This window comes from Rubrobacter aplysinae, assembly GCF_001029505.1.
In the GTDB taxonomy this organism is placed as follows: domain Bacteria; phylum Actinomycetota; class Rubrobacteria; order Rubrobacterales; family Rubrobacteraceae; genus Rubrobacter_A; species Rubrobacter_A aplysinae.
The window spans coordinates 1-56,637 of record NZ_LEKH01000003.1; the positions used below are offsets into that span (position 1 = coordinate 1).

The 56,637-nt window shown below is 62.8% G+C and carries 58 protein-coding genes and 6 tRNA genes (1 of these 64 only partly in view); 20 read left to right on the top strand and 44 right to left on the bottom strand.

Annotation, left to right across the window (positions count from 1 at the left end; all coding sequences use genetic code 11):
- Positions 1 to 133: 133 nt before the first annotated feature.
- Genes ABD53_RS03970 through mbhE form a run of 5 tightly spaced genes read right to left on the bottom strand, consistent with a single transcriptional unit; the run spans position 134 to position 5,479 of the window.
- Positions 134 to 637 (bottom strand): Na+/H+ antiporter subunit E, encoded by a 504-nt coding sequence (locus tag ABD53_RS03970; protein WP_084709286.1) that lies wholly within the window; start codon positions 635 to 637, stop codon positions 134 to 136.
- 19 nt (positions 638 to 656) lie between these two features.
- On the bottom strand, positions 657 to 2,135 hold the full coding sequence (locus ABD53_RS03975; protein WP_235401313.1) for a complex I subunit 5 family protein: 1,479 nt from the start codon (positions 2,133 to 2,135) through the stop codon (positions 657 to 659).
- A complete protein-coding gene (locus ABD53_RS03980; RefSeq protein ID WP_047864492.1) occupies positions 2,135 to 2,614 on the bottom strand; it encodes a sodium:proton antiporter in 480 nt (159 codons plus the stop codon). The genes ABD53_RS03975 and ABD53_RS03980 overlap by 1 nt, the downstream gene beginning before the upstream one ends.
- Positions 2,615 to 2,621: 7 nt before the next feature.
- Positions 2,622 to 3,215 (bottom strand): MnhB domain-containing protein, encoded by a 594-nt coding sequence (locus ABD53_RS03985; protein ID WP_235401315.1) that lies wholly within the window; start codon positions 3,213 to 3,215, stop codon positions 2,622 to 2,624.
- Positions 3,212 to 5,479 carry a hydrogen gas-evolving membrane-bound hydrogenase subunit E gene (mbhE, locus tag ABD53_RS03990; protein WP_235401317.1) on the bottom strand — a complete coding sequence of 756 codons (2,268 nt, stop codon included), beginning with the start codon at positions 5,477 to 5,479 and terminating at the stop codon, positions 3,212 to 3,214. The genes ABD53_RS03985 and mbhE overlap by 4 nt, the downstream gene beginning before the upstream one ends.
- A gap of 408 nt (positions 5,480 to 5,887) precedes the next feature.
- Between mbhE and moaA the strand changes: the two genes are divergently transcribed.
- Positions 5,888 to 6,892 (top strand): GTP 3',8-cyclase MoaA, encoded by a 1,005-nt coding sequence (gene moaA / locus ABD53_RS03995; protein ID WP_160309620.1) that lies wholly within the window; start codon positions 5,888 to 5,890, stop codon positions 6,890 to 6,892.
- A 25-nt stretch (positions 6,893 to 6,917) separates the two neighbouring features.
- On the opposite strand, the gene ABD53_RS04000 is transcribed toward moaA, so the two are convergent.
- Positions 6,918 to 7,283, bottom strand: a complete 366-nt coding sequence (locus ABD53_RS04000) for an ATP-dependent Clp protease adaptor ClpS (RefSeq protein WP_084709287.1) — start codon at positions 7,281 to 7,283, stop codon at positions 6,918 to 6,920.
- Between the two features lie 146 nt (positions 7,284 to 7,429).
- A complete protein-coding gene (locus ABD53_RS04005; protein ID WP_047864494.1) occupies positions 7,430 to 8,602 on the bottom strand; it encodes an acetoin utilization protein AcuC in 1,173 nt (390 codons plus the stop codon).
- A 328-nt stretch (positions 8,603 to 8,930) separates the two neighbouring features.
- Between ABD53_RS04005 and ABD53_RS04010 the strand changes: the two genes are divergently transcribed.
- Positions 8,931 to 9,308: a hypothetical protein gene (locus ABD53_RS04010; RefSeq protein WP_047864495.1), complete on the top strand. Its 378-nt coding sequence runs from the start codon at positions 8,931 to 8,933 to the stop codon at positions 9,306 to 9,308.
- 57 nt (positions 9,309 to 9,365) lie between these two features.
- Here ABD53_RS04010 and ABD53_RS04015 read toward each other — a convergent pair whose 3' ends face one another.
- From ABD53_RS04015 to ABD53_RS04025, 3 genes are read right to left on the bottom strand one after another with little or no spacing between them, the layout of a single operon-like run.
- The gene (locus ABD53_RS04015) at positions 9,366 to 9,719 is read right to left on the bottom strand and encodes a rhodanese-like domain-containing protein (protein WP_047864496.1); all 354 of its coding nucleotides are present in this window, start codon (positions 9,717 to 9,719) and stop codon (positions 9,366 to 9,368) included.
- Between the two features lie 13 nt (positions 9,720 to 9,732).
- Positions 9,733 to 10,026 carry a Dabb family protein gene (locus ABD53_RS04020; protein WP_235401357.1) on the bottom strand — a complete coding sequence of 98 codons (294 nt, stop codon included), beginning with the start codon at positions 10,024 to 10,026 and terminating at the stop codon, positions 9,733 to 9,735.
- A 5-nt stretch (positions 10,027 to 10,031) separates the two neighbouring features.
- Positions 10,032 to 10,475 carry a nuclear transport factor 2 family protein gene (locus ABD53_RS04025; protein WP_047864498.1) on the bottom strand — a complete coding sequence of 148 codons (444 nt, stop codon included), beginning with the start codon at positions 10,473 to 10,475 and terminating at the stop codon, positions 10,032 to 10,034.
- 181 nt (positions 10,476 to 10,656) lie between these two features.
- Between ABD53_RS04025 and ABD53_RS04030 the strand changes: the two genes are divergently transcribed.
- Together ABD53_RS04030 and ABD53_RS04035 are read left to right on the top strand one after the other, a co-directional pair.
- Positions 10,657 to 10,902, top strand: a complete 246-nt coding sequence (locus ABD53_RS04030; RefSeq protein WP_047864499.1) for a carboxymuconolactone decarboxylase family protein — start codon at positions 10,657 to 10,659, stop codon at positions 10,900 to 10,902.
- Between the two features lie 12 nt (positions 10,903 to 10,914).
- Complete coding sequence (locus tag ABD53_RS04035) at positions 10,915 to 11,259, top strand: carboxymuconolactone decarboxylase family protein (RefSeq protein ID WP_152670564.1); 345 nt, start codon at positions 10,915 to 10,917, stop codon at positions 11,257 to 11,259.
- 33 nt (positions 11,260 to 11,292) lie between these two features.
- On the opposite strand, the gene ABD53_RS04040 is transcribed toward ABD53_RS04035, so the two are convergent.
- Entirely contained in the window at positions 11,293 to 12,177 is an 885-nt protein-coding gene (locus tag ABD53_RS04040) for a TVP38/TMEM64 family protein (protein ID WP_152670565.1), read from the bottom strand.
- A gap of 207 nt (positions 12,178 to 12,384) precedes the next feature.
- Positions 12,385 to 13,305 carry a DMT family transporter gene (locus ABD53_RS04045; RefSeq protein WP_084709288.1) on the bottom strand — a complete coding sequence of 307 codons (921 nt, stop codon included), beginning with the start codon at positions 13,303 to 13,305 and terminating at the stop codon, positions 12,385 to 12,387.
- A 428-nt stretch (positions 13,306 to 13,733) separates the two neighbouring features.
- On the opposite strand from ABD53_RS04045, the gene ABD53_RS04050 reads away from it, so the two are divergent.
- Positions 13,734 to 14,177: a C40 family peptidase gene (locus tag ABD53_RS04050; protein WP_053057660.1), complete on the top strand. Its 444-nt coding sequence runs from the start codon at positions 13,734 to 13,736 to the stop codon at positions 14,175 to 14,177.
- Between the two features lie 182 nt (positions 14,178 to 14,359).
- On the opposite strand, the gene ABD53_RS04055 is transcribed toward ABD53_RS04050, so the two are convergent.
- Positions 14,360 to 15,550 carry a PP2C family protein-serine/threonine phosphatase gene (locus ABD53_RS04055; RefSeq protein ID WP_047864502.1) on the bottom strand — a complete coding sequence of 397 codons (1,191 nt, stop codon included), beginning with the start codon at positions 15,548 to 15,550 and terminating at the stop codon, positions 14,360 to 14,362.
- A 114-nt stretch (positions 15,551 to 15,664) separates the two neighbouring features.
- The gene (locus ABD53_RS04060; RefSeq protein ID WP_053057661.1) at positions 15,665 to 16,039 is read right to left on the bottom strand and encodes an STAS domain-containing protein; all 375 of its coding nucleotides are present in this window, start codon (positions 16,037 to 16,039) and stop codon (positions 15,665 to 15,667) included.
- 759 nt (positions 16,040 to 16,798) lie between these two features.
- On the opposite strand from ABD53_RS04060, the gene ABD53_RS16795 reads away from it, so the two are divergent.
- Positions 16,799 to 18,544, top strand: coding sequence for a hypothetical protein (locus tag ABD53_RS16795; RefSeq protein WP_152670566.1), 1,746 nt, complete (start codon positions 16,799 to 16,801; stop codon positions 18,542 to 18,544).
- Positions 18,545 to 18,646: 102 nt separating this feature from the next.
- Here ABD53_RS16795 and ABD53_RS04070 read toward each other — a convergent pair whose 3' ends face one another.
- Entirely contained in the window at positions 18,647 to 19,735 is a 1,089-nt protein-coding gene (locus tag ABD53_RS04070) for a PDDEXK family nuclease (RefSeq protein WP_200900274.1), read from the bottom strand.
- Positions 19,736 to 19,823: 88 nt separating this feature from the next.
- Entirely contained in the window at positions 19,824 to 20,792 is a 969-nt protein-coding gene (locus tag ABD53_RS04075; protein ID WP_152670567.1) for a hypothetical protein, read from the bottom strand.
- Positions 20,793 to 20,852: 60 nt separating this feature from the next.
- On the opposite strand from ABD53_RS04075, the gene ABD53_RS17910 reads away from it, so the two are divergent.
- The 5 genes from ABD53_RS17910 to ABD53_RS04105 all read left to right on the top strand — a co-directional run bounded on the left by ABD53_RS17910 (position 20,853) and on the right by ABD53_RS04105 (position 24,621).
- On the top strand, positions 20,853 to 21,110 hold the full coding sequence (locus tag ABD53_RS17910) for a helix-turn-helix domain-containing protein (protein ID WP_047864506.1): 258 nt from the start codon (positions 20,853 to 20,855) through the stop codon (positions 21,108 to 21,110).
- Between the two features lie 174 nt (positions 21,111 to 21,284).
- On the top strand, positions 21,285 to 22,271 hold the full coding sequence (locus tag ABD53_RS04090; protein WP_053057662.1) for an AAA family ATPase: 987 nt from the start codon (positions 21,285 to 21,287) through the stop codon (positions 22,269 to 22,271).
- A 675-nt stretch (positions 22,272 to 22,946) separates the two neighbouring features.
- Complete coding sequence (locus ABD53_RS04095) at positions 22,947 to 23,153, top strand: hypothetical protein (RefSeq protein ID WP_047864508.1); 207 nt, start codon at positions 22,947 to 22,949, stop codon at positions 23,151 to 23,153.
- 105 nt (positions 23,154 to 23,258) lie between these two features.
- Positions 23,259 to 23,438, top strand: coding sequence for a hypothetical protein (locus ABD53_RS17915; protein WP_407690103.1), 180 nt, complete (start codon positions 23,259 to 23,261; stop codon positions 23,436 to 23,438).
- Positions 23,439 to 23,655: 217 nt separating this feature from the next.
- Entirely contained in the window at positions 23,656 to 24,621 is a 966-nt protein-coding gene (locus ABD53_RS04105; RefSeq protein WP_235401321.1) for a site-specific integrase, read from the top strand.
- Positions 24,622 to 24,632: 11 nt separating this feature from the next.
- On the opposite strand, the gene ABD53_RS04110 is transcribed toward ABD53_RS04105, so the two are convergent.
- The 25 genes from ABD53_RS04110 to ABD53_RS04225 all read right to left on the bottom strand — a co-directional run bounded on the left by ABD53_RS04110 (position 24,633) and on the right by ABD53_RS04225 (position 46,795).
- Positions 24,633 to 27,530, bottom strand: coding sequence for a class I SAM-dependent DNA methyltransferase (locus tag ABD53_RS04110; protein ID WP_047864511.1), 2,898 nt, complete (start codon positions 27,528 to 27,530; stop codon positions 24,633 to 24,635).
- A 204-nt stretch (positions 27,531 to 27,734) separates the two neighbouring features.
- The gene (locus ABD53_RS18085) at positions 27,735 to 28,016 is read right to left on the bottom strand and encodes a DUF7701 domain-containing protein (RefSeq protein ID WP_456114847.1); all 282 of its coding nucleotides are present in this window, start codon (positions 28,014 to 28,016) and stop codon (positions 27,735 to 27,737) included.
- Positions 28,017 to 28,040: 24 nt separating this feature from the next.
- On the bottom strand, positions 28,041 to 28,538 hold the full coding sequence (locus tag ABD53_RS04115; RefSeq protein WP_152670568.1) for a RipA family octameric membrane protein: 498 nt from the start codon (positions 28,536 to 28,538) through the stop codon (positions 28,041 to 28,043).
- 4 nt (positions 28,539 to 28,542) lie between these two features.
- Positions 28,543 to 28,923, bottom strand: coding sequence for a TIR domain-containing protein (locus ABD53_RS04120; RefSeq protein ID WP_047864513.1), 381 nt, complete (start codon positions 28,921 to 28,923; stop codon positions 28,543 to 28,545).
- A gap of 178 nt (positions 28,924 to 29,101) precedes the next feature.
- Positions 29,102 to 29,174 (bottom strand) — tRNA-Phe (locus ABD53_RS04125).
- 37 nt (positions 29,175 to 29,211) lie between these two features.
- Positions 29,212 to 29,285 (bottom strand) — tRNA-Asp (locus ABD53_RS04130).
- A gap of 99 nt (positions 29,286 to 29,384) precedes the next feature.
- Positions 29,385 to 30,935, bottom strand: a complete 1,551-nt coding sequence (locus ABD53_RS04135) for an alpha-amylase family glycosyl hydrolase (protein WP_047864681.1) — start codon at positions 30,933 to 30,935, stop codon at positions 29,385 to 29,387.
- A 428-nt stretch (positions 30,936 to 31,363) separates the two neighbouring features.
- A tRNA-Val gene (locus ABD53_RS04140) sits at positions 31,364 to 31,435 on the bottom strand.
- A gap of 16 nt (positions 31,436 to 31,451) precedes the next feature.
- A tRNA-Glu gene (locus ABD53_RS04145) sits at positions 31,452 to 31,527 on the bottom strand.
- An 86-nt stretch (positions 31,528 to 31,613) separates the two neighbouring features.
- A tRNA-Lys gene (locus ABD53_RS04150) sits at positions 31,614 to 31,686 on the bottom strand.
- 66 nt (positions 31,687 to 31,752) lie between these two features.
- Complete coding sequence (locus ABD53_RS04155) at positions 31,753 to 32,217, bottom strand: phosphate-starvation-inducible PsiE family protein (RefSeq protein WP_047864514.1); 465 nt, start codon at positions 32,215 to 32,217, stop codon at positions 31,753 to 31,755.
- Between the two features lie 11 nt (positions 32,218 to 32,228).
- A complete protein-coding gene (purH, locus tag ABD53_RS04160) occupies positions 32,229 to 33,809 on the bottom strand; it encodes a bifunctional phosphoribosylaminoimidazolecarboxamide formyltransferase/IMP cyclohydrolase (protein ID WP_047864682.1) in 1,581 nt (526 codons plus the stop codon).
- Positions 33,810 to 33,905: 96 nt separating this feature from the next.
- Complete coding sequence (gene purN / locus ABD53_RS04165) at positions 33,906 to 34,529, bottom strand: phosphoribosylglycinamide formyltransferase (protein ID WP_047864515.1); 624 nt, start codon at positions 34,527 to 34,529, stop codon at positions 33,906 to 33,908.
- Positions 34,522 to 35,556, bottom strand: a complete 1,035-nt coding sequence (gene purM, locus ABD53_RS04170; RefSeq protein ID WP_047864683.1) for a phosphoribosylformylglycinamidine cyclo-ligase — start codon at positions 35,554 to 35,556, stop codon at positions 34,522 to 34,524. Before purM ends, purN begins: the two co-directional genes overlap by 8 nt.
- Before the next feature lie 10 nt (positions 35,557 to 35,566).
- On the bottom strand, positions 35,567 to 37,081 hold the full coding sequence (gene purF / locus ABD53_RS04175; protein ID WP_047864516.1) for an amidophosphoribosyltransferase: 1,515 nt from the start codon (positions 37,079 to 37,081) through the stop codon (positions 35,567 to 35,569).
- A 74-nt stretch (positions 37,082 to 37,155) separates the two neighbouring features.
- A complete protein-coding gene (gene purL / locus ABD53_RS04180; protein WP_235401328.1) occupies positions 37,156 to 39,357 on the bottom strand; it encodes a phosphoribosylformylglycinamidine synthase subunit PurL in 2,202 nt (733 codons plus the stop codon).
- Positions 39,350 to 40,027, bottom strand: a complete 678-nt coding sequence (gene purQ / locus ABD53_RS04185; RefSeq protein ID WP_047864517.1) for a phosphoribosylformylglycinamidine synthase subunit PurQ — start codon at positions 40,025 to 40,027, stop codon at positions 39,350 to 39,352. Before purQ ends, purL begins: the two co-directional genes overlap by 8 nt.
- Positions 40,028 to 40,046: 19 nt before the next feature.
- Positions 40,047 to 40,271, bottom strand: coding sequence for a phosphoribosylformylglycinamidine synthase subunit PurS (gene purS, locus ABD53_RS04190; protein ID WP_047864518.1), 225 nt, complete (start codon positions 40,269 to 40,271; stop codon positions 40,047 to 40,049).
- 4 nt (positions 40,272 to 40,275) lie between these two features.
- Entirely contained in the window at positions 40,276 to 40,989 is a 714-nt protein-coding gene (gene purC / locus ABD53_RS04195; RefSeq protein WP_047864519.1) for a phosphoribosylaminoimidazolesuccinocarboxamide synthase, read from the bottom strand.
- Positions 40,979 to 42,295, bottom strand: coding sequence for an adenylosuccinate lyase (purB, locus tag ABD53_RS04200; RefSeq protein ID WP_047864520.1), 1,317 nt, complete (start codon positions 42,293 to 42,295; stop codon positions 40,979 to 40,981). The genes purC and purB overlap by 11 nt, the downstream gene beginning before the upstream one ends.
- On the bottom strand, positions 42,292 to 42,738 hold the full coding sequence (gene purE / locus ABD53_RS04205) for a 5-(carboxyamino)imidazole ribonucleotide mutase (RefSeq protein ID WP_084709289.1): 447 nt from the start codon (positions 42,736 to 42,738) through the stop codon (positions 42,292 to 42,294). Before purE ends, purB begins: the two co-directional genes overlap by 4 nt.
- Entirely contained in the window at positions 42,739 to 44,010 is a 1,272-nt protein-coding gene (gene purD / locus ABD53_RS04210) for a phosphoribosylamine--glycine ligase (protein WP_235401359.1), read from the bottom strand.
- Positions 44,011 to 44,064: 54 nt separating this feature from the next.
- Positions 44,065 to 45,354: an adenylosuccinate synthase gene (locus ABD53_RS04215; protein ID WP_047864522.1), complete on the bottom strand. Its 1,290-nt coding sequence runs from the start codon at positions 45,352 to 45,354 to the stop codon at positions 44,065 to 44,067.
- Between the two features lie 336 nt (positions 45,355 to 45,690).
- Positions 45,691 to 46,476 (bottom strand): ParB N-terminal domain-containing protein, encoded by a 786-nt coding sequence (locus ABD53_RS04220; RefSeq protein WP_047864523.1) that lies wholly within the window; start codon positions 46,474 to 46,476, stop codon positions 45,691 to 45,693.
- A 245-nt stretch (positions 46,477 to 46,721) separates the two neighbouring features.
- Positions 46,722 to 46,795, bottom strand: a tRNA-Pro gene (locus ABD53_RS04225).
- A 77-nt stretch (positions 46,796 to 46,872) separates the two neighbouring features.
- Here ABD53_RS04225 and ABD53_RS04230 point away from each other — a divergent pair.
- Both ABD53_RS04230 and ABD53_RS04235 read left to right on the top strand, forming a co-directional pair.
- Positions 46,873 to 47,256 (top strand): recombinase family protein, encoded by a 384-nt coding sequence (locus tag ABD53_RS04230; protein WP_047864524.1) that lies wholly within the window; start codon positions 46,873 to 46,875, stop codon positions 47,254 to 47,256.
- 247 nt (positions 47,257 to 47,503) lie between these two features.
- A complete protein-coding gene (locus ABD53_RS04235; RefSeq protein ID WP_047864525.1) occupies positions 47,504 to 47,749 on the top strand; it encodes a hypothetical protein in 246 nt (81 codons plus the stop codon).
- Here ABD53_RS04235 and ABD53_RS04240 read toward each other — a convergent pair.
- Positions 47,746 to 48,888, bottom strand: a complete 1,143-nt coding sequence (locus ABD53_RS04240) for an NAD(P)/FAD-dependent oxidoreductase (protein ID WP_047864526.1) — start codon at positions 48,886 to 48,888, stop codon at positions 47,746 to 47,748. The two genes, ABD53_RS04235 and ABD53_RS04240, sit on opposite strands and share 4 nt — an antisense overlap.
- 190 nt (positions 48,889 to 49,078) lie before the next feature.
- Here ABD53_RS04240 and ABD53_RS04245 point away from each other — a divergent pair, with 190 nt between their 5' ends.
- Genes ABD53_RS04245 through ABD53_RS04265 form a run of 5 tightly spaced genes read left to right on the top strand, consistent with a single transcriptional unit; the run spans position 49,079 to position 52,791 of the window.
- Positions 49,079 to 50,044: an ABC transporter ATP-binding protein gene (locus ABD53_RS04245; protein ID WP_047864527.1), complete on the top strand. Its 966-nt coding sequence runs from the start codon at positions 49,079 to 49,081 to the stop codon at positions 50,042 to 50,044.
- Positions 50,045 to 50,075: 31 nt separating this feature from the next.
- The gene (locus ABD53_RS04250; RefSeq protein ID WP_200900276.1) at positions 50,076 to 50,762 is read left to right on the top strand and encodes an ABC transporter permease; all 687 of its coding nucleotides are present in this window, start codon (positions 50,076 to 50,078) and stop codon (positions 50,760 to 50,762) included.
- Between the two features lies 1 nt (position 50,763).
- The gene (locus tag ABD53_RS04255; protein ID WP_047864528.1) at positions 50,764 to 51,435 is read left to right on the top strand and encodes an ABC transporter permease; all 672 of its coding nucleotides are present in this window, start codon (positions 50,764 to 50,766) and stop codon (positions 51,433 to 51,435) included.
- Between the two features lie 3 nt (positions 51,436 to 51,438).
- Positions 51,439 to 52,386, top strand: a complete 948-nt coding sequence (locus ABD53_RS04260; protein WP_053057663.1) for an ABC transporter substrate-binding protein — start codon at positions 51,439 to 51,441, stop codon at positions 52,384 to 52,386.
- A gap of 30 nt (positions 52,387 to 52,416) precedes the next feature.
- Entirely contained in the window at positions 52,417 to 52,791 is a 375-nt protein-coding gene (locus ABD53_RS04265) for a hypothetical protein (RefSeq protein ID WP_047864529.1), read from the top strand.
- Between the two features lie 7 nt (positions 52,792 to 52,798).
- On the opposite strand, the gene ABD53_RS04270 is transcribed toward ABD53_RS04265, so the two are convergent.
- A complete protein-coding gene (locus tag ABD53_RS04270; protein WP_047864530.1) occupies positions 52,799 to 53,635 on the bottom strand; it encodes an aldo/keto reductase in 837 nt (278 codons plus the stop codon).
- Positions 53,636 to 53,980: 345 nt separating this feature from the next.
- Between ABD53_RS04270 and ABD53_RS04275 the strand changes: the two genes are divergently transcribed.
- The gene (locus ABD53_RS04275; RefSeq protein ID WP_047864531.1) at positions 53,981 to 55,450 is read left to right on the top strand and encodes a BCCT family transporter; all 1,470 of its coding nucleotides are present in this window, start codon (positions 53,981 to 53,983) and stop codon (positions 55,448 to 55,450) included.
- 175 nt (positions 55,451 to 55,625) lie between these two features.
- On the top strand, positions 55,626 to 56,060 hold the full coding sequence (locus ABD53_RS04280) for an OsmC family peroxiredoxin (RefSeq protein WP_047864532.1): 435 nt from the start codon (positions 55,626 to 55,628) through the stop codon (positions 56,058 to 56,060).
- Positions 56,061 to 56,127: 67 nt separating this feature from the next.
- On the opposite strand, the gene ABD53_RS04285 is transcribed toward ABD53_RS04280, so the two are convergent.
- On the bottom strand, positions 56,128 to 56,637 hold the 3' portion of the coding sequence (locus tag ABD53_RS04285; protein WP_053057664.1) for a metallophosphoesterase family protein. Its footprint extends 306 nt past the window's final position; the window shows 510 of its 816 coding nt (coding positions 307-816); the start codon falls outside the window, past its right edge; the stop codon is at positions 56,128 to 56,130.

Genomic DNA, 56,637 nt, shown 5'->3' on the forward strand with positions numbered 1-56,637 from the left:
CCGGGTAGCAGATCCTCTATCTGGTGCCATTGCTTGTCTGTAAGCTCGTAGCGTTTAGGCATCTCTACCTCACTCGGTCTCTTGTCCGCGAGTGAAGTGATGCTATCTCAAATGTCGATTTACCCTAGGGGAGCTAGGGAAAGACCTTCTTCTGATAACGCTGGTACATCTGCTCCAGGGAGTCCCGTACCTCGTCCGGGTCCCCGGCCTCTATGGCGTGGATCAGCATTACTCCCTGCTCGTGATCCACCGCAACCAGGAAGGTGCCCGGCGAGAGGGTCGTGGCCAGCGTCGAGACCGCAATCCCGACCGGCGTGCGCTCTCCTATCGGGACCGCGACTATCCCAGGGCTCCTGAGTTCCCTTATCCCCAGGGTGTAGAGTGAGACGGTCCAGGTGCCCTGGATCACGTCCCACACCACCGCGCCCGCGTACACGGGGAAAGCCGCCAGCCGCCGCAGAAAGCCGCCCCGCACGCTCCCGCTCCAGCCCCGCTCGGGGAACAGGAACCGGCTCAACCCGAAGACCAGGGCGCCAGAGACCACAGCCCCCACGAGCAGATCCATCGGCTTAAAGCTCGAAAGCACCATCGCGTAGACGAGCGTCAAAAATGCTATGGCAGGCAAGGCCCGGCTCAAGGGTGGCCCCCGGACATCCTCATCGGCCACCCCCCATCGAGGCGGCAGGGTCTGATGGGGCTGCTGGGGCTGATGGGGCAGACAGCGCCTCGGCCGCGCCCTGGCTCAGTACCAGTAGCGGCTCCGGCCACAGGCCCAGCGCGACCACCAGACCCGCGACCACTATCAAAAGCCCCCGCACAACCGCCGGGCTCGGCTTGCCGCCGCGCTCTATCGTCGGGCTGGCCTCCCCCGGACGCCGGGCCGGAGACTCCCCGGGCCTCATGTACACCCGCTGGTACACCTGGAAAGAGTAGAGAAACGACAGGACGCTGCCCGCGAAGACCAGCGCGACCAGCACCACGCTGCCCCACAGCGACTCCAGCCCGATGCTCGCCTGAAAGAGGGAGAGCTTGCCCAGGAACCCGACCGCCGGCGGCACGCCCGCCACGGAGAACGCCCCTATCACGAAAGCCGCCCCCACCAGCGGCCCCCGCAGCCCGGTCGCCAGGAACAGGAGCAGCTTGTTCAGCGAGTTCACGAACGCGTACAGCGTCGCCGCCGCGAACCCCAGAGGGCCGCCTATGCCGAGCGCGACCAGTATGTATCCCACCTGGCCTATGGACGAGTAGGCCATAACCTCGACCGGCGAGCGGCGCGAGATCGCCTGCAACGCGCCGTAGATTATAGAGAGCGTGCCGATCACGAGCAGCACCACCCGGGCCTCGGCGAGCTGCTCGGGCAGTATGCCGCCGCCGAAACGCAGCAGCCCGTAGCTCCCGATGTTCGCCAGCGCCCCCGAGAGTATCGCCGCCACCGGGGCGTGCGAGCCGACGTAGACCGCCGGCAGCCAGAAGTGAAACGGAAACAGCCCCAGCTTGAGCCCGAACGCCACGAAGATCGCCGCCGCGATAAAGATGGTGGGCGCGATCCCGGCGTCGCCTATCCTCGCCGCGACCACGTCCATGTCCAGAGAGCCCGTAAGGTGATACAGGCCGGCGACCGCGATCACGAATATAACGGACCCCAGAAGGTTCACCACCGCGAAGATAAACGCCGCCCGCACCTGATAGTCCCGCTCCCGGTAGCCCGTTAGCACGTACGAGGCGGTCATGGCTATCTCGAAGAACACGTAGAAGTTGAAGATGTCACCGGTGAGGAAGATGCCCATGAGGCCGCTGTTCAGGAACAGAACCAGCGCCGGGAAGGTCCTGGAGCGCACCCCGCCGAGCACCTCGTAGGTAAGCGAGATCAGGATAACCGCCCCCGAGATGAGCGCGAACGTTACCCCGAGCGCGTCGGCCCGCAGCGCGATGCCCACCCCTTCGGGCCACCCGCCCGAGATCATCTCTATCTCCCCGCCGCGCACGACCCGCACGGCCAGCGCGACCGTGGCGGCGAAGCTCGCCGTCATGCCCGCCACCGCGAACCACCCTACCACCCGTTTGTGCCCATCCAGCATGGCGAGCACCGCGGCGAACACCCAGGTTATGAGGATGGGGGCCGCCAGCAGCGCCACTAGTCCCCCATCCCTCTACCGCCGCCCGGGTGGGGGGCGGACTCTTCCGGGGTCTCCCGCTCGGGGTCTTCGGAGCCGGTTCTCGGCTCCTCTTCTCGGGTCACGGGCCGGGAAGAGCCATCCTCTTCGAGGGCCTCGGCGGCCCGGATCTCGGCCCTGGAGAGGTCGTTTATGTCCACGGAGCCGTGGGCGCGATACAGCCTGTAGACCAGCGCCAGAAGTAGCGCGGTGATGCTGGAGCTGATGACTATGGCCGTCAGCACCATCGCCTGCACCAGCGGGTCGCTCGCCGTCTCCCCCTCGGGTATGGGCACTATCGGGGTGACGCCGACGGAGAGCCCGGAGGCGATGATAAACAGGTTCGCCGCGTTGGAGATCAGGACGATCCCCACCACCATCCGCACCAGGTTCCGCTGGAGCATCAGGTAGGAGCCGGTGCCGAAGAGGATGGCCACGGTCAGCGAGATGGCGAATATCACGAGCCGCTCACAGCGTCCGGCCCTCTTTGAGCCTCTCTACCGGGCCGACCTCGTAGGTCTTCTCCTCCACGTCCGCCACGGTGGGGTCGCCCATGACCCTCGACACCAGGCTTATAACGCCGGTGCCATACCCGAGCACCAGTAGGGCGATGCCGCAGTCGAAGGCGACGGCCGTTATCAGCTCGATGGTGCCGATGTAGATGACGTCCGAGCCGGGCGCGGGGTAGTGGGTAAAGACCGGATCTCCCATGAACAGCGGCACTATGGCGACCGTCAGCGCGATCAGGAGCCCAACGTAGGAGAGCTTGCCGATGCCCCGCACCGGGAGCGTCCGCTCTACCTCGTCGCGCCCGAAGGCCAGATACTGCATGAGTAAGCCGAGCGCGGCGACCACCCCGGCGGAGAAACCGTCTCCGGGCTGGGCGTAGCCTTTCACGATGATCGCGACGGCGGCCACCAAAGTCGGCGCGAGCAGCAGCCGGGCGACCACCCGCGTCATGATGCTCGTCACCTCTTCGGCGGTGCCGTTGATTCCAGAGTTTGCCTTACCCGCTTTATCCACGCCCTCTCCGGGGCGCCGGTTGTCGCGCCTGGCGCTCAAGGCAGCCTCCCCCGGGCGAGCAGCGTCGCCACCCCGAGCAGCACCAGGGCGACGACCGAGATCTCACCCATCGTATCTAGCCCCCGGAAGTCGGCGAGTATCACCGTCACCACGTCCTTGCCGTGGGCGTCCGGTGTGAGGGCTATGTGGCGCTGGGCCACGCTACGGGGCGAGGACGGCTGCGATAGCGTACTCCACGAGATCGCCATCGCGAAACACCCGGCGACCACGGCGACGAAGGCCTTGCGCCGCACCGCCTTGATGGGGATGCGGGCCCCACTTTCGAGCGTCTTGCGCGGGATGAGACGCAGCATCCCGAGCAGCACGAGGGTGACTATCGTCTCGACGAGCACGGCGACCAGCGCGACGTCCGGCGCGCCGAAGAAGGCGAACGCCACCGCCACCGAGAAGCCGGAGCTCGATAGCACCAGGGCGATGGTCACGTGCTTGCGGGCGAACGCCGTCGCAATGGTCGCGAGCGAGGCCGCCACGAGCGCGAACAGCAGCGGCCAGTCTTGGGCGTCAATGGACCCGAACCTGTAAGTGCCGCCCTGCACGGTGGCCAGGAACCCGATCCCGACCAGCACCCCGGCGGGCAGGAGTATGGCCGCGACCCGGCTCCGCATGTCCCGCACCTCTATGTTGTGCATCACCGTCGAGAGCCGGTTCAGTCCGTCCACGCTCGCGTTGTAGGCCCTCTCCGGTCCGGCCACCTCTCCCGCGCGGGCGAACAGCGAAGCCGCCCCCTGCCAGTACGGCCGCGTCAGGATTAAAAGAGCCCCCAGCGCGAAGGTCGCCAGCGCAAGCAAGTTCTCGGGCCGGGCGTCCAGATGATAGGCGGGCTCCACGCTCTTTACCGCTCCCAGGTACGAGGCCGCCCCGGCCGCCCGTGCCAGGTCCGCGAAAGGACCGACCAGCACGCCACCAAGGATCGTAAGCGCGCCGAGGCCCAGGATCGGGCCGGTCATCATCCCCGAGACCGGCTCCGCGGCGGTACGGTACGGGCCGAGGAACACCCCGCTCCAGAAGCGCCAGGTGTAGGCGAGCGTCAGGATGGTCGCCGCGAGCGCGAGAAAGGCGAACGGCGCGCCCCGCTCGAACGCCGCCCCGTAGAATAGCTCATCCTTGAAGAACCCTATCGTGAAGGGGAACGCCGCGAGCCCGGCGGCCGCCACCCCGCTGCCGACCGCGAGAGCCGGCATTCTCGGCGCAAGGCCTCCCAGGCGCGAGAGCCGTGTCTCGCCCGTTGCCTCGGAGGCGGCCCCGGCGGTCAGGAAGAGCGCGCTCTTCGCGAGGGCGTGGGCGATCACGTACAGTGCGGCCCCGACCGCGCCATATTTCCCGCCGAGCCCGTACATGAACACCACGTATCCGTACTGCGAGATCGTGGAGTACGCCAGGAGCTGCTTCAGGACGTCCCGGGTGAGCGCCAAGATGCCGCCGACCGCTATCGAGAGCAGCCCGACGACCATCAGCGCGGTGAGCAGCGTCTCGCTCTTTTGCAGGAGCGGGTAGACGCGCCCGATCAGGAGCACCCCGGCGGCGACCATCGCCGCCGAGTGCAGATAGGCGCTGACCGGGGTCGGCGCGGCCATAGCCCGCGGCAGCCAGAACTGGAACGGCACCTGGGCGCTCTTGGCGAGCCCGGCGATTGCGATCAGGCCCCCCGCCACGGTCAGGAGCGGCCCGGGCTCGGTGAGACGCGCGAGCTCCGGGATGGAGAAGGTCCCGTGCGCACCATAGAGCATGAGCGCCCCCACCAGCAACAGCACGGCGGTGGAGCCGGTCACCACGAGCGCCATGAGCGCCGAGGCCCGGGAGTCCTCCTTGTGACGGTCGAAGCCGATGAGGAAGTAGCTCGCTATCGCCGTGAGGTCCCAAAACAAGAAGACCAGGATGAGATCCTGCGCCATCGCCAGCCCGACCATCGAGCCCATAAACAGCGCCATGAACGCGAAGAACCTTACCCCGTGCTCGTGCTCGGGCTTTCCGGCGTGCGACTCGTGCTCCAGGTGGAGCGGCAGGTAGCGCCAGGAGTAGACGAACACCGCGAACCCTATACCGGTCGCCAGCAGCGAGTACAGCGCCGCCAGACCGTCCAGCTCCAGCGAGAAACGGAGGTCTAGCGCCGGTGCCCAAGCCACGTCTACAGACCCGCCGCCCGAGTACCATCCGAAGAGCGTGGCCAGCGCCGCCAGCCCGGCGAACAGGGCGGCGGTCGGGGCCGCCAGCGCCGGACGAGCCAGGCCAGAGAGCGCGGCCACCCCGGAAGCGCAGAGCGCGAGCACCAGCGGAGCGAGTACGGCCAGCGCCGTCAGCGGCCAGCCCCTATCTTACGCCTCTTCTTACGCCTCCTACGCCCGGGGATTCCGAGTGCCCCGTTCCAGGGCTCCCGCGAGTTGGGCCCGTGCTGTCTCAAATCGTCAAATACTCCCCTCTCGACGGGGGCTACACTGGATAATCAGCTCCAATCAGCCCGGAGACCCGCAGCCCCACCGGCCGAAACAAGTACTGTAACAGGATAAACCAAACGTCCAGACCTCGTCGGAAGCCCCACGCCTCGGCCTCCGGCGGCCCGGCGGTCCGTGTGATCTATATGGTTCCCGTTTAAAACGCCGTATGGGTGCCGTGTGGGAGATACAATGATGGTGGAAGCTAACCCAGGGGTAGAGATGGCACGCACGTCACAGATGGTTCAGCTAACCGACAGCTTTGAGCGCAAGATGGATTACCTGCGCATCTCGGTCACCGACCGGTGCAACTTCCGCTGCCAGTACTGCATGCCGGAGGACATAAAGTTCGAGAACCCAGAGCTCCTGCTTTCGCTGGAGGAGATGCTCACCTTCGCCGAGGCCTGCCTACAGCTCGGAGTAACCAAGGTCCGCGTCACCGGCGGCGAGCCGCTGGTGCGCAAGGGTGTGGTGGGGTTCATAGGCCAGCTAAAGGCGATGGGCTTCGAGGACGTCACCATGACCACCAACGGTTTCCTCCTCAAGGAGAACCTGGAAGGCCTGGTGGATGCCGGGCTTGACCGGGTAAACATCTCCATAGACACCCTCCAGCCCGAGAAGTTCCAGTTCATCACCCGCCGCAATCACTTCCAGAAGGTGTGGGACGCGATCATGGCGGCCCTAGAGACCCCGCTGTCTCCGGTAAAGCTAAACGCCGTGGCGATGCGGGGCGTGAACGACGACGAGATAGTGGACATGGCGAGGCTCACCCAGGAGCACGCCCTGCACGTGCGCTTTATAGAGCTCATGCCCCTGAATGGCGACACCGACGGGGTAAGGTTCAGGAAGCTCTTTATCTCGGGTAAGGAGATCCTGGACCGGGCGAGGACGGAGCTTGGGGATTTGAAGCCCGTGGAGAAAGACGACCCCGCGGCCCCGGCGGACGAGTTCAAGTTCGACGGCGCGCCGGGTAACTTCGGCGTGATAACGCCGGTATCGGAGCCGTTCTGCGCCAGGTGCTCCAGACTGAGGCTAACGGCGGACGGCAAGATCCACCCCTGCCTGCTAACCGACCTCGACGTGCCGGTGATGGACGCCATACGCTCCGAAGAGCCGATAACCGAGATACACAAGGTTTTGTGGGAGACGGCCCGGGTGAAGCCGGCCGCCGGTTTGACGCTCCCCGAGGAGTCCCGAAACCGCACCATGAGCCAGATCGGGGGCTAGAAAAGGGCTAAAGAAGTAGAGGGCTCTAATCGGGCTCTATGGTGGCGATCAGGCCTCTGGAGCGGAGCCCTTCCTCGTACATCTCGGCGAGCTCCTTGTGGCAGCGTTTGGCTACCGCTTTACCCTTGGTATGGGCCTCCAGCATGATCGTGACGGCCTTTTCCTGGGTCATCTTGGGTATGACCTGTTGTAGGGACTGCACGACGTGCTCCATCGGGTTGCTGCTGTCGTTGTGGAGGATCACCTTGTAAGTCGGCTCCGGAGTGGCCTTGCTTTTCGTGGGGGTCTCGGGCTTCTTTACCGGGGCCTCGGTGGCCAGGATAACCTGCGGTAACTGCGTTATCCCGGCACCGGCTCGGGTAACCCGCCGGGTGACGATCTCCTCGCTCATAACGGTGCTTCTACCTCCCTGTGGACGCCCGACCGCCGGGCTCTCTCGGGTCTTACGAGTGCTCGCGGACCTTACCGGGAGATATTCTAACCGAGCGGTCCCGGATTGCGTAGCCGGAGTTCACAGAGATCTGGCTACGCCCGGTCTCATTTTATTAGCGGCAGCACCTTCTCCAGGACCTCCTCGACGGTGCGGCGGTTGCGGTCCGCTATAGACGAGGCCCGGGGGCCCGGCGGATACTCCTCGGCCAGGTCGTGCATCAGGCGCGGCAGCTCCACGGGGCACTCGCGTTGCCAGCGGGAGATCCAATCCCCGGCCGTTTTCTCGGGCAGCTCTGCATGAGAGACGACGGCCCAGAGCGCGGTCCAGGCCCTGGGCACGACGCGCCACCAGTCGTAGCCGCCGCCCCCGGTCGCGACCCACTTCCCGCCGCAGAGGTCGTGGGCGAGGTCGTGGACGCGGCGCGGGACGTGCTCGTACAGGCGGGTCGTGGCCGCGAGATGGGTCAAAGGGTCCAGCCGGTGACCGTCACAGCCGTTCTGGGAGATGATGATGTCCGGGCCGAACGCCCGCAGGGTCTCGGGCACGACCTCCTCGAAGCACGAGATCCAGGACTCGTCCCCGGTGTAGGGCTCGAGGGGGACGTTGACCGAGTAGCCTTCTCCCTCTCCCCGGCCCCGCTCCCCGACGCCGCCGGTGCCGGGGAACAGATACCGCCCGGACTCGTGCATGGAGATGGTGAGCACCTCGGGGTCCTCGTAGAACATCCACTGCACGCCGTCGCCGTGGTGGGCGTCCGTGTCCACGTAGGCGACGCGGATACCGGGGTAGTCCTTCTTGAGCCGGGCTATCGCGGCCCCGGCGTCGTTGTAGAAGCAGAAGCCGCTCGCCTGACTCCTGAGGGCGTGGTGCAGGCCGCCGGAGACGCACATGGCGTGCTCGGCCTCACCGGCCATGACCATCCGGCTCGCCTCCATCACCGCGCCCACCACGTGGGAGCACGCCTCGTGTACGCCCGGCACCACGGGGTTGTCCGGCGTACCGATACCGTAGCGCATGAGCTCCGCGGCCCTCACCGGGTCCAGCATCCCCCCTCCGCCGGCCTCCTGTACGCTACGCACGTAGGACAGGCTGTGGACGGCCAGGAGGTCCTCCTCAGCGGCCGGCTCCGCCCCGACCATCTCAACCCCGTCGAACAGCCCGAGCTCTTCGCACAGCTCGATGGTGAGCCGGATGCGCAGGGGATTGAACGGGTGGTCCTCGCCAAAACCATAGGACTCTAACGCCCTGTCGTGAACCATTACCGGGTGACCGCTCACGGACTACTCCCCTCTGTACGACGCTCTTCTCCGTATCTCCGGTGAGGAGACTAGAGGCCTCCTGCTGGCTCCGGCGGACGGTCCGCCAGGACGGGCAGCTGGCGTATCCGCCGCGCTTTCGGCCCGGCGCGGGCCCCGTAACCTCCGTAGCCTCTGTGACCTCTCCTCTACGCGATCCTCGACGTCCGGCATCCGCCCTCTCCCGCTTCTGAGCCTCCAGGCGCTACCGCTCGTCACCCAGGATTATATAACCCGCCGGAGCGGGGCTGCCGTGGCAAGGAGGCGTAAGGCGGGTATGATGCGGCCATGATGGAGGTGTGAACGGGCCATGTCAGAGCAGATAAGCCAGTATCTGGCCGACCAGGCGACGATGCTGGTCCGGGAGAGCTTTACCGGGGTGCGGGCCGAGTGGTGGTGGGAGCGCCGCATAGGCGGCGGTATCGAGGTCTGTCAGGAGCTTGATCCGGACCGGGCCGGGCGAGACCTTTCCAGACAGCTAGACGTCTCCCGGGAACGGGCGACGGAGGCCGTGCTCTCGGAGCTGGGCGTGGACGAGGCCGAAGAGCCGGAGGCCGTGGTGCTCACCTTCGAGATACCGGGCGACGCCACCGCCGACGAAGCCTCGAAACTCCTTTCGGATCGTTCGGCCACTCCGGAAGGGCTCGCCGCCCCCCTGTACGAGAGGGTGAGGGCCAGGCTGGGGTAGCCCGGCGTGCCAGCCCCACGGGCCGGACGCCGCAAACTTCCGAGCCACTAGACGGCCTCAGTAACGGGGCACCTCGGGGTCGGCGGCGGAGTAGGAGTCGAGGCCGCCTTCGAGGTTCAACACCCGCTCGAATCCGGCGCTCCCGAGGAGACGCACGATGTGGGCGCTGCGCACGCCGTGGTGGCAGATCACCACGGTATCCCGCTCGCCGTCGGGCTCCGGCATCCCCTCCTCGGCGATCACGGACATCGGGGTCAGCACCGAGCCTTCGATGCGAGCCCGCTCGAACTCCCAGGGTTCCCGCACGTCGAGTAGCTGCAGGCTCTGTCCGGCGTCCCCGGCGTCGAGGCGGCGCTTCAAGTCGGCCGGCGTTATGTTCGGCAGGCCCTCTTCTCCGAAGCTCCGGTCCATGTTCTGTAAAATCCTAGGTCTCTGGCTCGTAGTCCACGACTATGCGTCCGGTCGTCCTCTGATCCAGCTTCTCCACGACCGCGAGGTGGTCGGGGTGCTGCATGTAGCCCTGGAGGTCGTCGCGGGTGCGCAGCCTGACGACCAGACCGTGGGTGTAGCCCCCGGAGCGTCCGCTGAAGTCCTCTCCCACGCTAAGGTCCACGACGCCGGGCACGGACTCCTCCAGGGCGTTCAGGGAGCTTATAAGGTCCCGCGTATCCTCGCCGGATACGTCATCCCGCATGGTAAACAGCACGACGTGCTCCACCAACTCTAGCTCCCTTCCCGAGCGACCCCGATGCGGCGCTCGGACTCGTGTATCTCATAGTCGTTTATCGAGGCGTCCCGGCGGCGCATGAGGCCGTTATCGTCGAACTCCCAGTGCTCGTTGCCGTGGCTGCGCCACCAGCGGCCTTCCGCGTCCCGGGACTCGTACTCGAAGCGCACGGAGATGCGGTTGTCCTCGTAACACCACAACTCCTTCATCAGCCGGTAGTCGAGCTCGCGCGACCACTTGCGCTCCAGAAAGGCGACTATCTCGTCCCGACCCTCGAAAAACTCGTCGCGGTTACGCCACCTGGAGTCCACGGTGTACGCCTTGGCAACCTTCTCGGGGTCGCAGGTGTTCCAGGCGTCCTGCGCCAGCTTCACCTTCTGGCGGGCCGTCTCCTCGTCGAACGGCGGCGTCGGCGGCCTCGGCTCCTCGTCCTGCTGCAAGGATGCTCCTCTCTGACTCTCCAAAACTCCCCAAAGCCGTGCATTAACCGTATTAACCGTACACAAGCTATGCACATCTTATCTAACTTATCTAACGGATATTCGACCCGCCACGCCGCTTTCTGGAGGCGTGGCGTATCTGTTACCGTCACCCTGGGAATACAGAGAAAGGAGAGACGAGTTGGCGCGCATACCCATCATGCACGAGGATGACCCCTCTACCCCGCGGCAGACGCGGGAGCTTCTGGGGGAGATCGGCGAAAGGCGGGGGCAGGTGCTCAACATATACCGGGCGATGGCCAATCACCCGCAGCTTGCGAAGCCTTTTGTGGAGTTCTACGTGACCGCGAGAGAGGGCGGGCTTACGCAGGCCGAGTGCGAGCTCGCGTACCTTTCGGCGACCGTCGCGAACGACTGTCACTACTGAATACCGACGCACGTGATGCTCGGTCGGAGCGTCGGACTCAGCGAGGACAAGATCCACCACGTCGGCGACGATGACCCGCCGGAGGACGTCTACGAGCCTTCGGAGCGGGCGATAGTGCGTTACGGCCGCAGGTCCACTCTGGAGATAACCGTGGACGAGGAAACCTACGGGGCGCTCACCGAACACTACGCCCTGGAGCAGGTCATGGAGATCTGGGCCCTGGTCGGCGTTGCGAACATGGTGAACCGCTTCCACGCCACCTTCCACACGGACGTGGACCCGGAGACCCTACAGGCGGTGGAGGCCGGAGACCAGGAGGCAGGCTCGTGCCCCCTGCCGATGCCGGATAAGCCCTGAGCCCCCGGCTTTCCTAACCGCCCCTGGCCGCCCCTAGCCGCCGTCGCTGGCGCGGCTGCGCCTCGAGGTGTAGCGCCAGAGCTCCCAACAGACGTAGGCCACGACCACGCCGCCGATCACCATCCAGGCCACGGGCCCCAGGTGGAGCAGGTTGCCCGCCAGCACGGAGACCACGACTATCGGGATGATGCCGAGCGCGGTGGTCCAGGTAAACTTCCAAAATGGGACCTTCAGCAGCCCCATCGCGAGGTTCAGGAGGCTAAAGGAGACCACTGGCACGAAACGTATCGCCACGAGTTGCCAGGTGGAGCGGCGCGCGGTCCAGGCTTCCATCCTCTCCAGGCGTTCGCCGGAGGTTATTTTGTATGCCAGCGGCCGGGCGAACCGGGTGGTGGAGTACCCGACCCAGGCCGAGAGGATCATGCTGAACCAGGTGATGGCGATGCCGCCCCAGGCGCCAAAGACCAGTCCGTTCGCGAGCGCCAGTATCTCCAGGGGGAACGGAAAGTACGTGTGCAGTATCATCAGCCCTACGGAGGCGAGCGGCGCGGCAGGCCCGATATTCTGGATGGCCTGGCGCATGCTCTCCGTATCCAGGCTGTTCTCGAACCTGATGGCCTGTGTGATCAGACCGCTGTAGATCAACCACCCCAGCACCGCCGCGAAGGCCAGCCCGACCACGACGTAGATCCAGCCCCCACGCCGCCGGGGCTTCTTCGCCGCCGGTCGCTTACTGCCCTCCGTCTCCTCCGGGCCACCAGGGGCGGGAGACTCCTCCCGGGACCCGGTGGTGTCTACCGGCTCCCGCTCTTTGGAGCTTTTGAGGCTTCTGGGGCTTTTAGAGCTTCTCCCGTTCAGCGGGCGTTCCTCTCCGGTCTCGTGGCCGGGTAGATGCGGCGGCGGGCATGGTCTTCCCACGCCCGGAGGCCGTCTGTGCCGGGGTAACCCCGGTAGCCCATATCTTCATACCCGCTTTTCATATCCGCTTATCTCGTCGGAGACGACGCGTCTAGCGTGTAATCGAGGCCGCCAGGCTCCGTGTCCCTACCCTCGGAGGATACCGCACATTCCGGCTCTACCTCGGTATATCTCGGCCTACCCCGACAGACGTAACGGCGTCCGGGCCTACGAAGCTTTGCCCGCTCTCCTGCGGTTCACCAGGTAGATGCCCGTCACGATCAGGGCCGCGCCCAGGATCAGGGAGTAGCTCAACTCTTCGCCCAGAAACACCGCCCCGAGGGCGACCGAGACCAGTGGCACGAAGAAGATGTAGGCCGAGACCCGGCTCGCTTCGCCCGCCGAGACCAGCCGGAGCCAGAGCACCCAGGCCATCGCGATCCCGGCAAAGGAGGTATACAAGAGGCTCGCGACGAACCCGGTGTTCCAGATTATCTCGGACAACGGGTCGGCCACCAGCCCGCAAAGCGTCAGCACCAGCCCGCCACAGAGGAACATGAGGGCTACAAACCACAGCGTCGAGCCCCCGTCCTGCTGACGCTTGAAGTATACGGTGCCGCCGGCCCAGGAGAGCGCCGAGACCACGCCGAGCAACACTCCCACCGGCGACAACCCGCCGGAGAGGCTCCCGGAGCTAACCGCCACCACCCCGGCAAACCCGAGCAGGAGCCCCACGGACTTGAGGGGCGTGAGAGCCTCCCCGAGGAAAGCCCAGGCCAGGAGCCCGGTGAGTATCGGCTGCAGGTAGATCAGCACCGCCGCGGACCCCGAAGGCAGCCGCATCACCGCTAGGGTCTGGAACCCGATAAAGAAGACCACGTTCAACGCCGTGGCGACCGCCAACACGCCCAGCATCCCCGACACTCCCGGCATGCCTCGTCCGGGCGAAGCATCCTTCCCCCACACCGCCGCGGCCGCCGCAATGAAAACCCCGCCGAGCAACGTCCTCAACCCGGCAAAGAGTAACGGCGGCGCGTGATCCAACCCGACCTTTATGGCCGGGAACGAGGACCCCCAGACGACCACCAGAAAGCAGAAAGCGAGCACCGTCCGCCGGCGTCCGCTACCAATGCCGCCAGAGTCACCCAAACCCTACCCCACACAACGCGCCCATCCAATTAACCTGACTAACCTGGATCACTTATCTAACCCGGGCTCCGCTCGCATCCACCCGCCGAGTGTAACCCGGTCCTACCACACTCCCCTGAAAGCGCCGCTCGTGGGCCTCGTTACCGCCCCCGAACCACACCCAGACCGGCCTCACACAGGCTTTATATTAAAAATTGTTAAAATTGCCATAACGGACTTTCGGGCCGCTTTTACTATTTGTAAAGGGTTTTTCCCTACCCAATGTTCTGTGACTCTGACATAACCCGTTACGTTTTTGTTGCGTCGGGGTTTCGAAAAGGTTACTATGCCGCGCTTGAGGAGGGGGGCTCCTTAATTTTTCGAGGATTCCCTGATGATGTAAGCGAGTTGGAAGGCGGATATGTAGCTTGTCTACTTTGTCTACTAGCATGACGTCCAGGGTAGTTCTAGCCATCGTTCTGGTGGCGCTCATGTGCGTGGCGGCGGCCTCGGTATCGTCGAAGCCGGCCCACGCCCAGTCGGGTCAGGCCGTGGTCAGGGAGGCCGAGTCGTGGCTCGGTACGCCGTACGTCTGGGGCGGCACCAACCGGTACGGCGTGGATTGCTCGGGTCTTATACAGGCCGTGCACCGCAATCTCGGCGTCTCTATGCCGCGCACCACGTGGTCACAGTGGTGGGCCGGGGGCCGGAGCTGGTGGAACGGAGCCAATCCCGGCGACATGGTCTTCAGCAACTACGGCTATGGCTGGGCCTCGCACGTCGGCATCGCGACCGGCACGGGGTACACGATCAACGCCCCGTATCCCGGCACGGTGGTGCGCTACGACCCCATCTGGTGGGGCTACGTGAACGGTATCCGGGACATATTCTAATCTCGGCCGGATCCGTATAGAGCTGTGTAGAGTCCTATAGAGCTTACATAGCGGCTCCGGGACATGCACGAGAGAGGGCTACCCTTCACGGGTAGCCCTCTCTCGTACGGTTCTCGGTTGTTCCACTTCTTCACGCTCCACGCGGGCCCTGGTTATCCTTACTTAACGCTGCTTAACGCTGTTTACGAGAAAGGCTGCGGGAAAGGCGGCAGGTCCACGCAGACGATGGTTACGTCGTCCTCGATACCGGACTCACTGTACTCCTCGACCTTGCGCATCAGGAAGCTCAGGGCGTCCATTTTTACGAGATGCCGGGCCTCTTCTATGTAGCCGAGCAGGCCCTCGATGCCCAGTTGATGGCCGGTCTCATCGCGGCGCTCGGTAGCGCCGTCGGAGACGAAGATCACCCGCGCTCCCGGCTCCAGGTCGTAGCGGCAGGAGACGTACTCGGCGTTCTCCTCGAAAGCCCCCAGCGGCGGGTAGGAGTGGCTCGGGAAGAGCACTTGCGGGGGGCCGGCTCCCACAGGCGGGACCATTATCGGGTCGGGATGGGCGGCGCTTATCAGGTCCATCTGGAGCGTGGTGAGGTCTATGCTCGCGAGTATCAGGGTGGCGAACTGCTCATAGTTGGTCGCGGAGATCAACGCCCCGTGCGCAAACTCTGCTATCTCCCCGAGCCCACCGCCGCTTTTGCGGGCGTTGCGGACCGCACCGAGGGTAACGTACGAGATGCTCGCCGCGGTCAGACCCCTCCCCACGCCGTCGCAGACGGCGATGAAGAGCCTGTCCGGGTCCAGCGCGTAGTCGAACCAGTCCCCGCCCACGTCGTAGACGGGCTCTATTCCCCCGACCACCTGCGCCTCGGGCGTGTACAGCGCGCGCGGGGGGAGCTGGTTGCTCTGGAGCTCGGCGGCTATCGAGGGTGTCTTCCGGCGGCGCCTCGTCTCGACCACATCGGTGTACCGGTCGGCGACGTTGATGGTTATACCGGCTTTCATCCCCAGGCTCTGCAGGTCGGCGAGCCGCCCCTCCGCGGGCACGGCCTCGCTCCCCAGGAACAACGCGCCGATCGCCTCGTCCCGGAGCTTTATGGGGGCGGCGGAGAGGTAGGGAGATCGTAGCGGCTGCAACTGCCATCCAGAAGCGGGGGCATGGACGACCTCGTGGCCCTGCGCGACCTTCTTGAGAAGCCCCTCCTCCACCACGATCGGGAGCCGCCGGGACAGCTCCGTACTACCCGGATGGGCGTGGGTCAGGCAAAAATTCACCAGGTCGAGATGATCGAACAGCACCAGACATACGGGGCCACCCAGTGCCGACTCGCTACGGCGCACCACCAGGTCGAAGACCGAAGCCGGAGAGCCTTCTAGCAACTCCTCTATACCCGGTACGTCGTTCAGCGGGCACCTCCGGGAGTCAACCCGGAGAAGCGGACATGGGCGGGTAGAAGGCTACCTAGCCCGTCTAACCCATCCGACGATCCGGTTCTAGGATAGACCATCGGTCCGGCCAGATAGCGCGGCCTCCCGGCTGTCGTAGACCCCGAGCACGTCATCGAGGTGGGTGATGCGCAGTATCTTCATGGCGGCTTCCCCGGCGACTATCCTGAGGCCGCTCCCGGACTCACAGAGCTCCCGGTGGTAGCCTATGAGCACCCCGAGACCGCTGGAGTCCATGAAATCGACGTCGCTGAGGTCCACCAGCACAGGGCTCTGCGGGCTCACCCCGGCGCACGCGTCCCGCATCGCCGAGCGGAACCTGGGAACCGCGTACAGGTCTATCTCGCCCGCCACCGAGACCACCGGCACGCCTTCATACTCGGTGACCAGCACGGTGAACCCGGATGTCCTGCCACTCTCCAACCGCTCAGCGCCCCCTCTCCGTTCTCCCGAGGTCCCAGAGGAACCAGCCCAACAACCAAATAACGATCGGACGCATAGACTCTAACGTAAAAATCGTCTCCCGACCACACCAATGAGGGGACCAGCGAAGCGGCTGCGTCGCAGAGAGGAACTTATTTATAGGACACGTAGGACACACGGGCGCCACGCTCACGCTAGACACCTACTCGCATGTGATAACCGGTAATAGCCCCCGACGGATAACCAGAGACTTTTGTATGTTCGTCGTATTCCCTTTATATAAGCAGATTGGGGAAGTGGCGGGACACGGATTCGAACCGTGGACACCGTGAGCTTCAATCTCTCCAAAAGTGTCTCAGCCTGTTTCCTGTTGTGTGCTTTTTCCTTTATCTAAGGCGATTTTTCCTCGCGATGTTGCAGGCAGTTCCAGCTGGTGTGTACGGGTTAGAGTCAAATTAGAGTCAGATTTATCATGCTTCTCATTCTTGCGCCTGTGCTTGCACGCTTCACTACACTATTAGACACTTCGATTGTAAGTAAGACGTCGATCTTGAGTAGGATATTGTATGAGGCACGTTCTGGCACTTGACCATGTCGCAAATAGGAAACTTCCGCTAATCCCGACAGGGTAGAGTATAAGAAATGGACCGACCCTATAACCGTACACTTTGGTTTTAGTTGCCCGCTACGGAAGGCACGCTGAAACTTGCCTAGGCTGCTCGGGCATTTGTGAGATAAGTTCTAGATAGGAGTATTCGCTTGTCTGAAACTACGCTTGATAGGCCGGAGATCGTCACCTTCGATGTCCCATACTCAGCTTATGGTCAATTACGAAATGAAGGCTACAACGTTCAGCAAGCTAGTTTTGGTGCTCCATATGAGGTCCCTCAAAGTGATGGATTACTGCCAGTAATTCCGAACTCATTTCTTCCAGAGAACCTCATAGAACAGGACATTCTGCTGGTCGATTTAAACCCACAGGATTTCAGATCAAGTGCAGAGGGCGGGAAGGTTGTATCCGACGCAGAGTTAGATGTATGGGCATCGTGCTATCGAGGATTTATAGATCCTCGGCCAAGGGCTTGTGATTTTGCAGCCTCGCAGATGAATCGCGTACTTGAGGGTGGTGGTGCCTTAGTCATATTTGCGGCACCGTCTCTGCCTCAAAAGCAGTTTATCGGTCGAGGGCGTGGTTACTATCCCCTAGAGTCATACCAACTTCGCGAAAAGTCGCCTTATCCCCGAAACTGCTGGTCTTTCTCAAACATATCAACTACTTTAGAAGTTAAACCTAGTAAGGGACGAGACCTAATAATAAAGGACTCACAGAGAGATTCACTACAGTTTCTCTTGGAAAGATATGCAGCCAAATCTCAATTTGAATGCACCATACAACCGCCCCCATCTCTTAAGGGGTATTGGCAAATTCTCGCAACTAACCGCTTTGATGAGTGCGTTGGCGCGATGATCCACGATGAGGAACATCCGGGTTTGATTCTTGTACTCCCGCAAGTTGGCGATAAGTCCGGCTTTCTATCCGAGCTAATGAAAGATGTACTTCTGGAACTGAAACCGAAGCTGTTCCCTGAGAGTGAAAAAGGTAGGTGGCTAGAGCATCCCGAGTATGAGGCTATTGTCATTAGCAAGCTCAAAAGGGAGATAGAGCAAGTCCAAAGAGAAGCCGAAAATAGGATAGAGAAATTATGGGAGCAGGTAGATACCGAAAGAGACAAAGTACAGCATCACTATGATTTACTTACCGAGACAGGGGATTCGCTAGTTACATCAGTTAAAAAGTGTCTAGAGGAGCTCGGTTTCGAGCAGGTCGTCGATGTAGACGAGAACGTTGACGCCACCGAGAGCGAACGACGGGAGGATCTTCAGATCCTCGATGAGGAGCCCTTCTTGATTGCAGAGGTTAAGGGCATAGCCGGTATTCCTAGAGACGAAGATGCTCTAGCGGTTGGTAAATACCTTGTCCCCCGTTTAAAGCAGTGGAAGCCTAAAGATGTTCAAGGGCTATCTGTAATCAATCATCAGAGGAACATTCCAGCACTTGATCGTGAGTTCCCTTTCCGGGATTTGGTGGAAGATAACGCTAGAGATCAGAGCATTGGGTTGCTTTCTACATGGGAACTATTCAAGCTACTACGAGGTTTCCACATGTGGGGATGGGACAAGAAAAGTCTGAAGCCCTTGTTCTATAGAACAGGGATTATCGAGGGAATACCCGAGCACTATGCGCATGTCGGTACTGTGGAACGGTATATGGAGAAAGAGGGAAAGCGTATTGTGGGTATTAGGATAAAGGCAGAATTAAATCGTACAGATCGTATAGCTTTTGCTCTTCCTACTGAGTTCTACGAGCAGGACATTCAGTCGCTCCAAATACAAAACAGGGATATAGAGACGGCTACAGCAGATGATATTGTAGGCACCATCACTGAGTTAACCAGGGAACAGGCGAAGGAGGGGTTAAGGATATTCAAAGTGCGTGGGTCGTAGTTCTTCTACTAACTTAATAAGCTTCTTTGTTTCAAACGGTTTCTAGTAGACTGCCACCTATCTACGGTGACGGTCTAATATGCACTCGCTAGGCCTAGTGGGCTATCCGTTTATCTTAAACCTTTCCGCTAGCCGATCGAGAGTGAACCGGTTACGTAGCTTACAGGCCGAATGCTGGCTCGCAAACATGCCTTTTTCCCACACTGCGTCCCCCACGGGTACAGTTGTCTCCCACTCTACGCGAACCGCATACTCTGAGAGATTTGGATCGTCAGCGTCTTCTCCCATTTGATCTGCTCTATGTGGAGCTTCTAGTATTGACAGTATTTTACCGTCTACCTCTACGGTAAAGTCTCTTATCGGAACTACTTCTTCAATAACAGTGCCGATCCCCACATAACCTTTGCCCGGGACGTTAACGGATACGCGAGCCCCGGGAAAGAGATTCCCAAGCGTTGCACTATACCAGCGCCCGCCTCCAGCAGATACAAACCCGTAACTCCGGCAGTCCTCCCAGTTTCTACGATGATCTTCCCCTAGAGAAACGTAGAAGTCCCTACCGTTCCACGGTTCCTTGCTGGATTTGGTAGGTGCTACAAGGCTAGCTTGTGACTCAGCCTGATTAGGATCTATGAGCCACGTGCGAGCTAGGTACTCGCTTTCACCATCTTTGAAATATCTGAAAAACACGCCATTGATAGGCACACCATAGTTGGTGGACAAGTAATCTATGATTCGCTCCGTGCTGCTGTCCAACTCGGAAGCAACTATCAGGAGTCTGTGGCTCTCATTAAGGCGTTCGGGGAGTTCCTCTGTGTCAAACTGCTCGGAAAAAGCCTGCTCGAATGGCTTACCAGAGTGTTGCTCCGTGTAGATGTCAGTTATCCGCTCATACGTAAGACCCTGTACCCAAGAGGCGTAGTCGAGGACCTGAGCTGCTACCTCTCGCGGCGTCATATTCCTCTTTAACTCTATAACGGTTACATCACCGTCACCATCAATCGCGAGTAGATCTATTCTGCCGCCATGATCGGTTTGCACCTGACTGCCTATGAGCATCAGCGTGGGGTCTAGTATTCCGATGTCGCTCTTGAGTATGTCCTCCAACCGGGATTCGGCTTCTATGGAAGTAAAGCGCAACCTTTCGGGCTCACCATTGTTTACCCTCCATACTCCAACCTCTACCGGCATGGAAGCTTCCTTCTCACTGGATTAAAGACTCTCCTCTTACTCAATCGTAGTGTACTCTGTACATGCTATTGTCGTGTCGTTAATCAGGCTAGACGCTAGGCAGCTTATTCCGGAGACCGTGAACGTCGGGTAGTTTTTCTAGCGGCTTAATTATCGCCTTGAATGCCGCTTTGTACGCTTTCTCAAACTCCCTTCTCCTGCTAAATGTTTCGTCGGGATGTCTCTCATTCCAGAGCTTTCTCAACTCATTCAGGTCGGGGAGCGTATCCTCTTGCAGTACATTATTGAGTACCGTACGCAGCACCCTCACTCCTTTGGGTTGCGTCGCACCGGAACGTCCTGATCGTTGCCGTAACTCTCGGTAAAAGTCGCTCACGGTTTTGGCGGACACGTAAGGCGAGGTGTAGATACTGATAGTGTCCAAACTACGCTTACCCGTAATAGCCGGGATGAGGGAATGCTCCCCAGTGAGTATGAAATGAATGGCTTCAGCCTCGTGCCAGCCGTACTCTCCTGCAAGCAACGAGCCTACAGACTTTAACCTCCTGAAGTTGGAGCCTTGAGACACCGTAACCGTTGCTATACGGCCCTCTGCATCTAGATATTCGAGGTCGATTCCCTCAGAGGTCGCGTTCGTTGCCAGTAGCTCTCGGGCTTCCTCCGGGGAGAGGAGCGAGTTTGGCAAAAGCCTTTCTCTTAAAAGCCGGACTTGAGGACGCCAAGTAGCAGCAAGTGCGTAATACTCGCTCACCGCATACATGCACTCCAACTCGTAGTCGGTTAGATCCGCTTCTGGTGACCGTACTTCCTCTCCCCGTTGTGGTCCCGGAGGCAGAGTAACGCGTTCGCTGCTTCGGGCAAGGTTCCTCTGCGCCACCTTGATCTTCTCAAAATCCGCCACAAGGTCTTCATAGTGGTAAGCCTCACGTTCGTACTCGTCCAAAACACCCAGTTCCCGTAGCGTTTCCATGCCCGCGTCGAAGTCTGGTAACGCTCCAACATCTGTCCGCAACCTTTCCCGCAGACGATCTTCTGATGTGACTTCTGACCTATCCATAAAGCCACACGGTATCACATCCATGTAGTTCAGGAACGGCAGGCGAACAGAGGAGAAAAGATGAACGAGAAGATCGAACCTACATGGCTCACCTATGAGGAGGCGGGCCGCCTCGTAGGTTTGGGACGCACGACACTGTGGCGGCTGGCCCGGAACGGCGACATCAAGACCGCTCGTGTGGGGCGTGCCGTCCGGATCGAGAGGCAGAGCTTGGAAGCGTATTTGAGGCTCCAAGCCCGAGACTTTGAGGTCGATAACCAGAAGGCTCGGTCACTAATCGAGCGCGAGGGAGTACGGAGGTATCCTGATGGAGCATAAGGCCGAAACCACACTTTTGAGCGTGGTGGCAATCTTCGATCTTCGCCAGCAAGACGCCGTAAGGCGTTTACACAGTGAGCGGTCTGGGTGGCGTGGATACGCCGAGATAGAGATGCTCGACCAAAACCATGCTGCTCTCATTATGCGTCCCGGCGGGGCGGCGAGGAGGTGTGTATGAGCCCCTACGATAGCTTCCAAAACGCTTACGAGAGCACGCACAGCGGGGCGGCGACATTTAGTGCGGTGGGACTCATGGCCATGGATCTCCCCCCTGTGCAATGGTGCGTGCCGGGTCTGTTGCCAGAAGGGGTAACGATACTAGCTGGCAAGCCGAAGCTAGGTAAGTCGTGGCTATCCCTCAACCTCGCGCTCGCCGTCGCCTCTGGTGGACTGGCTCTAGGAGCACGGCAGGTAGAGCGCGGTGAGTGTCTGTATATGGCCCTTGAGGATAACCAACGGCGGCTACAGAAGCGGCTCTCTAAACTCCTAGGTGGTGACGATCCGCCGGGGGGCCTACATATGGCTACATCGTGGAGAACGATGGACGATGGCGGCGCGGAAGACCTCGATAACTGGCTGCAGGACCATCCTCAGTGTCGGCTCGTGGTCGTAGACGTACTGCAGAAGGTTAGACCTCACGCTGCGGCCAGTCAGGCTGTCTACGCGAGCGACTATCGCGCTCTACAAGCCCTGCACGAAGCCGCTGCGAAGCATAGCGTGGCAGCACTGGTGGTCCACCATCTCCGAAAGGCCGAGGCCAATGATCCGCTAGACGAGATCAGCGGCTCCACCGGACTCTCAGGCGCGGCAGACGGCATGCTTGTATTGAAGCGTGACCGTGGTCGTAGTGAGGCTTACCTACACGTGGACGGGCGAGACATAGAGGAACCTGCCGAGCACGCCCTGATGTGGGACTCCGAAAGCTGTAGTTGGACACTCGCCGGAGATGCTGAAGAGTTCCGCATTAGCCGGGAGCGAACCGAGATTCTCCGAGTATTGGAGGAATCTCCCGCAGGCATGACGCCTACTGAGATCGCTGACGCTTCAGATAGAAATCCAAACTCCACGAAGAAGCTCGTCTGGAACATGAGCCGCGATGGTCAAATTACTTCGGATAGCGGACGGTACTATCCGGTAACCCGTAACCTTGGTAACCCGTAACCTTGGTAACCCGGTAACCGAGCTACGGGAGCCAGTTAACGCTGAGCCAGAACCCGGTAACTCTAGTGGTAACGCTCAAAATCCGAGCGAGGACAGGGTTAGCGGCACTCCGAGTTACTCGGTTACCGAAGTTACCAGTTACCCTGACAATAGCACCGCCGACCACGGGAGACGGCTGACCGCAGACGAAGTTGCTCGCGTCCAGCGCCGCATACGGGAGGGTATAGAACCTTCCCTTGCCCGGCGTGAGGTTCTAGGGTAAGGGAGTTTATATGAGGGTTCGAGAAACCCTTTATCTAACCTTTGCCTACCCTTTATCTAACGGTTGCCAATGATTTATACGAATGGGCATGGGTGAAAGGGCAATCGCGTAGAGTTCGGCCCCTCCTCTTGTATGTTTCAAATGTCCGGTTAAATATGAAAAACGTCACGCGCATTTCGGAGGTGTGGGTATGGCTTCTATAGGCCAATATACTCACGTCCAAATCCCCGAATAGTGGTAGTAGTATGGACTAAAAGCTCCAGTACAGCCTGAGATTTCAGCTGATACGCGAGATTTTCGAGCCCTATCTAATGTTGCAAATGTACGATTATGTGCTAGAATGTATTTAGTCACATAAAGATGGCCCCGGCGACGCGCCAACGTCCCGAGGCCCGGACCACAAGGGGGATCTTGTGATCGAGCAGAGTCTAGCGCGGGAGCCGCGCATCCAACAGGAACCGGTCGCTGAATACACCACCCACGAGCAAAGGCTTATCCGGGCCTACCTCGAAGGCGCGGAGAGTGGGATGGTGGAGGCTCGCGGGTACGGCCTCACCGAAGACGAGCGGCGCGACGCGGAGCGCCAAGCTCACGCTCTGTATGGCAAGGACGTTGATTAAGAGAGTGGGGTATCCGGGCCGAAGGGTTACACCCTTCGGCCCTCCCCCGAGAAGGAGACAGAGGTGGCGATCAAGATCAGCGAGCTTGAGGAGCATTGGCTAACTGTGTCGCAGGCTGCGCACAGGCTGGGGATGACCCGCCAGCAGACCTACAGGCTCACTCAAGATCAGAGACTGAGAGCCGCGCACGTGGGCCGGGATGCACCCGGCGGGCGCGGGGTTCTAGTTGTGGATTCCGCATCTGTCGAGAGGTACGCACGAGAGCAAGGCTTGTCCGCGACGTAGTTGGGCGTTGAGTCTCCTAGTCGGCTTCTGTAGAGGGCAGTTATCTTAAGAGGAGAGCAGCGTGAGTAAGAGACGTGGCAACAATGAGGGAACCATCTCGAAGCGGAAAGACGGGCGTTGGTACGGGCGCTACACCGTACAGACTCCGGATGGCCCCAAGCAGAGAAGCGTGTATGGCAAGACTCGGGCTGAAGTCTCTGAGAAGCTAACTAAGGCTATGGCCGATAGGGACTCGGGGCTAGTCTTCGACTCGGAGAATGTCACAGTCGAGGAATATCTCAACCGCTGGCTTACCGATAGTGTCCGGGATACGGTGCGCCGGTCTACGTACGACAGCTACAAGCGAATGGTGGATAATCATCTCGTACCCGGCGTAGGGTATGTGAAGCTCTCGAAGCTCAAGCCAGATCATCTCCGGCAACTCTACCGCCAGAAGCTGGATAGCGGGCTATCTACCCGGAGTGTTCAGTACATGCACACCATCGCTAAGAAGGCGCTCAAAGATGCCGTTAGGATGGAAAGAGTACCCCGCAACCCGGCAGACGCCGTTGATCCTCCGAAGCTCGTGCAGGACGAGATACACCCGCTCTCAGCCGCTCAGGTTCGAGCGCTACTGGCGGCTACGGAGGGGGAGCGAATACAACCTCTCTACACCGTGGCGGTACACACTGGCATGAGGCCCGGCGAGATGCTCGCCCTACGTTGGGAGGATGTAGACCTCGACACCGCCGCAGCGAGAGTAAACAGGGCACTCTCGGATAGCGGTGAGATGAACGAGCCCAAGACGGCCAAAAGTCGCCGTCGTATAGAGCTATCCGCCGCTGCCGTTTCCGCTCTCAGGGCGCACCGCAAGCGCCAGCTAGAGGAACGAATAGAGAAGGCTGGTCTCTGGGAAGATTACGGTCTCGTGTTTCCCTCAGAAGTAGGTACGCCTATGAACCGCCACAACCTTAGCCGGACATTCAAGAAGCATCTACGCAGGGCGGAGCTTCCCGAGACCTTCCGGCTCTACGATCTCCGCCACACGTGCGCTACGCTCCTGCTCTCCCGCAACGTACACCCCAAGTACGTTCAAGAGCTACTAGGACACGCGGGCATAACGCTCACGCTCGACACCTACTCACACGTGATTCCCGGCATGGACGGAGGTACGGCCTCCGCGATGGATGAGGCGCTAGGCTAGACGCTGTACCTCTACGTAGTCCAACCGTATGTGGTTATGCAGTCAGCAGTGACAAGATGGCTATCTTTGTCTACGCTCGAAGGGAGGCCGGGGCCAGTAATAGGCTGGCCTTCCTTCTCCTGTTCAACAAGGTTGCCGTTCAGAGCCAACAGGAACGTGAGAGGATCTTCTTGCCGGTCCATGCCGTAGGCTGCCCTCACCGCTTGGTCGAGTCGGGTGTGAGCTTCTTTCAACGGGTTAGCTCCGGGTAATTCTAAAGTACGGTAAAGTTCCCGGAAGTTCCAACTATTTTTGCTCATAACAGACCGACGCAGTTCCCGGAGAGAAACCGCTGCTTCCGCAACAGAATCTATCTTTTCTACTGAGGGTTGCTGGGGCCAAGGGAAAGAGTCGAAGACTGTATCAGAAGTGTAACGGAAGTCTCCTTTCAGTGTAGAGCACCTCTCCACAAACCACAGCCAGTGAATGTCAGATTGGAGGATGCCGAAAGAATAGTCGTCCGGCAACGGGAACACTTGCAAAGCATCGTTAGGCCGCACATTACTGCTTACAAACTCAAAGATCGGACGCTTAGTAACGCGTCCACAGACGATATAACGGGTCATCTCGCTAACCCTTTGGATCAACGGCTCCCGCACATAGGACATTAGCCACCACCTATTCAAAAAGTTACGGTGGTGCTTGTTAACTTTGGCCTTTGGATTCTCCGCTAATGTTGTCTTATTGCGCCGTTCTTCTTTATCAGCCTTTTCTTGACGTGCGGGCAGCACCATGTCTTTGAGCCTGCCAAAAGGCTCGGAATACCTCGTAGCGGATAGCTGATCCTGTGGATGGAAGTCTATTGCGTACCGACGGGGAGCCGGAGGTATATTTCCAAGTAAGTCATCCGCGATCAAATACGGAAATAGCACTTCGGAGCTTTCGGATGAGTGTTCGATCATCTGCTGCGCTTCGTCGGGAGTGAGCAAAAACCCTTCGTGGCCGTGAGTCTGTCCCTGATAGCAAGCGGGCGCGTCAGCGTTGGTCACTAGCTTCTCTGCACTCGTCACGTCAAACTTGCCAGAAAGCGCGGCATTTATATGGTCCAGTTCCACCATCTCGAAGTTGCTATCCCGTCTGTCTCCAAGCTGCCTGTATAGACGCTTCGTGCCAGACTCTTCACCTTTGATCCAATTCACGATAGAGACGTGGACTGCGGCCTCCCCAGACCACACCTGAGTAGAGACTGCTTCGGTGATAGTTCCACCATTCTGGGAGATATGGTCGAGGCTGCCTTCACGAGAATCATTTTGGCGAATAGTATTAGTCCCGACCAACCCTGCTCTCTGACCGGCGGCAAGCTCATCGTGAGCTTTCCTGAACCAGTACACACAGTAGTCTGCCTTGCCAGACACTTCGGGGTAGCGGCTACGCACAAGATTCGCATAGGCCGCGCCAAACTCGTCTTGCAGCTTGTTCTTGGATTGATACGGAGGGTTGCCCACTATGGCGTTGACTTTGGGCCACTCGTGGAAAAGGGCGTCGTCACAAATGATATTTCGCTCAAGATTATCCAGTGGCAGCGGCGCGTCGAAGTCCAGCGGCAGATCTATATGCTGCTCCTTGAGCATGTCTTGCGTTTCTTTCAACGCAAGCTCTTTACCGAGTACCATCGTAACCTTTGCTAGCTCCGCTCCAAAGGGATTCTTTTCGATTCCGAAGAACTGTCGTGGACTCAGAACAGAAGCCTGAGCCTGTTGAGAAGAGAACTTATCGTGTATCTTCGCGAGTAGATCTATCTCGATGCGCTTGAGTTCACGGTAGGCGATGTACAGAAAGTCTCCCGCTCCACAAGCCGGGTCCAGCACCTTGAATTCCAGAAGTTCTCGCCTGAGCGACTGCAACTCCCTAAGAGTGTCGGCTGCTTCCACACGCTCCCGCCACGGGCGCACGATAGTGGGTGTAATGATCTTCTCTATATCTGCCTCGCTCGTGAAATGAGCACCGTAAGCGTGGCGCTCTTCTTTGCCCATACTGCTCTGAAAAAGCGTGCCGAAGATTTGAGGCTGCACCTTTCCCCAGTTCTCGGCTGCTGACTCCGCTAACAGCTCGATTTCTTCAGAGTTCAGATCCATCGGCTCTACAACCTGAAAGATACCGCCATTAAAATAAGGTATTCCCTTGTAGCGCCCGGCCTTCGCCGGGGACTGAGTTCCCATCTGTCGGAACAAGTTTCCGATAAGATCGTAGGCACTCTGCCCGTTGCGGCAGTCCTCTATGATCTCGGTAAAGAAGCCTCTGGGCAAAAGATCGAAGTCTTCAGAGAATAGAGCCACTACACATTGGAGCACGAACCGCTGCGCCTCGCTCTGCTCTTCACCTCGGCTTACTAGAGAGTTGAAGACCTGAGCCACTTTGTCAGCAGCAGCCTGCGTTACCGCTACACGGTCGTTACCAAACTGCGGTCTTCTCTTATCTGGGTCGGCAGAGAGAAAATTCAGAGCCATATAGCGATTAGGTAGCTCTTCAAGGAGCACCTTGTCTACCGGCTCTTCTAGTTGCTTGTCGAAGTCGTAGATCCAAAACTCATCAAAGTTACAAAGCACGACGTATTTGGGGCGCTGCGGTACTAGACGTAGCCAGTATTCAAAGATCTGACGATAGTGCCGTTCTAGCTTCTCTCCACGCTTTTTCATCTCCAATAGCAAATGCGGACGCCACAGGAGATCAGCAAACTTCGTACTCTTCCCGGTATGTCGGATGCGGTACTCTTGGATAGCCCCCGCTTCCTTCAATCCCTCATGCCCGAACGCTCTAAACAGGCGCTCGCAGAAGACAGGAGCCTCGCCCTTCTCGTCTCCAGTCAGGCTATGCGCGTATGCCACAAAGTTACGGAGATTCTCAATCGTCTGCTTTGTCGAAGCCTGCATAGCTCTCTCCTCCCCTACAAAGACCCCACTACTCGGCTAGCCAAATAAACAAACCAAAGAAGTGAATGTAATCCTAACAGGCATGGACGGCGAGACCGCAGCCACCATGGACTAGGCGCTAAGATAACTCCCCACGCTTTGTTAGAGTGGAGGCTACCCTGCTTCTGCTTTAGCAGTCTTTGACATAGCCATTTACAGACGAGATTAGCTTGCGGATACTTTTCTTATAGCGTCTACAAAAGGCTCGTCCTGAGCTTGTACATTGGCCGATAGATTAGCGAAAGGCACTATAGATTCGTGGGCGGGATTACTCTGGCTCATCCACGCGGACCAAGCATCATGCACATCCTTAGCTTCCACCTTTTGGCCTAGAGTCAGTGCAAGAACAGCATATAAACGGAACAGGAGTTCTGAGTCTTCGTTAGGATAGAGATCCTTAGGGAGTGCTTGTTTAATCTGCTCGGCTATTTGATCTATGTAATTCATCTTCTAAGACTATAACCTACGTACTTAGAGAAAGAGAACAGCTAAATACAAGAGCAAGAAAACCAACGGAACGAGAGTCTCTACGACAGTAAACTCTAAATATCGCTGTATGAAGTTGCGCCATCTCTTTGGATGCTCTTGTTTAATTATCTGCCACTCATCGTAGTAAATCTTGAGAGGTAGTTTTTGCTCAGCGTTATTTATGACCGTGAATTTTGCTGCGTTTAGATTTCTGTAGCTCCTAATAAGAAGAGCCCAAGTAAATGACACGATGATCCCGGCTACCGCAACTGGCCATACAGTTTGGAGCTCAGCCACACCCAAGAAGGACAACAATGCGGTGTTGACAGTAACGAAGAAAGCGTTTGTGCTTACCCGACGAGCGGACATTCTGTCCGTCATTTCCACTGCCAGCTTGTACAACTCCATATACTCCGCCGAGAGAGGAGCGCTTCCCTCTAGCTCAGCGGATTGCTCCGAGCCAAGGTCTTCTCCGCTCTCCTCGTGAGCTCCTTCAGTCAAGCTGCTACAAGCCGTCTATGAATTCCGCTATGTCGCTCTGATCCCACTTGATCTTCTTCACCCCGTTCATCTCGGAGGGAGAAGACGAGTCATTGGAGTGTATGTGGACCCCGATTAGAGGTACACCCTCGTCTTTTGCACAGGTGATCTCCCACTTCTCTCCGTCCGAACTCATGGAGTTACTACTGAGCAGAGCGATCACCCCATCGCAGCCCTTGATCCTAGTGCGGCAGTTTGTCTTCCATGAGTTATCCCACGGCTCCTTAGCCGACATATCTATGTAGTTAGGGAGGGAATTCGTATTAAGAGACTGCCCTTTTAAGAAGTCACGAGAATTCCTGTCCTCAATGGCAAACGCAATAAAGATCCGCTTGTCGTCACTCACTGCCCTCTCCTTTCTGAGGCTCTTATCGGGCAGCGAAGTTGCAAAAATCCTCGCAACCAAGCTGTAGAGCCAGTCTACCCACTCGCTAGAGTCAAACTAGAGTCAAGTCTCTTTCAGCTACCAAGACGGGACTCCTTGAAACTCGCTATAATCCCCTTAGATATGCGGATTAATTAAGTGGCGGGACACGGATTCGAACCGTGGACACCGTGAGCTTCAATCACGTGCTCTACCTACTGAGCTATCCCGCCGTCTCATCTGGCTCTTTGACCCGAGCCACCGGGCGGGCGGGAGCGACGGGACTCGAACCCGCGGCCTCCGGCGTGACAGGCCGGCGTTCTGACCAACTGAACTACGCCCCCGCGCGAGGAGGAGTGTATCAGACGGTTTGCGGCTTTGCTAACCTTTGCAGCACTTTGTAGTAGAGAGGTCCGACTGCCCTGGGAGCCGCCCTTCGGGGGCTATGCAGAGATGCCGGATAACGAGACCAATAGCCCTTCATCCGGCCTTACGCCAAGGCTGTTGAGGCCCACCTCTCCGTCGCGGTCCAGGTGAGTGGAGCAGAGCACCTCGCCGGATGGCCCGGATCGGCTGAGATCCAGGGTCGCGGCTTCCGGGCCGAGGTTGAAGATCGCCAGCACCCGTTGGCCGCCGCACTCGCGCACGTAGGCGAAGATCCCGTCCGCCCCGACGTTCAGTGGATGGTAGGAGCCCGCCTCTAGCGCCGGGGTCTGGTGTCTGAGGTGTATCAGGCGCCGTACCAGGGAGAGCGTGGAGCGCGGATCCTGGCTCTGGGCGCGTACGTTGGCCGAGTCCGATTCGGGGAGCGGCAGCCAGGGCTCGACGTCGGGGGGGCAGAACCCGGCGTTTGGCGAGTCGTCCCACCGCATCGGGGTGCGCGCGGGGTCGCGGTTGTACTCCGGCGTGTGGATGCCTTGCGGATCCCGGGTCATCTCTGGTGGGATCTCGGCGTCCATCATACCGATCTCGTCTCCGTAATAGCAGGTCGGGCTGCCGCGCAGGGTTAGCAGCAGCATCTGGGCGACCCTGGTCCCGGCCTGTCCCAGGCGGGTGGCGAGCCTCGGGTTGTCGTGGTTGCCGAGCACCCAGTTCGGGGACGCCCCCTCGGGGAGCGCGGCCTCATACTCCTCGACGAGCGATTCCAGGGCCCCGGCGCTCCACTCCGGGATCTGGACGAGGCCGAAGTTGAACGGCAGGTGCAGCCCGTCGAGCTCAGTACCGTAGTAGCGCATCAGACGCCCCAGGGGCAGGTAGAGCTCGCCTATGAGCACCCTGTCCCCCTCGTACTCGTCGGCTATGCTCCGCATCCGCCGCACCACGTCGAGCACCTCGGTCTGGTCGTCGGTGTATACCCTGTGCTGGCGCTGGGAGGCCGGGTCTCCCGCTCTCCAGTCGGGGTTTGGCGGGTTGTCCCGGAGCCCCTCGTCCTTGAACAGCGAGGAGAGCGCGTCTATGCGGAAGCCGTCCACGCCGCGGTCCAGCCAGAATCGTAGGACGCCGTACATCGCCTCCCGGACCTCGGGGTTGCGCCAGTTCAGGTCGGGCTGGCGGGTGTCGAAGGTGTGCATGTAGTACTGCCGCGTGGCCTCATCCCAGGTCCACGACCCGCCGCCGAAGATGCTCTCCCAGTTGTTCGGCGGCCCACCGCCGGGGGCCGGGTCGGCCCAGATGTACCAGGCCCGTTTCGGGCTCTGCCGGGAGGAACGGGCCTCCACGAACCAGGGATGCTCGTCGGAGGTATGGTTCGGCACGTAGTCCAGGATCACCCGTATCTCGCGCCGGTGAGCGCCCTCCAGCAACTCGTCGAAGTCTGCGAGCTCTCCGAACAGTGGGTCCACGCCGCAGTGGTCGGCGATGTCGTAGCCGAAATCCGCCATCGGGGACGGGTAGAATGGAGAGAGCCAGACGGCGTCCACTCTCAGCCACCGCAGGTAGTCGAGCTTCGAGACCACGCCGGGCAGGTCTCCCACCCCGTCGCCGTTCGCGTCCATGAAGCTGCGCGGGTAGATCTGGTACACCACCCCGCTCTCCCACCAGAACGTGGGCCGACTCAATACATCCCCCCTCAAACTCTCACCTTCCAAGAGGATTTCCCCGGATGGAAATCCTCTGCCGTGGCTTTCAGTGTCTATCCAGGACGGTATCTTCGGAATCGTTATAGTAGACCCGTACGCCGGTAGCGTCCAGCCCGTGGGGCGCTCTTACAGTGGCGGGCGAGGCGGAGTTACACGCTACGCGCGTGGCGAGGTTACGAACGGAGGCTCAGAACCTCGATGGATGGCGTGACCGTAAATTGACCGTCACCGCCTCGCAAACAGCGGCACGTCACGGAGCAATTCCGGGGTCGAGGCGCTAGTGGCGGGATTCTGAGAACAAGATTCCGAGAGAAAGGAAATCTTTACCTATCTGCTTTATGGAGTGGGCGATGCTGGAATCGAACCAGCGACATCTTCCTTGTAAGGGAAGCGCTCTACCGCTGAGCTAATCGCCCTCGTATTCGGCCGCCGTGGTGCCCCCAACGGGATTCGAACCCGTGCCGCCGCCTTGAAAGGGCGGTGTCCTGGGCCACTAGACGATGGGGGCCCGTATGGCGCTCGTGGTGCTTGTGGCGCGCACGACGCGTGTGACGGTACTCTAACAGGCTACGGCGGTATCCACCCGGCCGCCTGTGAGCCAGGAAGGAATCGAACCTTCGACACGAGGATTAAAAGTCCCCTGCTCTAACCACTGAGCTACTGGCCCGAAGCTCAATACGCCACTCTACTCCGGCGAGAGTTTATCAAATGGGAGCGGGCTTTCTACGACTCTCTACGCCCCGTTCAGGGACTCCCTGTTGGCCTTCCGGTTGAAATACAGCGCCGCCGAGAGCGCGACGACGAGCGCGGTGAGCACGCCGAGCTCTATCAGGAGGTCCCGGAACTCCGGCGTGCCGAGGCTCTGCTCTATAGAGACGGTCACGGCCAGGATGCGCCTTACGACGGCTATGATCCCGATGAGCAGGAAAGGCTCGGCCACTATCTCCCGCTCCCTGACGATGGTGCTTATGGTGGAGAGGAGCTCGGCGAAGATGAATACCAGGAGCACGCTGTCGAGCACGTTTAGCGCCGTCTTCAGGAGGCCGTTCTGGACCACGGAGAGCACTTCTTTGCCCGCGGCGGCGAACACCAGCAGTATCATCGCCACCAGGAACAGGGCGGCGACGTAGTACACCACCTTCTCGGCGGCGTCTATTACGCGGGTGATCCGGGGGCTGTTTCCGCTTCCAGAGTCCATAGCTCCCAATCCTAGTGCAGAAAGTGACGCCGGCCCGTAAATACCATCGCTATTCCGCGCTCGGCGGCGGCGGAGATCACCTCCTCGTCCCTTTTGGAGCCGCCGGGTTGTATGACCGCCGTGACACCGGCGTCTGCGAGTTGCTCCACGCCGTCTGCGAACGGAAAGAACGCATCGCTGGCGGCCACGGCTCCGCGGGCGGCGTCTCCGGCTTTTCGGGTGGCGATCTTCGAGGAGTCGACCCGGCTGGGCTGTCCGGCTCCTATCCCGACCGTCGCCCCGCCGCTCGCCAGCACTATGGCGTTGCTCTTGACGCCCCGCGCCACCCGCCAGGCGAAGTTCAGGTCGCGCATCTGAGCCTCGGAAGGCTCACCCGCCACCGCCCGGTAATCCGAGCCGTCCTCTATCCGGTCACCCTCCTGTACCAGAAGGCCCCCGGTAACCGGCTTCGCAGAGAGCCGGGGGCTCCGGAGCGGCCCGGCCTGGAGCAGTATCATGTTCGGCTTGGCCTCGAACACCTCCAGGGCGGCGGGGCTGAACTCCGGGGCCACCAGCACCTCGGTAAAGACCCGGGAGATCCCCTCTGCGAGATCCGCGTCCACGCCCTGGCTGAGCGCCACGATGCCACCAAACGCGGAGACCGGGTCGCCGTCGAAGGCCCACTGGTAGGCCTCGGAGACCCCGGCGGCGACCGCCGCGCCGCACGGGTTGGCGTGCTTGACGATCACGGCGGCGGCCCCATCCGGCTCCCACTCCGTAAGGTCCGCGAGCACCGAGCGCGCGGCGTCCACGTCGTAGAGGTTGTTGAAGGAGAGCTCGCGCTCACCGAGCCGCTCCACCCCGGAGAGCAGGTGCTCCCCGCCCGCGTCGGCATAGTAGGCGGCATCCTGGTGCGGGTTCTCACCGTAGCGCAGGGGCATGAACCGCTCCTGTTCCACCGTGCGGCGCTCGGGGAACGCGTAGGTCTCCCCGTCTCCACCGTTCCCGTTGTTTCCGTCCCCGTCGTTTCTCTCTCCGCTCGCGAGCCAGCCCGAGATGCTGGCGTCGTACTCGGCGGTGCGGCGGAAAGCGGCGAGGGCGAGGGCGCGGCGGCTCTCCTCCGATACGTGACCCTCGGAGGAGAGCTCTGAGAGGACCTCATCGTAGTGGTCAGGCCCCGGCACCACCGTGACCGAGCGGAAGTTCTTTGCCGCCGCCCGCAGCATCGTCGGGCCGCCGACGTCTATATTCTCGATGGCCTCCTTCTCCTCCACCCCGGGGGCGGCGACCGCCTGCTCGAAGCGGTACAGGTTGACGCAGACCAGGTCCACGGGGGCGATGTCGTGGCTCACGAGCTCGGTGACCTGATCCGGGCTCTCCAGGTCTGCCAGGATCCCGCCGTGTATGCGGGGGTGGAGCGTCTTTACCCGGCCTCCGAGTATCTCCGGTGAGCCCGTGACCTGCTCCACGGGCGTTACTCCCATCCCGGCTTCTGAAAGCTCCCGGGCGGTGCCGCCGGTGGAGATGATCTCGAACCCCATCTCCGAAAGCCGCCGGCAGAACTCGACCACCCCCGTCTTGTCGGCCACCGAGACCAGAGCCCGGCGCCTCATGGTGCTTACGCCCTGCGAACCCTGCAAATCCTCTCCCTTCCCCTTCGTTCGACGCGTAATTTACCCGGAAGCCTTACCCACGAGCCGACTATCCGGCTAGCCTGGAGGCCCGTCCGTAAGCCGCTCCCGGAAGTGCATCCGTACGGCCTCGACCAGCAGCCGGTGCTCTACAGGACGTATCCGCTCCATCAGAGATTCCAGGGTGTCGTCCGGGCGTACCGACAAGCCTTCCTGGAGGATAACGGGGCCGGAGTCCACCTCCTCGGTGACGTAGTGTACCGTCACCCCGGTTTGTGGCACCCCCGCCTCCAGGACACGCTCTACCGCCCCGAGGCCCTTGAACTCCGGGAGCATCGAGGGGTGGACGTTGATCGTGGCCGGAAACCGGGCCAGAAACTTTCCGGACAACAACCGCATGTATCCCGCGCCGACCACGAGGCTTACGTCGTACCGGGCGAGACGGTCCGCAAGCTCTGAGTCGTACCCCTCCCGGTTCCCGGAGCCGTCCGGGGCGACGTGCTCGACGGGTATCCCGGCCGTTCGCGCGCGCTCGAAGGCGTACGCCCCGGCCCGGTCCCCGGCGACGACCGCGACCTCCTCCGGGTAGGCGTCCACGAGCGCCTGCAGGTTCGTGCCCCCGCCAGAGGCCAGCACCGCGATCCGGCAGCCTTCCGGCAGCCGGAGCCCGCGCGCATCAGACCGATCAGAGAAGTCAGACAAACTCCACCCCGGCGTCCGCGAGTACCTCGCCTATACGCCAGGCGCGGCAGCCAGAGGACCTTAGGGCTTCCACGGCCCGCCCGGCCTCTCCCTGCGGCACCACCGCGCACATCCCCACCCCGAGGTTGAAGACCCGGCGCATCTCCGCTTCGGGGACTCTCCCGAGCGACCGTATCATCCCGAACACGCCGGGCTCCTCCCAGCTCCCGGTCTGTATCCGGGCCCCGAGGCCGCCCAGGACGCGGGGCAAGTTGCCCTGGATGCCGCCGCCGGTTACGTGGGCCAGCGCGCGCACCTCCACCGTCCCGCGCAACGTCTCGACCTCCCGCACGTACGCCCGGTGCGGCTCCAGGTACTCCTCTCCGAGCGTCCGCCCGCCCAGCGCCTCTGGCAGATCTTTCCAGGATAGCCCGGCGTCGGCGACGACCTTGCGGGCCAGGGTGTAGCCGTTGGTGTGCAGCCCGCTCGCGGCGAGCCCGACGATCTCGTCCCCCGGTCTGACACCGGACCCGTCCAGCGCCTCGGTCCTCTCGCAGGCCCCGATACAGCATCCGACCACGTCGAAGTCGCCGTCGCCGTAGAGCCCGGGCATCTCGGCCGTCTCCCCGCCCATGAGGGCGACGCCATGCCTGCCGCAGGCGTCGGCGGCCCCGCGCACCACCTCGGCCACCGCCTCCGGGTCAAGCCTGCCGCTCGCGACGTAGTCGAGGAACATCACCGGACGGGCGCCCGTGGCGAGCACGTCGTTCATGCAGTGGTTGGCGATGTCGGTCCCGATGGAGGCGTAGCGCCCGGTCTCGCGGGCGACCATGACCTTCGTCCCGACGCCGTCTATGGTCGAGGCCAGCACGGGGTCGGTGTAGCCCGCGAGACTGTACAGCCCGGCGAACCCGCCCGCGCCGGAGACCACCCGCGGCCCGTGGGTGGCGGCCACCGATTCTTTCATGAGCTCCACCGCCCGCTCCCCGCGGTCTATGGAGACCCCGGCCTTCTCGTAGCTGTCCCGGGGGCTGTCGCCGGCGCTCAAGTGGCCCCGGCTAGCGGCGCACCGCGCCGGATACGGGTGCGCCGGATACGGGAGCACCGGAGGCTCCCGCTACGCCTTCGAGCGCGTGCTTGCTGGATGAGCCTCCGGTCGGATACTCGCCATCGAAGCAGGCCCGGCACAGACGTCCCTTCTCCTGCCGGGTGGCGGCCACCATGCCGTCGGTAGAGAGATAGGCCAGGCTCGTGGCCCCGAGCTGGGCCCGGATCTCCTCTACCGAGTAGTTCGCGCCCACGAGCTGATCCGGCGTATCCATGTCTATCCCGTAGTAGCACGGTCCGATCACCGGCGGCGAGGACACCCGGAAGTGAACCTCCCTGGCCCCGGCCTCGAACAGCAGCTCGACCAGCTTGCGCGAGGTGTTGCCCCGCACGATGGAGTCGTCTATCACGACGACGCGCTGGCCCTGGATGACCGAGGGCAGCGGGTTGAGCTTCAGCCTGAGGCCGAGCTGGCGCATCCCCTCGGTCGGCTGGATGAAGGTACGCCCGACGTAGCGGTTCTTTATGAGGCCCTCGGCGAAGGGGATGCCGCTTCTCTTAGAGTACCCGGCCGCCGCCGGTATGCCGGAGTCGGGGACCGGGATGACCACGTCCGCCTCGGCCGGGGACTCCTCGGCCAGGATCTCCCCCATCCTCTCCCGGGAGCCGGCGACCTCCCGGCCCGCGATGTGCGAGTCGGGGCGGGCGAAGTACACGTACTCGAAGACGCACAGCGCATGACGGCTCTCCGGCGCCTCGACCCTGTAGCTCGTGAGCCCTTCGTCGTCCACTACCAGGATCTCACCGGGCTCCACGTCGCGCACGAACTCGGCCCCGATAATGTCCAGCCCGCACGTCTCGCTCGACACGACGTATCCTCCCTCCACGCGCCCCAGGCACAGCGGCCTGAACCCGTGCGGATCGCGGAAAGCCACCAGCTTCTCCCCGATCACCATCCCAACGGAGTACGCCCCCTCCATCCGGCGCATCGCCAGACGCACGGCCTCACCGACCGGCAAAGTCTCGCGCTCCAGCTCGCGCATTACGCTCGCCGCAATAAGCGCCGTGTCCGAGGAGGACCTGAACTCGAACCCCTCGGCCACGAGCCAGGAGCGCAGCCCGGCCACGTTTACCAGGTTGCCGTTGTGGGCGAGCGCCACGTTGTTCTCCCCCCGACCCAGAAACTCCGGCTGGGAGTTCTCCCACGAGGCGGATCCGGTCGTGGAGTACCGCACGTGCCCGAGCGCGAGATGCCCGCCTTCGAGCGACCGCAGCCGCGACTCGTCGAAGACGCGGCTCACGAGGCCGGTGTCCCGCATTGCCAGCGTGCTCTCACCGTCGGAGACGGCTATCCCGGCCGCCTCCTGGCCCCGGTGCTGCAGCGCGTACAGCCCGAAGTACACCCGCTGCGCCAGCTCCCCGGCCAGCTCCCGCGAGCGGATACCGAAGACCCCGCACTCCTCCTTTGGCTTCTCGTCCGTAATGTCTGGGATTTCGCTGGTAACGCTGCCGGCGGGATCTACCATCGCGGGATCTCTACTCCAGAGGATCTACTACACTGAACCGAACGTCGTAACTATATTACTTTCGCACACAGGTATCATCCACCACCGGCGAAAAGATCCCTCCCATGTGCTCCGGCGAGCTCCTGCACCGGCACGTTTACGAGCCCGGCCACGGAAAGCCGGCTACCGCCGGTGCTCCCGACCCGCGAGTGATCCACCCCCCGCATCGCACCCTCGAAGTCCCCGGTCTTTTCTTCCGGCACGGCGATGACGAAGCTGCCCCCGCACTCCCCGAAGAGCGCCACGTCCATGCGGGCCCCCGGCAGAAGCGAAACCTCTGCGCCGAGACCGCCCGCCAGGGACATCTCGGCCAGCACGACGCCCAGCCCGCCGCCCGAGAGGTCGTGGGCGGTGTCCACGATCCCGGCGGACACCGCCCGCCGCACCGCGTCACAGGTACGTTTTTCCGAGGCGAGATCCGCCCGCGGCACCTCGCCCGCTACCCTGCCGTGCAAGATCTCCAGGTACTCGGAGGCCGCGAGCGTGGGCCGAAAGCCACCGACCACGTACACGGCGTCGCCCTCGCGCTTGAAGGCGGGGGTGGCGTGGCGGCGGACGTCGTCCATTACGCCGACCATCCCGATCACGGGGGTCGGGTAGATCTCACCCATCGAAGTCTCGTTGTACAGGCTGACGTTCCCGCTCACCACCGGCGTCCCGAACCCCTCGCATGCCTCGGATATACCCTCTATACACCCGGCCAGCTGGTAGTATCCCTCCGGCTTCTCGGGACTGCCGAAGTTCAGGCAGTCGGTGACGGCGGCGGGCTCCGCGCCGACCGCCGAGAGATTGCGGTAAGCCTCGGCGACGGCCGCGGCCCCGCCACGATGCGGGTCCAGGTAGCACAGCCGCCCGCGCCCGTCGGTGGTGATGGCGAAGCCCCGGGTACCGCCTCCCGTGGCTTTTACCCGCATCACGGCCGCGTCTGCTCCGGGCAGGACCACGGTATCGGTGCCGACCTGATGGTCGTACTGTTCCCACACCGACCGCCGCGAGCACAGGTTGTGGTGGGCGAGCATCTTTAGTAGAGCCGCGTCGTAGTCCTCGGGAGGCGGTATCTCCTGTACGTCCAGCTTCTGGGCCTCATCCAGGTAAGCCGGGCGGACTATCTCGCGCTCGTAGGCCGGGGCGTCGGCCAGAGCCTCGGCGGGGACCGAGCCGCGCCGTATCCCCTCGTCCAGCACCCGCAGCTCACCGTCGCCGGTTACGCGACCTATCGTCGTGGCGAGCAGCTCGTAGCGTTCGGCCAGACGTATCACCTCGTCCGCCCTGGCGGGCTCCACGACCGCGAGCATCCTCTCCTGGGACTCGGAGATCATGACCTCCCAAGCCTGCATCCCTTCCTCGCGCCGGGGCACCTTGTCGGCCTCTATCTCTATCCCGACCCCACCGCGCTCGGCCATCTCAGAGGCGCTGGAGGTGATGCCGGCCGCCCCGAGATCCTGCAGAGCCACCAGCATCTCCCGCTCCAGTAGCTCCAGACAACACTCGATGAGCATCTTCTCGGCGAACGGGTCGCCGACCTGCACGTTCGAACGCTTCTCCTCCGACTCCTCCGAAAGCTCTCCGCTGGCGAACGTCGCGCCGTGGATGCCGTCGCGCCCGGTCTTGGAGCCGAGCAGCACTACGACATTGCCCGGCCCCTTGGCCTTGGCGCTCACGATCCCGTCCGAGCGCACGATTCCGACGCACATCGCGTTCACCAGCGGGTTGCCGGAGTAGGCGGGGGCGAACTCGATCTCACCGCCCACCGTCGGTACCCCGACGGCGTTCCCGTACCCGCCGACGCCGCGCACCACCTCCCGGAACAGGTACTCCGTCCGCCCCTCCGACGGCTCGCCGAACCGTAGAGAGTTCATCAGCGCCACCGGCCGAGCCCCCATCGCCAGGATGTCGCGGATGATGCCGCCGACCCCGGTAGCCGCCCCCTCATATGGCTCGACCGCCGACGGATGATTGTGGCTCTCCATCTTGAACGCCACGGCCCAACCCTCGCCGATGTCTATGGCCCCGGCGTTCTCGCCCGGCCCCTGCACCACACGCTCGCCCTCGTTCGGAAACCGGCTCAGGAGCGGCCGCGAGTTCTTGTAGCCGCAGTGCTCGCTCCACATCACGCTGAACAGCGACAGCTCCAGAAAGTTCGGCTCCCGCCCGAGGAGCCCCAGGATGCGCTCGTACTCGGAGTCCGAGATCCCGAGCGCCGCGTAAGTCTCCTCCACACCCGCCCCCTCAGACACCCGCGCCCGCCTTCGCCGCCCCCTGCAGAATGGAGCGCAGGATACACAGCCCGTCGTCCAGACCGAGCACCGGGTCCGAGGCCCTCTCCGGGTGCGGCATCAGCCCGACGACGTTACGCGCCTCGTTGCACACCCCGGCTATGTCTCCCGCAGAGCCGTTCGGGTTCTCCAGGTAGCGCAACACCACCCGGCCCTCCTCCTCCAGCGCGCGCAGCGTCTCCGCGTCGGCATAGTAGTTGCCCTCGTTGTGCGCCACCGGCAGCGTGAGCTCCGCTCCAGGCTCGCACGCGGCCGTCCACGGCGTCTCCACGCTCTCCACCCGTACGCGGGTCCGGGTACACACGAACCTCGTGCTCTTGTTTTGCAACAATGCTCCGGGAAGTAGATGTGCCTCGGCGAGGACCTGGAAGCCGTTACACACCCCTATAACGGGCCCGCCGTCGCGGGCGAACTCTTCTAGCGGTCCCATGACGCCGGAGAAACGAGCTATTGCGCCGGGGCGCAGGTAGTCGCCGTAGGAGAAGCCGCCGGGGACGAAGACGGCGTCAACTCCCTTGAGGTCGGCGTCGGCGTGCCACAGCTCGACGGGCTCGGCGCCGACGCGTTCGAGGGCGGAGAGCGCGTCGCGGTCGCAGTTGGAGCCCGGAAAGATCGGGACACCGACCCTCAACGCGACGCCCCTGACTTACCTACTCGACGATCTCCCACTCGTACTCCTCTATAGTCGGGTTTGCGAGCAGGCGGCGGCACATACCCTCGACCTCTTCGGCGCTCTCGACCTCCATCTCGACCAACCGGCCGACGTGGACGGACTTCACACCCTCGAAGCCCAGCGCGGGCAGCGCCCGGCGCACCGCCTCGCCCTGCGGGTCCAGGATGCCCTCCTTCGGGCGCACCATGACGCGGACCTTCAAGCCGTTAGCCCGTCACCCGGCGCAGCATCTCTGCGTAGGCTTCTTCGACGCCGCCCATGTCGCGGCGGAAGCGGTCCTTGTCCAGCTTCTCGCCGGTCTCCTTGTCCCAGAAGCGGCAGGTGTCGGGGGAGATCTCGTCCGCCAGCATCAGCTCTCCCCCGGGGTCGCGCCCGACCTCTATCTTGAAGTCCACGAGGATAATGCCCTTCTCGTCGAAGAAGCTCGTTAGAAGCTCGTTTACCCGTAAACCGAGCTCCTCGCAGAACATGAGGTCATCTTCGGGCACCCCGAGCTCGCGGAAGTGGGCGTGGGTGAGCATCGGGTCGCCGAGCTCGTCGCTCTTGAGGCACAGCTCGACTATCGGGGCCGAGAGTGGCGTGCCCTCCTCGATCCCGATGAGCCGAGACAGAGAACCCGCCGCGACGTTGCGCACCACGACCTCCACCGGCAGCATCTGCAAATTCTTGGTGGTTATGGAGGTCTCGTCCTCCTGGCTTATGAAGTGCGTCGGGACGCCGTGCTCTTCGAGGTACTTGAAGATCGCCGCGCTCATCATCGCGTTGGTGCGGCCCTTGCCCTCCCACGAGCCGCGCTTGGCGGCGTTGTAGGCGGTGGCGTCGTCCTTGTAGCGGTGCAGCAGGACCTGCGGGTCGTCGGTGGCGAAGACCTGCTTGGCCTTCCCCTCGTACAGTATCTCTCCGGCCTCGTTAGTCGCCACTGTCCAGCCTCTCTCGTAGCTCCTCGACGCGGTCGAAGACCACCCCGATATTCCTCAAAGGATAAGAAGGATCGAACAGGCTGTCGAGACCGTCGCCGAGCCGACTCTGCACCTCTTCGCTCTCCCGCAGTACCTCGCGGAAGCTCTCTCCCCCCTCCCAGGCGCGCATCGCCGCCGACTGAACCACCCCGTAGGCGTCGTCGCGGGTCATCCCGGCCTCCACCAGCTCCAGCAGTACGCGCCCGGAGAACACGATGCCGCCGCCGGTGTCCAGGTTCTCCCGCATCCGCTCGGCGTCCACCTCCAGGCCGCGCAGGATGCGGGCGGTGGTGCGCAGCATGTAGAAGGCCACGCCCGTCGAGTCCGGCAGTACCATGCGCTCGGCGGAGGAGTGGGAGATGTCGCGCTCCTGCCACAGGGCATTGTTCTCGAAGCCCACCGTCGCGTTGCCACGCAGGACGCGGGCCATGCCGCACAGACGCTCGGCCAGGATCGGGTTCCGCTTGTGCGGCATCGCCGAGGAGCCCTTCTGCCCCTTGCCAAACGGCTCGGCCAGCTCCCGGACCTCGGTGCGCTGGGCACCCCTTATCTCGACCGCGATCTTCTCCATAGTAGAGCCAAGTGTCGCGAGCGTAGAGAGTATCTCGGCGTGCCGGTCGCGCTGCACGATCTGGGTCGAGGCGAGCGCGGGCGACAGGCCGAGCCCCTCGCAGGTGATGGCCTCGACCCTGGGGTCCACGTTTGCGTAGGTGCCGGTGGCGCCCGAGATCTTCCCGACGGCGGCGACCTCATGGGCGTGGTCCAGCCTTCCCAGGTTCCGCTCCATCTCGAACGCCCACACCGCCATCTTGTGCCCGAGCGTGGTCGGCTCGGCGTGGACGCCGTGGGTGCGCCCGACCATCACCGTCTCCCGGTGCAGGAGCGCCATGTTCGCCAGCAGCGCGGCGAGCTCCCGGGCCTCCTCCCGGATCAGCTCCACCGCCCGCTTTAGCTGCACGGCCCCGGCGGTGTCCAGCACGTCCGAGGAGGTGAGCCCGAAGTGGAAGTGGCGGGCCACGTCGCCGGCCTGTTCTGAGACGGCAGAGACGAAGGCTATTACGTCGTGGTGGGTCTCGGCCTCTATCTCCTCTATGCGCTCCAGGGAGAAGTCGGCCTTCTCCGCCAGCTCCTCGACCTCTTCGGACGGGATCTCACCAAGCTCCGCCCGCGCCCGGCAGACCGCGATCTCCACGTCCAGCATGGAGCGGAACCTCGCCTCCTCGGTCCACAGGGCGGCCATCTCCGGCAGATTATAGCGTTCGATCACTTGCGCTCCTCCAGGGTATGGGAGAGCTCGTCGTCCGAGAGGGCTAGTATCCGGGCGGCGAGCACGGCGGCGTTCGTGGAGCCGTCTACCGCGACGGTGGCGACGGGGACGCCGGGGGGCATCTGCACCGTGGAGAGCAGGGAGTCGAAGCCCCCCAGCGCGCCGGCGGCTATCGGGACCCCGATAACCGGCAGCGTCGTGCGTCCGGCCACGGCACCGGCAAGGTGGGCGGCCATGCCGGAAGCACAGATCAGGACCTTCAGGCCCCGGTCCTTGGCGGTCCCGGCGTACTCGGCGACGGACTCGGGGCTCTCGTGAACCGAGCGTGTCTCAATCTCGTACTCGACGCCGAGCTCTTCGAGGCGGGCGGTGCATTTATCCATCACCTCCCGGTCGGAGTCGCTGCCGACCAGTATGCCTACTTGCGGGCCCGAGTTGGCCAATTAAAAGTCCTCCAACTCCATCGCTTCCAGTGCTATGTCGGTACGGTACTGCATGCCGGGAAAATGTATCTGCTCCACGGCGGCGTAGGCCCTGGCCCGCGCCTCTATCACGGACTCTCCGGTTCCCACGACGTTCAGGACGCGGCCGCCGTCGGTCTCCAGGGAGTCCCCCCGCTCGCGGGTCGCGCCGTGGTACACGTAGACGCCCATCGGCAGGTCGTCGAGGCCCGAGATCTCATCCCCGCTCGATGAGGACTCCGGGTAGCCCTCGCTGGCCAGGACGACGCAGACGGCCTTCTCTGCGGTCCACTCGATCTCATACCCGCCGAGGCTCTCCTCGTCGCAGGCGATCATCATCTCCAGCAGGTCCGTCTCCAGGCGCGGCAGCAAGGCCTGGGTCTCCGGGTCGCCGAAGCGGCAGTTGAACTCCAACGCCTGCGGGCCGTCCTCGGTGACCATCACCCCGGCGTACAACAACCCCGAGTACCGCGCCCCGATCAGGGATAGCTGATCCAGGGTCGGCTTTACTATCTCTTCCAGTATGGCGGCGTAGGTCTGGGGCTCCATCCAGCCTATCGGGGAGTACGCGCCCATCCCGCCGGTGTTCGGGCCCTCGCCCGCGTCGTATGCTGGTTTGTAGTCCTGGGCCGGCAGAAACGGCAGGATGTCCTGGCCGTCGGTGATGACGAAGACCGAGGCTTCACGGCCTTCGAGACACTGCTCCAGGAGGACCCGCTCCCCGGAGGAGCCGAAACGTCCGCTGAACGCCTCCCGCACGGCCCCGGCGGCCTCGTCGCGGTTGCGGGCAACGGTTACACCCTTGCCGGCCACCGGCCCGTCCACCTTGACGACCACCGGGAACTCGGTGTCGGTCATGGCCCGGATGCGGGCGAGGGCGGGCTCCGGCATGTCGAAGGCGTCGAACGGTGCGGTTGGGACCCCGGCATTGCGCATGATCTCCTTGGCGAAGACCTTGGAGCCCTCTATGCGGGCGGCCGAGCGGGAGGGGCCGAATACCTTGAGCCCCTCCTCCCAGAAACAGTCTGTAATGCCCCAGATAAGAGGATGCTCGGGTCCGACCACGGTGAGGTCTATCTCGTTGTCCCGGGCGAAGTCCCTGAGCCCCGTGAGGTCGTCGGCGGCGATGTCGACCGTGTCGGCTATCCGGGCCATGCCGGGGTTGCCGGGGGCGGCGAAAAGCTCCGGCTGCAGCGGGCTACGGGCGAGCGCCTCGAGTAGCGCATGCTCCCGCCCCCCACTGCCGACGACCATTACGCGCAATAGCTCCTCCTGTGACTCTCTAGACGCTCTACTCTATCCCGCCATCTAGGCCCCCGGCTTCTCGACTATCGCCTGATCCCGCTCGGGCCCGACGCTAATCATACACAGTGGGGCCCCCACCTCGCTCTCGACGAACTCCACGAAGTCGCGGGCGGCCTCTGGCAGGTCGCCGCGCATGCGGCAGTGGGCTATGTCCTCGCCCCAGCCGGGCAGGGTCTTGTACACGGGCGTCACGTCGTGCAGGTCGGTCTGGCTCATCGGGTAGCCCTCGACCCGCTCACCGCGCACCTCGTAGCCGACACACACCTGGATCTCCTCGACCGCCGAGAGCACGTCGAGCTTTGTAAGCGCGATCTGGGTCACCCCGTTCAGTGCGGCGGTGTACTTGGTGGAGACCATGTCCAGCCACCCGCAACGCCGCTTCCGGCCCGTGGTCGCGCCGTACTCGTGGCCCACGTCCGCGAGCGTCTCGCCGACCTCGTCGAAGAGCTCCGTCGGGAACGGCCCGTCGCCCACGCGGGTGGCGTACGCCTTGGTCACCCCGATGACGTCCCCGATCTCCTGCGGCGGTATCCCAGCTCCGGTTATGGCACCGCCGATGCACGGGTTCGAGGAGGTCACGAACGGGTAAGTGCCGTGGTCATTGTCCAAAAGCGCGGCCTGGGCGCCTTCTAGCAAGACCGGCTGGTGGTCGCGCAGGCCGTCGCGCAGGATCATGCCGGTGTCGGCGACCATTGGCTCCATGAGCTCCCTGTAGCCGGAGAGCCACTGCACGAGCTCGTCCGCGTCGTAGGGCTCCGCCCCGTAGACATTCTCGAACAGGCAGTTCTTCTCGGAGAGCGCCCGGCTTAACTTCTCGCGCAGGGCCTTCTCGTCGAAGACGTCCTGCACGCGGATGCCGACGCGGGCGGCCTTGTCCTCATAGCACGGCCCGATACCCCGGTTCGTGGTGCCCAGCTTGTCGTTCTCCAGCGAGCTCTCGCGCTCCCTATCGAGCGCCACGTGATACGGCATGATCACGTGCGCCCGCCCGTCCAGCTTGAGCCTCTGGCGCACGTCGGTAAAACCGCGCTTCTCCAGGCTCCCGACCTCCTCGGCCAGCACCTCGGGGCTCACCACGACCCCATTGCCGATGGTGCATACGACCCCTTCCCGGACCGTCCCGCTCGGCAGCAGGTGTACGACGAACTCCTCCTCGCCGACCCTTATGGTGTGCCCGGCATTGTTGCCGCCGGAGTACCTCGCGACGTAACTGGAGTCCGCCGCCAGAGCGTCGCAGACCCGTCCCTTGCCTTCGTCACCCCAGGCCAACCCGAGTACAACCGTGGCAGTCAAAGTTTCGCCCCTCTCTGAGCTTACTGATCCCTTGCTGATCTCTCGCTGATCTCGGCCCCGGCGCATTCCAGGGGCCGTGCCCCGACCTCGTCTACCTCACCTACCTCGGCCGCGACACGGCCCCTCCCGATAGCGCCACCGGAGCATTAACATGCTTGGCATATCCGGGTAGGGAGAACCGGCATACGACACGCGCCGGCCGCCCTGTGGGAACGCAGCTTTCAACCACCGCCGCAATTTAGCACAACACGGTATGCTTTTGAAATGCTTGAACGAGAACCGCAGGTTACATATTTAGAACTACCGAAAATCTACTCAAGGCACGCCCGCGCCGGGCTACTCGAACATCACCACCGGCTCGTCGTAGCGGCGGACCCGTCCGCGCCGCAGCAGGCTTTCGACGAAGCGGCCGAGCTCCTCGTTACCTTCTCTCTCTCCGCCCCGCATGTACCGCAGCGGGAATCTCACGCCGAGCACCCGCTCGGCGACCCTGAAACGGGTTACCCCCGCCGGGAGCGTCCCGCCTTCCCGCACCACCTCCGCGAGTTCCGTGAGCGAGAAACGGCGGTGGTAGACGGCCACCCGGTCCTCGGAGGGCTCCACGGGCTCGCCCGGCACCACCCGCCGCACCGCCGCGCCTTCCGGGTAAGCCTCCTGCAGGGTCCAGAGGGCGCGGGCCTGCTCGGCGGCGGGCCCCACGCTCCCGAGCGCGAGACACCCTTCCTCGGTCTCCACCGCGGCGAGCACCCCCAGGGGCAGCTCCCCGCCGCACCTCGCGCCCCGCGCGAGCTCCACGCCCTCCATTCCCGGCTCCAGGGAGCGCAGCCGTCCGGCCAACTTCTCCGGTATCCCCGGAGCCTCCAGGACGTGGGTCCAGCTCTCCGCCTCGTCCGGGGGCTCAACGGCCTGCACGAGCACGAGGTTACACCCGAGACCGGAGATCGCACCCACCCTGTGGGCACCGTCCAGCACCAGATAATCGTCGCCGTGGGGGGCCGCGATCACGGGGTGGCTCTGTACGTCCTCGGCGGCTATCGTCTCCCGCAGCGCCGCCAGCCGCGCCGGCTCACGGGCCTCGTGCAGGAGCAGCCGGCCGGTCTCCACCAGCCGCAGGGAGTTCATCGGGTGTCTCAACGCGGAAAACGCAAGAGTAGAGAAACCGGGTGCGGGCTAGAGGCTCAAGGAAAGATAAGGAAAGATCACGGGTCGCCGCCGAGACGGTCCCAGATGTAGTCCATCACCACGAAGCCGCCGAAGAATACGAGCGCGATCACGGTCGCAAAGCCCGTGATTCCGAAGAGCATGATGATCGTATCCAACAGCCTCCTCCAAAAGCCTCGCATATCCGCCTGCAGATCCGCACAGAGTCGGGACGGCCGGATTTGAACCGGCGACCACTCGGCCCCCAGCCGAGTGCGCTACCAGACTGCGCCACGTCCCGTCGCGCCTGAGATGATACCAGACGAGCCGGGTTACCGTGCCCGAATACAAGCCCAAGCATGCTATCATCCCGGCCGTATGACGCTCGCGGCAACCTACATCCGCACCGACCCCGAGGGCGCCCTCCCTGGAGCGGAGGAGCAGCGGCGGCTGGTCGAAGATTACGCGGCCGGACGGGGGTACGAGATCGTGGCCCGCTACGAGGACCCCGGCGCGCCCGGCAAGCTCCTGTACCACAAGCCCGGCCTCAAAGAGGCGATAGACAACATCAAGGAGGCCGAGGACTGGGAGGTGCTGGTGGTCGCCGAGCCCCGCTGCATCTCCGACGACGAGTCGGCCATAAACGAGCTCGTACACAAGTTCTCCCTGTACGGGAACGCCCTGGAGAGCCCCGGGCGCGACTGGGAAGAGTTTTTGGCGGCGATGCGGAGCTATCGCCGCTCCCAGAGCCAGAGAGGCTGATCGCCCGCTCCAAAGGTACAGAGCTCCGGAAAGGCCGCCGCCGGATCTTCGAGGAGCTTAGGGCTTCAGAACTCCAGCAACCCGTGAGGATCTCCGGAAACCGTGCCGTATCCCCGCTCGTATCCCGGTGTGACGCTTGTTGAAGAGATGGCCGAGGTGTACCGAGGTGGTGTAAAGGCAGGATCTTCGGTTACCTTATCCGATGGCATAGTCGGGATTGACGGTAGTAACAGAAGAGGAGGCCCCGTTGGGACTACTGAGGACGATACTAGCCCTGATCGTACTGCTGATCCTGGCCCACGCGGGCCTCGCGTACCTGGGCTACGCGCCGGACACGAACCAGGTTACGAACGCGGTCTTCGGCCTGGCCCGGCTGCTGGAGATACCGGCCCAGATGCTGTTACCCGCCCGCGCTTTCTACACGCAGGTACTGGCGGCGGCCGGCGGGTACTTCGTGATCTACATCCTCCTCGGGATCGGTAGCCGCGGCTAAACCTCTTCAAGCTCCACAAACCGGGAGTCTATGCGATGCTTGAGCGCGAGCGCGGCCCGGCCCCGGTACACGAGCGGGCCGTACACGGCGAGCCCGGTGCCGTCGCCCAGGTTCAGGACGTACAGATAATGTCGCTGGGGCTCGTAGGCCCTCAGCGGCTCCCCCCGCAGGAAAGCCTGGAGGTTGTGGAAGATCACGGGCGCCTGCCGCACCGCGAACACCCCGAGCGTCGGCAGCGTCCCGCCCCGGAACGCCACCGAGTCGCCGCCGCCGAAGAGAGCCGGCTGGCTCACGCTCTGCAGATAACGGTTCACCCACAGGCCGCCGTCCGCCCCGGTAAGTAGATCCGCGCCGAATCGCGCGGAGCGCAGGAACGCGCCCGTGGGCGCGAGCCCAACTGCGGATACGAAGAGGTCATACGGGATTTCGAGCTTCCCGGCCCGCGCCACACCCTCTCCCATCCGGCGTACCGGCGACTCCAGCAAGACCTCCGCACCCCGGCCCTCCAGAGAGTCCCGCATCACGCGCCCCGCCCGGGCCGGGGAGTCCGGCAGCAGGCCTTCCCCGGCCTCGGCCAGCGTTAGCCTTACCCGGCCTTCCGCAACTTTCGTAACTTCTGTAAGGGCGAGGAGGTTTGCCGCGACCTCGCATCCGGCGGCCCCGCCTCCCGCAACCAGCACCCGCGGGGCGTCCCCGCTCTGCATCAGGGTGAGCACCCGGTCCCGGATGCGGGCAGCGTTTGCCACGGGCTTTACCGGTATGACGGCCTCTCCGTCACCGGCGTCGCCGCCATCGTCCGGGGTTTCGCTACCGAGGTTGAAGGAGGCGGCGTCGAAGGACACGCGGCCGCCACCTTCGAGCAGCAGCTCGCCCGGCAGCACGCGCTCCACCCGGCCCTCCACGAAACGCCCCCCACCGCCCTCGGCCAGCCGCCGCACGTCTATGCGGGCCTGTTCCTCGGCATACAGGCCGGAGACCACACCGGTGGCCATCCCCGAGTAATAGAGGTAGGGCGAAGGGTTCACGAGCACCACGTCGAAGCCGCGCCCGGCCAGCTCCCCGGCGCGGCGCAGCGAGTAGAGGTTCGCGTGTCCGCCGCCCGCGAAGGCTATAGTCGGTTTGCGGGGGCCGGGAGCCATCTCCAGCGGTATACCACGTGGCGCGAGAGGGTACGGTATGGGCGTGGGGCGGGTACGGAGCGGGCCCGCCCGCCGGGGCGACGTGTGATAACTTACACACCTTCTGGTCTCCTGCAATATACTTGGGGCTTGTTTCGCTTGGCCGCCATCCAGACACTGGACGCTATCCGCGGAGAGGTACAGGTATACCGTGATCGAATTCCAGGAGGTGAGCAAGTCCTATCCGGGCTCAGAGGCGTCCGTGGTCCGGGAGCTCTCCTTTACCGTGCCGGAGGGTGAGATATGCGTCCTCGTCGGCCCGTCGGGGTGTGGCAAAACAACCACGATGCGGATGGTCAATCGGCTCATAGAGCCCACGTCCGGCGTGATCCTCATAGACGGTGAGCCGAACACGGCGATGAGCGCCACCGCACTGCGGCGTGAGATCGGCTATGCAATACAGGAGATCGGGCTCTTCCCCCACCGCACCATCCGGGAGAACGTCTGTACCGTGCCGAAGCTCCTCGAGTGGGACCGCTCCGAGACCGAAGAGCGCGCCTCGGAGCTTCTGCGGCTCGTCGGGCTCGACCCCGAGCAGTACGGCGACCGTTACCCGGCGGAGCTCTCGGGCGGGCAGCAGCAGCGCGTCGGGGTGGCGCGGGCGATGGCCGCCGACCCGCCGGTGATGCTCATGGACGAGCCCTTCGGCGCGGTGGACCCCATCACCCGCGAGATGCTCCAGGACGAGTTCCTGCGGATACAGCAGGAGATCGAGAAGACCATCGTCTTCGTCACCCACGACATAGACGAGGCCATAAAGATGGGCGACCACATCGCCATCCTCGGAGAGGGCGGCATCCTGGCCCAGTACGACACCCCGGAGAACATACTCGCCGACCCCGCCTCCGAGTTCGTGGCCTCCTTTATCGGCACCGACCGGACCCTAAAGCGGCTCTCGCTAACCCGCGTGGCAGAGGCCCCGCTCGAACCCCTGAACGGCTCTCCGGCGGGCTCGTTGCCCCGCATCAACGGGAGCCTGAGCCTCAGAGAGGCGCTCTCGGAGCTTATAGGCTCTGGCTCCGAAAGGGGCGTGGTGTACTCCGAGGAGGATACCCCCGAGGAGCGGGGCGAGATCTCACTCGACACCATCCGCCAGCTCTCGGAGACCGGGAGTTAGGGAAGCCAGGTAGGGTTGGAGGTGATCAGAGGTGGATAACGAGTTTACCCTGGAGGACGAGAACCCGCCGTTAATAGACTTTGGCTGGATCTCCTCAAACCTCTTTGACGACATACTCCCGGCGTTCTTGCAGCACCTGCTGCTCGCGCTGATCCCGGTCGTGCTCGCCCTCGCCATAGCCCTGCCCGTGGGCATACTCTGTCACCGCCGGCGTTGGCTGTACCCCCCGACCACCGCCGTCACCGGCATCCTGTACACCATCCCGAGCCTGGCATTCTTTGTCCTCCTGATACCGCTGGTGGGAACGGGTGTAACGCCGGTACTCATAGCCCTCACGGCCTACTCGCTCTTGGTCCTGATCCGCAACGTCGTAACCGGCCTCGACTCCGTGCCGGACCAGACCATAGACGCCGCCCGCGGTATGGGCCTCACCGAACGCCAGATACTCTTCGGCGTCGAGTTGCCGCTGGCCCTGCCGGTGATCGTGGCCGGGGTCCGCATAGCGACCGTGACCGTCGTCGGCATCGCCAGCATCGCGGCGTTTATCGGGGGCGGGGGGCTCGGGACCCTGATCTTCGACGGCATAGACAGCCTGTTCTTTACCCAGATAATCGTCGGGGCCCTGCTGACGGTCGTGATAGCGGTCTCGGCAGACCTCGGCCTGCACGGCGTCGAGAGCCGCCTCAGGCCCTGGGCCCGGCGGGCGCGGGGCGTCTAGGATGGGCGCGTTCGTACGGGAGTTCGTAGAGCAGCTACAGAGCCCGGAGTGGAGCCAGGCCGTTGCCCAGCACATAAAGCTCTCCGCGCTCGCGCTCCTGGTGGGGATAATCATCTCGGTGCCGCTGGCCATAGCCGTCAGTCGCTACCCGCGGACCGCGCTCCTCTCCATAAACGTCGCAAACCTGGGACGCGGCGTCCCGGATCTCGCGCTACTGGCCTTTTTCCTGGTCATCTTCGGCCTCGGGTTCTGGCCGGCGGAGATAGCCTTGATACTACTCTCCATACCGCCGATCCTCATAAACACCGTGACGGCGCTGAACCAGGTCGAGAACAAGGTAATAGACTCGGCCCGCGGCATGGGGCTGTCGGAGTGGCAGATACTCACGAGCGTCCAGCTCCCGATAGCGGCGCCCGTGATCTTCGCCGGAATCCGCACCTCGGCGGTGCAGGTCGTCGCCGGGGCCACGCTCGCGACGTTTATCGGCGCCGGCGGGCTCGGGGTCTTTATCGTGCAGGGTCTCGCCGGTTTCGGCTACCCGACGATGTTCGCCGGGGCAATCCCCGTGGCGGTGCTGGCCATCGCCGCGGAGTTCGCGTTCGGCGGCCTTGAGCGGCTGTCGACGCCGAAAGGCCTGAAAGTGGCAAAAAAGAGAGCTAAGAGAGGAAGGTAGGAGATGATTACCAGGAACACCCCCAGCAATACGAGCGTGAAGAAGCTCAGGATAACGCTCGCCGGACTGCTCGCGCTTACCGTGGTCCCGCTGGCCGCCGCCTGCGGGGGGAGTGGCTCCTCCGGCGGCCCGAGCATCACGGTCGGCTCGAAGAACTTTACCGAGCAGGTGGTCCTCGGCGAACTCTACGCCCAGGTCCTCGAAGAAGAGGACTTCGACGTAAACCGCAAGCTCGACCTCGGCAATGTAACCACCCTGGATCAGGCGCTGCAGTCCGGCAACCTGACCATGTACCCGGAGTACACCGGCACCTCGCTCGTGCAGGCCCTCGGTGAGGAGGACGCTGATTATCCCTCTCCGCAGGCAACCTACGACGCCGCCGAGGAAGGCTACGAGTCGCGCGACCCCGCGGCGACCCTGCTGGCCCCGGTGGACTACAACAACAGCTACGCCATAACCGTGCCAAAGGACGTCGCCCAGGAGTACGACCTGGAGACCGTTGAGGACCTCGCGGGGGTCTCGGACGAGCTCACCCTCGCATCCTTCGGGGAGTGCCAGGAGAACCCGGCCTGCTTCCCGAACGTGAAGGACAACTACGACGTAAACTTCGAGGAGGTAACCCTGGTAGACAGCCTCGGGCTGCGGTATCAGGCGCTCAAGCAGGGCGACGCCCAGGCCGCCATCGGCTTCACCACCGACGCCCAGCTCCTCTCCGACGACCTCGTGGTGCTAGACGAGGAGAAGGACATCTGGCCCTACTACTACGCGGCCCCGGTCATAGACCAGAGCTACCTCGACGAGCATCCGAGGGTCGCCGACGTAGTGAACCCCGTCTCCGAGTCCCTCGGCGTAAACGACATCCGCAACCTCAACGGCCGCGTGGACCTGGACAACGAGGACCCGGCCGACGTGGCCGAGGACTACCTCGAAAATAACGGGTTCCTGGAGTAGCTCGGGCTATTTTGAGTTAAGCTGGGCTATATGAGCACCCCGATAGTCCGCATAAAGCCCGAGGTAATAACCGAGCACCGGATGCGCATCGAGATGTTCAACCTCGAGGAGGAGGACATCGAGAACACCATCCGGATGAAGGGCTGGGCCTGGGTCCTGGCCCGCAAGGGCTGGGTCTACTCCGGCGAGCCCGACTTCATCTTCCGTCAGGTCCGGGAGGTCGTCATAACCATCCCGAACATAAAGTTCGACGAGAGCGCCATCGAGGAGTCCGTGAGGACGGTGGAGGAGAAATCCCGCTCCGAGGAGGAGCTTGCGGAGGGCCGGGACGTGCTGCGCCAGGCCTTCGAGAAGAGCGGCCAGGCCGCCGGCATCGAGTACCTGGACCGGGGGGACCGGAGCTAGGCCAGGTTCAGGCGTCCGGGTGAGAGCCGACCCGCCCCTCCTCTCCCCTGTCGAGGAGGGTAATGGCCTCCATGTCGCCGGGATTCAGCTCGAAGTCGAACAGGTCGAAGTTCTCCCTGATGCGCGACGGCGTGACGGACTTCGGGAAGACGATGTTGGCGCGCTGTATGTGCCACCTGAGGACCACCTGCGCCGGGGTCTTTCCCGTCTTGCCGGCGACGGCCGTGACGGCGGGCTCTTCGAGCACCCCGCCCCGCGCAAGCGGCGACCAGGCCTCCACGGCGATCCCCCGCTCCCGGCAGTGGTCTCTTACCCTATCGTTGGTCAGGTACGGGTGCGACTCGATCTGATTCACCGCCGGTACCGTGTCACTCCCGGCGGCCAGCCGCTCCAGGTGGGACGGCTGGAAGTTCGACACCCCGATAGAACGCGCCCGGCCGTCGGCCCGGAACTCCTCCAGGGTATTCCAGGTAGAGACGAAGTCCCCACCGTACCGGTTCGGCAGCGGCCAGTGGATCAGGAAGAGATCCACGTAGTCAAAGCCAAGTTCCGAGAGCGTCTTCTCGAAAGCCTTGCGGGCGTCCTCGGGCTCGTGGAAACCGTTATCCAGCTTGCTGGTAACGTATACGTCGCCGCGCTCCAACCCGGAGGCCCTTATGGCCTCGCCGACCTCCCGCTCGTTGCCGTACATCTGGGCCGTGTCCACGTGCCGGTACCCGGCCTCTAGCGCCTCGCCTACGGCCCGCCGCGTTTCCTCGGGCTCTACCTTGTACACCCCGAAACCCAGCTGCGGGATCAAGCCGCCGTCGTGCAACGTAACCCGGGGGACCCCGCTGACAGTCATCTGGCTCCTAACTCGCCTGGCCTGCGTCGTTTTTGTCCGTTTCGCCTGGCCTGTTTCGTCTATCCGCTCCGGCAGACGAGACCAAGATAGCATTCCGCACCCTCTTACGAGACCTGTTTTAGACCCTGGCCCATCACAGCCCGGATCTCATAATGACTTCGTAATATTTGACATCTGGCCGTCCGACATTACGATACCCATACTCCCGTAAAGATCCCGTAAAGACTCGCAGGGGTTCGGGTGTCGCCAACAGAAGAGGTGCTCTGCTTGCGGAGAACAGACCGAGCAAAACGAGTAGACCAAGCAGAACGAGCAAAAGATACCAGGGCGTTTGAGATTGGCCCGGTGTTCTACATCTCGCTGGCGCTCGCGCTGACCTTCGTCGGGTGGGGCACGCTATCCCGGGACAGCCTCTCCAGGGTGACAACGTGGGTGCTGGAGATCGTGCTGCAGACCTTCGGCTGGGTTTACCTGATCGTGGTGGTCGGCGTGCTGGTCTTCGTCCTCTTTCTCGGTATTGGCCCCGCGGGCAAGCTGCGGCTGGGCGGACGCGAGGAGAGGCCGGAGTTCGGGTGGCTCTCCTGGGTGGCGATGCTTCTCAGCGCCGGCGTCGGGCTGAGCTTTCTGTTCTGGGGTACCGCGCAGCCCCTGATACACCTCTCCGACCCTCCGTACGCGGCGGTGGGGGCGGGCTCCGGGGAGGCGGCCCGGCTGGGGATGCGCTACTCGTTTTTGTTCTGGGGGCTGCACGCGTGGGCGCTCTACGCGGCGGTCGCGATAGCCGTGGGCTACGTGAGCTTCAGGCACGGCAGGCCGGTGCTCATAAGCTCCGCGCTGTATCCCCTGCTCGGAGACCGGGTCGAGGGGCCTCTGGGCAAGATAATAGACGTGCTGTCGGTGCTGGCTATACTCTTCGGCGTCTCTACCTCGCTCGGGCTCGGCACCCGGGAGCTGAACAGCGTGCTGGATCTCACGCTGGGCGTCCCCGAGGTGTATTACGTGAAGGTGGCGATCATAGCGAGCCTGATGACGGTGTGCGCGATCTCGGCGGCCACCGGGCTCGGGCGCGGGATACGCATACTGAGCCTGCTGAACGCCGGGGTATGCGGGCTCTTGCTCGTGTTCGTGCTAATCTTCGGGCCGACGCTCTTCCTGATAACGACGTTCGGCGAGTCCCTGGGCGGCTATCTCTCCGGCATAATCCCCATGAGTCTCCGCTCCGGGGCGCCGGGGAGCCCGGGCTGGGCCGAAGAGTGGACCTTCTTCTTCTGGGCGTGGTGGATCTCCTGGTCGCCTTTCGTGGGAACGTTCATCGCCCGGATCTCCCGGGGCAGGACGATCCGGGAGGTCGTGGCCGGCATGGTGCTCGTCCCGAGCGTGGTGAGCTTCTTCTGGTTCTCGGTCTTCGGGGGTAACTCTCTGTGGCTGGAGCTTTCCGGCCGCCAGGACCTCGCCTCGCTCGCCGGGTCGAGCAAGGCTCTGGTAACCTTCGAGGTGTTCGACACTCTCCCGCTCTCCGGTATAGTCCCGCTGTTTATCGTGCTCGTGATCGGCCTGCTCTTTATAACCTCCGCGGACTCGGCCTCTTTCATGCTCGGTAGCACGACCTGCGGCGGGACCCTCTACCCGCCAAAGCTCGTAAGGCTCATGTGGTCGGCTCTCGGGGGCTGCTTCGCCGCCGTACTCCTGCTGGATAGCGGCAGCCGGTCACTGCAGGGGGCGGCGGTCATAGGAGCGGTGCCGTTCACCGTGATCCTGGCCGGACTCTGCGTAAGCCTGGGCAAGAGCATTCTGCAGGACTACGCAAAGCGATGATCCAAAGCGACAAGAGCCACCAGGAGGGCGCACCCAGAAGCGATACGGAAGCGGTACGAGCCGCTGCATCCAGCAGTATCCTCTGTATCGAACACGTAAGTCATGTTGTTCGTGATTTAATGGCGTACAATTAAAATAATTGCCCGACGGCGGGCACGAGAGCAGGAGGTAATCCATGGCTACGGTAGAGCGTAACGCGAGGATCGTCTGGGAGGGCGACCTGCAGCAGGGCAGCGGCAACGTGAGCGGCGGTAGCGGGGCCATAGACGAGATGCCCGTAACCTTCGCCTCGCGGGTCCAGAACCCGGACGGCAAGACGAGCCCGGAGGAGATGATCGCCTCGGCCCACGCGACCTGTTACGCGATGGCGTTCTCCAACGTGCTCAACGAGAAGGGCAGCGCCCCGGACCGGCTCACGGTGGACGCCACCTGCTACTTCGACGACGCGCAACTCAAGATCACGGCCGTAGACCTAGACGTGCAGGGTCAGGTCTCCGGGATGGACCAGTCGAGCTTCGAGAGCGCGGCGGGCGAGGCCGAGCAGCTCTGTCCGGTCTCGAATGCCCTCAGGGGCAACGTCGAGATCCGGGTAAACGCCACGCTGGCCTAGCCGCGGGGACGGATACCGTACGAAGGGCCGGGGGCTTTACCCCGGCCCTTTTCGAGACCCCGGACCATCAGAACGGCAGGGTGTCGTAGCGGACGTAGCGGTCGAAGTCCGGGTAGAAGCGGCTGGTCTTTACGGCCTCCCGGGCGAAGCTCGCCAGGGGCTCCTCACCCGCCGCGCCTTTTCCGGGTTCTCTAAGGGTAATGTCCACGCCCTCGGAGCCGAACTCTATTACGTTATACGAGGGCGGCATCGAGCCGCGCACGCGCATGCTGGAGGCCGTGCCGGAGTGGACTATGCGCACGCCGGAGATGCTCCACACGTAGGGGACATGCCGGTGGCCGGAGAGGACCATGTCCACCCCGACCTCGCGCAGTATCGCCATCACGTCCCCGGCGTCGCGGAGGTTGTTCTCGTCGCGGCCGGTCCCGGGCACGGCGAGGATGTGATGGTGGACGATGAGTATCTTCGGCCCCCGATCCCAGCCCCGGAACTCGGAGTCCAGCCACGCGTAGTGCTCGCGGCCGACCTCCCCCTCGTCGAGATCGGGCTTGGTGGAATCGAGCGCGACCACCTTCGC

What these genes read in the sequence shown, in the direction of transcription:
- moaA (WP_160309620.1), top strand. Translation starts at nt 5,888, where the DNA reads ATGGCACGCACGTCACAGATGGTTCAGCTAACCGACAGCTTTGAGCGC.
- ABD53_RS04000 (WP_084709287.1), bottom strand. Translation starts at nt 7,283, where the DNA reads ATGAGCGAGGAGATCGTCACCCGGCGGGTTACCCGAGCCGGTGCCGGG.
- ABD53_RS04010 (WP_047864495.1), top strand. Translation starts at nt 8,931, where the DNA reads ATGTCAGAGCAGATAAGCCAGTATCTGGCCGACCAGGCGACGATGCTG.
- ABD53_RS04015 (WP_047864496.1), bottom strand. Translation starts at nt 9,719, where the DNA reads ATGGACCGGAGCTTCGGAGAAGAGGGCCTGCCGAACATAACGCCGGCC.
- ABD53_RS04050 (WP_053057660.1), top strand. Translation starts at nt 13,734, where the DNA reads ATGACGTCCAGGGTAGTTCTAGCCATCGTTCTGGTGGCGCTCATGTGC.
- ABD53_RS04070 (WP_200900274.1), bottom strand. Translation starts at nt 19,735, where the DNA reads ATGCCGGTAGAGGTTGGAGTATGGAGGGTAAACAATGGTGAGCCCGAA.
- ABD53_RS04075 (WP_152670567.1), bottom strand. Translation starts at nt 20,792, where the DNA reads ATGGATAGGTCAGAAGTCACATCAGAAGATCGTCTGCGGGAAAGGTTG.
- ABD53_RS17910 (WP_047864506.1), top strand. Translation starts at nt 20,853, where the DNA reads ATGAACGAGAAGATCGAACCTACATGGCTCACCTATGAGGAGGCGGGC.
- ABD53_RS04090 (WP_053057662.1), top strand. Translation starts at nt 21,285, where the DNA reads ATGAGCCCCTACGATAGCTTCCAAAACGCTTACGAGAGCACGCACAGC.
- ABD53_RS04105 (WP_235401321.1), top strand. Translation starts at nt 23,656, where the DNA reads ATGGCCGATAGGGACTCGGGGCTAGTCTTCGACTCGGAGAATGTCACA.
- ABD53_RS04110 (WP_047864511.1), bottom strand. Translation starts at nt 27,530, where the DNA reads ATGCAGGCTTCGACAAAGCAGACGATTGAGAATCTCCGTAACTTTGTG.
- ABD53_RS18085 (WP_456114847.1), bottom strand. Translation starts at nt 28,016, where the DNA reads ATGAATTACATAGATCAAATAGCCGAGCAGATTAAACAAGCACTCCCT.
- ABD53_RS04135 (WP_047864681.1), bottom strand. Translation starts at nt 30,935, where the DNA reads ATGGACGCGAACGGCGACGGGGTGGGAGACCTGCCCGGCGTGGTCTCG.
- ABD53_RS04155 (WP_047864514.1), bottom strand. Translation starts at nt 32,217, where the DNA reads ATGGACTCTGGAAGCGGAAACAGCCCCCGGATCACCCGCGTAATAGAC.
- purH (WP_047864682.1), bottom strand. Translation starts at nt 33,809, where the DNA reads ATGAGGCGCCGGGCTCTGGTCTCGGTGGCCGACAAGACGGGGGTGGTC.
- purF (WP_047864516.1), bottom strand. Translation starts at nt 37,081, where the DNA reads ATGGTAGATCCCGCCGGCAGCGTTACCAGCGAAATCCCAGACATTACG.
- purD (WP_235401359.1), bottom strand. Translation starts at nt 44,010, where the DNA reads ATGGTCGTCGGCAGTGGGGGGCGGGAGCATGCGCTACTCGAGGCGCTC.
- ABD53_RS04220 (WP_047864523.1), bottom strand. Translation starts at nt 46,476, where the DNA reads ATGAACTCCCTGCGGCTGGTGGAGACCGGCCGGCTGCTCCTGCACGAG.
- ABD53_RS04230 (WP_047864524.1), top strand. Translation starts at nt 46,873, where the DNA reads ATGACGCTCGCGGCAACCTACATCCGCACCGACCCCGAGGGCGCCCTC.
- ABD53_RS04240 (WP_047864526.1), bottom strand. Translation starts at nt 48,888, where the DNA reads ATGGCTCCCGGCCCCCGCAAACCGACTATAGCCTTCGCGGGCGGCGGA.
- ABD53_RS04255 (WP_047864528.1), top strand. Translation starts at nt 50,764, where the DNA reads ATGGGCGCGTTCGTACGGGAGTTCGTAGAGCAGCTACAGAGCCCGGAG.
- ABD53_RS04260 (WP_053057663.1), top strand. Translation starts at nt 51,439, where the DNA reads ATGATTACCAGGAACACCCCCAGCAATACGAGCGTGAAGAAGCTCAGG.
- ABD53_RS04265 (WP_047864529.1), top strand. Translation starts at nt 52,417, where the DNA reads ATGAGCACCCCGATAGTCCGCATAAAGCCCGAGGTAATAACCGAGCAC.
- ABD53_RS04270 (WP_047864530.1), bottom strand. Translation starts at nt 53,635, where the DNA reads ATGACTGTCAGCGGGGTCCCCCGGGTTACGTTGCACGACGGCGGCTTG.
- ABD53_RS04280 (WP_047864532.1), top strand. Translation starts at nt 55,626, where the DNA reads ATGGCTACGGTAGAGCGTAACGCGAGGATCGTCTGGGAGGGCGACCTG.